The 45946-nt window shown below is 72.3% G+C and carries 32 protein-coding genes (1 of these 32 cut by a window edge); 10 read left to right on the top strand and 22 right to left on the bottom strand.

Annotation, left to right across the window (positions count from 1 at the left end; all coding sequences use genetic code 11):
- Positions 1–32: 32 nt before the first annotated feature.
- The 5 genes from ASD19_RS01800 to ASD19_RS01775 all read right to left on the bottom strand — a co-directional run bounded on the left by ASD19_RS01800 (position 33) and on the right by ASD19_RS01775 (position 6048).
- Positions 33–1222, bottom strand: a protein-coding gene (locus ASD19_RS01800; protein ID WP_442922489.1) for an IS3 family transposase whose coding sequence is annotated in 2 segments (ribosomal slippage) — positions 33–953 and positions 956–1222 — 1188 coding nt in all. Because the reading frame shifts where the segments join, the coding sequence is not laid out codon by codon here.
- 461 nt (positions 1223–1683) lie between these two features.
- The gene (locus ASD19_RS01790) at positions 1684–2040 is read right to left on the bottom strand and encodes a hypothetical protein (protein ID WP_055988151.1); all 357 of its coding nucleotides are present in this window, start codon (positions 2038–2040) and stop codon (positions 1684–1686) included.
- 212 nt (positions 2041–2252) lie between these two features.
- The gene (locus ASD19_RS01785; protein WP_055988149.1) at positions 2253–3506 is read right to left on the bottom strand and encodes an ammonium transporter; all 1254 of its coding nucleotides are present in this window, start codon (positions 3504–3506) and stop codon (positions 2253–2255) included.
- A 36-nt stretch (positions 3507–3542) separates the two neighbouring features.
- Positions 3543–4094, bottom strand: coding sequence for a hypothetical protein (locus tag ASD19_RS01780; protein ID WP_055988147.1), 552 nt, complete (start codon positions 4092–4094; stop codon positions 3543–3545).
- A gap of 4 nt (positions 4095–4098) precedes the next feature.
- Positions 4099–6048: a primary-amine oxidase gene (locus ASD19_RS01775; RefSeq protein WP_055988145.1), complete on the bottom strand. Its 1950-nt coding sequence runs from the start codon at positions 6046–6048 to the stop codon at positions 4099–4101.
- Between the two features lie 252 nt (positions 6049–6300).
- On the opposite strand from ASD19_RS01775, the gene ASD19_RS01770 reads away from it, so the two are divergent.
- Together ASD19_RS01770 and ASD19_RS01765 are read left to right on the top strand one after the other, a co-directional pair.
- Positions 6301–7737, top strand: coding sequence for an APC family permease (locus ASD19_RS01770; RefSeq protein WP_235562942.1), 1437 nt, complete (start codon positions 6301–6303; stop codon positions 7735–7737).
- 1 nt (position 7738) lies between these two features.
- On the top strand, positions 7739–8470 hold the full coding sequence (locus tag ASD19_RS01765; protein ID WP_055988142.1) for an IclR family transcriptional regulator: 732 nt from the start codon (positions 7739–7741) through the stop codon (positions 8468–8470).
- Positions 8471–8479: 9 nt separating this feature from the next.
- On the opposite strand, the gene ASD19_RS01760 is transcribed toward ASD19_RS01765, so the two are convergent.
- The gene (locus ASD19_RS01760) at positions 8480–9637 is read right to left on the bottom strand and encodes a glycosyltransferase (RefSeq protein WP_055988140.1); all 1158 of its coding nucleotides are present in this window, start codon (positions 9635–9637) and stop codon (positions 8480–8482) included.
- 115 nt (positions 9638–9752) lie between these two features.
- On the opposite strand from ASD19_RS01760, the gene ASD19_RS01755 reads away from it, so the two are divergent.
- Positions 9753–10022: a glutaredoxin family protein gene (locus ASD19_RS01755; RefSeq protein WP_055988138.1), complete on the top strand. Its 270-nt coding sequence runs from the start codon at positions 9753–9755 to the stop codon at positions 10020–10022.
- A gap of 19 nt (positions 10023–10041) precedes the next feature.
- Here ASD19_RS01755 and ypfJ read toward each other — a convergent pair whose 3' ends face one another.
- Positions 10042–10920, bottom strand: a complete 879-nt coding sequence (gene ypfJ / locus ASD19_RS01750) for a KPN_02809 family neutral zinc metallopeptidase (protein ID WP_055988136.1) — start codon at positions 10918–10920, stop codon at positions 10042–10044.
- Between the two features lie 74 nt (positions 10921–10994).
- Between ypfJ and ASD19_RS01745 the strand changes: the two genes are divergently transcribed.
- A complete protein-coding gene (locus ASD19_RS01745) occupies positions 10995–11456 on the top strand; it encodes a recombinase family protein (RefSeq protein ID WP_156377064.1) in 462 nt (153 codons plus the stop codon).
- A gap of 30 nt (positions 11457–11486) precedes the next feature.
- On the opposite strand, the gene ASD19_RS01740 is transcribed toward ASD19_RS01745, so the two are convergent.
- The 10 genes from ASD19_RS01740 to recQ form a co-directional block, all read right to left on the bottom strand.
- The gene (locus ASD19_RS01740; RefSeq protein WP_055988134.1) at positions 11487–13073 is read right to left on the bottom strand and encodes a serine/threonine-protein kinase; all 1587 of its coding nucleotides are present in this window, start codon (positions 13071–13073) and stop codon (positions 11487–11489) included.
- On the bottom strand, positions 13073–14509 hold the full coding sequence (locus tag ASD19_RS01735) for an FHA domain-containing protein (protein WP_055988132.1): 1437 nt from the start codon (positions 14507–14509) through the stop codon (positions 13073–13075). The genes ASD19_RS01740 and ASD19_RS01735 overlap by 1 nt, the downstream gene beginning before the upstream one ends.
- The gene (locus tag ASD19_RS01730) at positions 14509–15333 is read right to left on the bottom strand and encodes a PP2C family protein-serine/threonine phosphatase (protein ID WP_055988130.1); all 825 of its coding nucleotides are present in this window, start codon (positions 15331–15333) and stop codon (positions 14509–14511) included. The genes ASD19_RS01735 and ASD19_RS01730 overlap by 1 nt, the downstream gene beginning before the upstream one ends.
- Positions 15330–16673, bottom strand: coding sequence for an RDD family protein (locus ASD19_RS01725; RefSeq protein ID WP_055988128.1), 1344 nt, complete (start codon positions 16671–16673; stop codon positions 15330–15332). The genes ASD19_RS01730 and ASD19_RS01725 overlap by 4 nt, the downstream gene beginning before the upstream one ends.
- Position 16674: 1 nt before the next feature.
- Positions 16675–19077 carry a transglutaminase-like domain-containing protein gene (locus tag ASD19_RS01720; RefSeq protein ID WP_235562939.1) on the bottom strand — a complete coding sequence of 801 codons (2403 nt, stop codon included), beginning with the start codon at positions 19075–19077 and terminating at the stop codon, positions 16675–16677.
- Entirely contained in the window at positions 19074–20381 is a 1308-nt protein-coding gene (locus ASD19_RS01715; protein WP_082542895.1) for a DUF58 domain-containing protein, read from the bottom strand. Before ASD19_RS01715 ends, ASD19_RS01720 begins: the two co-directional genes overlap by 4 nt.
- Before the next feature lie 29 nt (positions 20382–20410).
- On the bottom strand, positions 20411–21385 hold the full coding sequence (locus ASD19_RS01710; RefSeq protein ID WP_055988126.1) for an AAA family ATPase: 975 nt from the start codon (positions 21383–21385) through the stop codon (positions 20411–20413).
- Between the two features lie 21 nt (positions 21386–21406).
- Positions 21407–27562: an Ig-like domain-containing protein gene (locus tag ASD19_RS01705; RefSeq protein ID WP_055988124.1), complete on the bottom strand. Its 6156-nt coding sequence runs from the start codon at positions 27560–27562 to the stop codon at positions 21407–21409.
- 141 nt (positions 27563–27703) lie between these two features.
- Complete coding sequence (locus tag ASD19_RS01700; RefSeq protein ID WP_055988122.1) at positions 27704–29794, bottom strand: acyl-CoA dehydrogenase family protein; 2091 nt, start codon at positions 29792–29794, stop codon at positions 27704–27706.
- A 536-nt stretch (positions 29795–30330) separates the two neighbouring features.
- Entirely contained in the window at positions 30331–32307 is a 1977-nt protein-coding gene (recQ, locus tag ASD19_RS01695; RefSeq protein WP_055988246.1) for a DNA helicase RecQ, read from the bottom strand.
- Between the two features lie 240 nt (positions 32308–32547).
- Here recQ and ASD19_RS01690 point away from each other — a divergent pair, with 240 nt between their 5' ends.
- A complete protein-coding gene (locus ASD19_RS01690) occupies positions 32548–32895 on the top strand; it encodes a GNAT family N-acetyltransferase (protein ID WP_055988120.1) in 348 nt (115 codons plus the stop codon).
- A complete protein-coding gene (locus ASD19_RS01685; protein WP_055988118.1) occupies positions 32892–33881 on the top strand; it encodes a pirin family protein in 990 nt (329 codons plus the stop codon). Before ASD19_RS01690 ends, ASD19_RS01685 begins: the two co-directional genes overlap by 4 nt.
- Before the next feature lies 1 nt (position 33882).
- Here ASD19_RS01685 and ASD19_RS01680 read toward each other — a convergent pair whose 3' ends face one another.
- Complete coding sequence (locus ASD19_RS01680) at positions 33883–34443, bottom strand: sensor domain-containing protein (RefSeq protein ID WP_055988116.1); 561 nt, start codon at positions 34441–34443, stop codon at positions 33883–33885.
- A gap of 276 nt (positions 34444–34719) precedes the next feature.
- On the opposite strand from ASD19_RS01680, the gene ASD19_RS01675 reads away from it, so the two are divergent.
- Positions 34720–36855: an intein-containing Rv2578c family radical SAM protein gene (locus ASD19_RS01675; RefSeq protein ID WP_055988114.1), complete on the top strand. Its 2136-nt coding sequence runs from the start codon at positions 34720–34722 to the stop codon at positions 36853–36855.
- A 4-nt stretch (positions 36856–36859) separates the two neighbouring features.
- Here ASD19_RS01675 and ASD19_RS01670 read toward each other — a convergent pair whose 3' ends face one another.
- Positions 36860–37801: a M15 family metallopeptidase gene (locus ASD19_RS01670; RefSeq protein WP_055988112.1), complete on the bottom strand. Its 942-nt coding sequence runs from the start codon at positions 37799–37801 to the stop codon at positions 36860–36862.
- 774 nt (positions 37802–38575) lie between these two features.
- Between ASD19_RS01670 and ASD19_RS14220 the strand changes: the two genes are divergently transcribed.
- Together ASD19_RS14220 and ASD19_RS14215 are read left to right on the top strand one after the other, a co-directional pair.
- Positions 38576–40087 (top strand): hypothetical protein, encoded by a 1512-nt coding sequence (locus tag ASD19_RS14220; protein ID WP_156377062.1) that lies wholly within the window; start codon positions 38576–38578, stop codon positions 40085–40087.
- Positions 40088–40231: 144 nt separating this feature from the next.
- Positions 40232–40636, top strand: a complete 405-nt coding sequence (locus tag ASD19_RS14215; RefSeq protein ID WP_055988106.1) for a hypothetical protein — start codon at positions 40232–40234, stop codon at positions 40634–40636.
- Positions 40637–40703: 67 nt separating this feature from the next.
- On the opposite strand, the gene ASD19_RS01650 is transcribed toward ASD19_RS14215, so the two are convergent.
- Positions 40704–41630 (bottom strand): aldose 1-epimerase family protein, encoded by a 927-nt coding sequence (locus ASD19_RS01650; RefSeq protein WP_235562938.1) that lies wholly within the window; start codon positions 41628–41630, stop codon positions 40704–40706.
- Positions 41631–41709: 79 nt separating this feature from the next.
- Between ASD19_RS01650 and ASD19_RS01645 the strand changes: the two genes are divergently transcribed.
- The gene (locus tag ASD19_RS01645; RefSeq protein WP_055988104.1) at positions 41710–42963 is read left to right on the top strand and encodes a cytochrome P450; all 1254 of its coding nucleotides are present in this window, start codon (positions 41710–41712) and stop codon (positions 42961–42963) included.
- An 80-nt stretch (positions 42964–43043) separates the two neighbouring features.
- On the opposite strand, the gene ASD19_RS01640 is transcribed toward ASD19_RS01645, so the two are convergent.
- Positions 43044–44159: an Ltp family lipoprotein gene (locus ASD19_RS01640; protein WP_055988102.1), complete on the bottom strand. Its 1116-nt coding sequence runs from the start codon at positions 44157–44159 to the stop codon at positions 43044–43046.
- Between the two features lie 222 nt (positions 44160–44381).
- Positions 44382–45946: the 3' portion of a DEAD/DEAH box helicase gene (locus ASD19_RS01635; RefSeq protein ID WP_055988100.1), read on the bottom strand. The gene runs 529 nt beyond the window's last position; 1565 of the gene's 2094 nt are visible here — the last part of the coding sequence; the start codon falls outside the window, past its right edge; its stop codon occupies positions 44382–44384.

Here is a 45946-nt window from a genome sequence, read left to right as displayed (position 1 = left end):
GGGTCTGCTGAACGAAGTGGTGACAGTTTCGGTTAGGCCGCGAGGGCCAGGTTCTGGTTCATGATGGTCTCGAACTCGATCGGCGTCAAACGGCCCAGACGGGCTTGCCGGCGGCGTCGGTGGTAGGTCCGCTCGATCCAGGTCACGATCGCGACGCGCAGCTGTTCTCGGTTGGCCCAGGCGCGGCGGTCGAGGACGTTCTTCTGCAGCAGGCTGAAGAACGACTCCATCGCGGCGTTGTCGCCCGCAGCGCCGACTCGGCCCATCGATCCGACGAGCCCGTGACGGGTGAGCGCGCGGGCGAAGCGCCGGCTTCGAAATTGCGATCCGCGGTCCGAATGCACGATGCAGCCGGCGACATCGCCGCGCATCGCGACGGCGTTCTCGACCGCGCGGACGGCGAGTTGCGACTTCATGCGGTCGCTGATCGAGTACCCGACGATCCGGTTGCTGAAGACGTCCTTGACGGCGCAGATGTAGAGCTTGCCCTGCCGGGTTCGGTGCTCGGTGATATCCGTCAACCACAGCCGGTTGGCCGCGGTCGCGGTGAAGTCGCGCTGCACGCGGTCGTCGAACACGGGCGGGCCGGCCTTCTTGCCGTTCTTGCCGCGCTTYTTCCCGAACACCGACCACACGCCATTGCGGGAGCTGTGTTTCCAGACCGTCCGATCCGACACCTCCCACCCGTTGTCGCGGACGGCGTCGGCGATGAGGCGATACCCGAACTCAGGATCGTCGGCATGCGCGTCGACGATCGCGTCGACCAGATGCGCCTGCRCCCAGTCACGGTCGGTCACGGGCTCAGCCAGCCACCGGTAGTACGGCTGGCGGGCGATCTTCAGCACCCGGCACGTCACCGCGACCGGCACCCGCATCGGGGCGTCCTTCGCGGCCAGCTCGCGGACGAGCGGGTACATCATTTTGGGGAACCACCGAGCTTGAGGTTCGCCTGCGACAGATACGCCGCGGCCTTCCGCAGCACCTCGTTCTCCTGCTCGAGCAACCGGTTCCGCTTGCGCAGCTCACGGAGCTCATCGGCCTCCGACTTCGTCACGCCGGGCTTGACCCCGGCTTCGACGTCGTCTTGGCGCATCCAGTTCTGCAGGCAGGTCTCGCTGATCCCGAAGTCCGCCGCGATCTTCCGCAACGGCACCCCGGCATCCCGACCACGAGCAACGCGAACCACGTCCTCACGGAACTCGCGCGGATAGGGCTTGGGCATGATGACATCCTCCCAGCGGCACCCTCAGGCACCACAGATCAGGTGTCACCTATTCGTTCAGCAGACCCCGGAACTCGCGCGGATAGGGCTTGGGCATGATGACATCCTCCCAGCGGCACCCTCAGGCACCACAGATCAGGTGTCACCTATTCGTTCAGCAGACCCGAACGAACCACATCCAAAACGGGACCAACGATGACAACACCCGCGAAATCACGCGGGCACTGAGCATCAACGATGCACCCACCGACCCGCAGAATCCACCTGAAAATCGTGAGGGCACGGGATCGACGCCCGTCGAGGCCACCACCTGAACCCCCGGTTCACCGGGGGTTCAGTGTCTCCGGGCCGGCTGGCGAGGCACGGTCACGCAGGCACGCGGAGGGGGTGCGGCTCCTGCACCACAGCCGTGCACCGTCCGGACGGTGCGCGGGGACGCGCCTCGTTGATGACGATCCGGATCAGACGTAAGCGTCGAACCGCTGGATCAGCAGGTCGGCGGCGCTCCCGATCCCGGCGATCGCCCAGGCTGTGATGACGACGGCGATGATCGCGGCCCATGCGATGTCGCCTTTCGGCGCACGAGAGACGACTCGTGCGACGAAGAGGCAGACGACCGTGACGATCGCGATCGTGCACCCCGCGACCGAGGCGAACGCCATACGCACGATGCCCTCGGCGTCCGGGCCGGTCCAGCTGTTGAACGCAAGACCGAGCGCTGCCGGCACCAGGACCACTCCCGTGACGAGCAGGAGCGGTGCGATCCACCACCGCTCACGCGTGGCGGGGATCTTCTGCGGCGCCTCGAGGTTCGTCATGGCGCGACTGTATCGGGTGGCATGCCCGCCGGGCGAGGGCTACGATCTGCGCCCGCTCACAGGCTCACCCGGCCGGGCGCAGGCTCATCAGCCCCCGGGACGCGACCTGCGTCATATCCAGCCTGTGACCGGCTAGGCGCGCGCCCACGAAGCCGCGCGGAAAAGCAGACGGAGGGGCTGCGGCTCCCTGCACCGCAGCCCCTCCGCCCGTCTCAGTCGGCGATGGCGTACGCCTTCTCGCCGTGGACCGTGAGGTCGATGCCGGCCAGCTCGTCCTCGTTCTTCACGCGGAAGCCGATCGTCTTCTCGATCGCGAAGCCGATCACGAGCGTGATCAGGAAGGAGTAGGCCGCGACCGACAGCGAGCCGATCACCTGCACGATCAGCTGCTCGAAGCCTCCGCCGTAGATGAGGCCCGTGCCGTTGGCGAAGAACCCGAGGAACCAGCAGCCCAGCAGGCCGCCGACGCCGTGCAGCGCGACGACGTCGAGCGAGTCGTCGAACCCGAGCAGGTACTTGAGCTCCACGGCGAGGCAGCACAGCACGCCGGCCAGAAGGCCGAGCACGATCGACCAGCCGGGCGTGAGCGAGTAGCACGCCGGGGTGATCGCGACGAGGCCGGCGATCGCGCCCGAGCCGGCGCCGATCGACGTGGCCTTCTTCTCCTTGAGCTTCTCGACGACGATCCAGCCGAGGATGCCCGCGGACGCCGCGACGAACGTGTTGAGGACGATCGTGCCGAGGCCGTCGAAGCCGACGGTGGCGGCGGCGCCCGCGTTGAAGCCGAACCAGCCGGTCGCGAGGATCGCGACGCCGATCAGTGCGAGCGGCACGTTGTGCGGCTCGTGCACGCCCTTCGCGAAGCCGACGCGCTTGCCCAGCACGATCGCCAGCGCGAGCGCCGCCGCGGCCGAGTTGATGTGCACTGCGGTGCCGCCGGCGTAGTCGATCGTCGTGGTCGAGAAGCCGAACGTGCTGCCCAGCGCGTAGATCCACCCGGTCGGCGTGCCCTCGGCGTCGAAGCCCCAGACCCATCCCTGCACCGGGAAGTAGTTGAGGGTCGCCCACAGTGCCGCGAACAGCATCCAGGGGCCGAAGCGCGCGCGGTCGGCGATCGCGCCCGAGATCAGGGCCGTGGTGGCGATCGCGAACGTCGCGCCGTAGAAGGTCGCCAGCAGCGTGCCGTTGTCGCCGGACGCCGCCATCGCGGCGAGGCCGAAGTCGGAGAACGGGTTGCCGAGCACACCCGGGATGAGGTTGCCCTCGCCCGGGCTGACCGTGCCCATGTTGAAGCCGTACAGCACCCAGAGCACGCCGACGATGCCCATGGCGCCGAAGCTCATCATGAGCATGCTGACGACCGATTTGGCCTTGACCATGCCGCCGTAGAAGAAGGCGATGCCGGGGGTCATGAAGAGGACGATGGCGCCGGCGACGAGATACCAGGCGAGTTGACCGCTGTCCATGTGAGGGTTCCTCTCGATTTCGGGTGGGGAGATGGATCAGATCAGGGCGACGGCCGCCATGACCGCGAGCATGAGGGCCATGCTCACGGCCTCGACGACCGCCGATCGTGGGGGGCCGGCGGCATGCGCACCGTCGGATGCACGCAGCATCCGGCGGATCAGCAGCGCCGTGCCGAGCGCATAGGCGGCGGCCGCCGCGACGGCGAGCGCGACGACCGCAGCGGCTGTGCCGCCGTGCGCGGCATGGCCGGCTGCGGCGCCGCCGTGGCCCAGGAGCATGGCGAGCATCGCGATCGCCATCGCGACGGCGCCCAGCAGCCGGTGCCACCACATCGCCGCCTGGCCGGGCAGCGCTCCGCCGGTCCGGACGGACCGCAGCACAGCGGACGTCAGGGCGGCCGCCGCCAGCAGCGCCGCGATGCCGAGCAGAGAGCTCGTGGTTCCGGGCGCGAGCGCGACGGCGAGCATCGCGCCGAGCATCAGAGCGGCGACCGAGACCGCCGCCGCCCGGGCGCGGCGCTCGCCGACCGTGCAGCACGCCGCGACCGTGGCGGGCACGACGGCCGCGGCGTGCAGGAGCTCCGGCATGGCCTCAGTGGCAGTGCGGGTGCTCGGGAGCCGCGGACTCGTGCTGCGGCGCGGACGTCGCGCACGCGCCGGACTCCGTCGGCAGGTTCAGCGTCGGGTTCTCGTCGAAGAAGCCGTACGGCTCGATGAAGAAGCCGGTCACCTGCTTCGGCATCACGGGCCAGTCCTCGATACGGACGACGTGGTTGAGGCCGAACGAGTGCCACATCACCAGGTCCTCGTTCACGATCGACTCGTCCGCCTCGATGTACTCGGGCAGGCCGCCGAAGCCGGTGGACTGGTTCGGGTACTCGCCGGCCGGGTAGCGCTCACCCTCCTCGAACTTCGACACCCAGATCGTGTTGGTCGAGAACTGGGCGCGCTTGGTGACCCAGTTGTCCGGATTCTTCTTCATCAGCACCGCGTTGGTCGGCATCAGGCGGTACGCCGTCTTCTCGCCGACCTTGTTCGTGCGCGACTCGCTCTCGACGTACCACCAGCGGTGCGCGAGCGGGTCGGCCGGGCGGGCCGCGGCCTTCTCGGTCTCGAGCAGCGTGCGCTTGGCGTAGAACGGGCTCGTCACCGGGTCGTCCGTCTCCTCGGCGACGGTCTCGACCTCGTAGACCGAGTTGCTGTCGCCGTCGACGGCCCAGTCCAGGCGCGCCGCGAAGATGTGCTCGTGGATCGGCGCGTACAGGCCGTCCTTGTTCAGCATCTGGCCGTAGCGGGTCGTCTCGCCGGGCGCGATGCCCGCCGTGGACAGGATGCCGGTCGCCTTGATCTCGAACTGGATCGTGCCGTCGAGGTGCAGGTACCAGTAGAACGCGTACTCGTAGTTCGCGTCCGTGACCACGAACGAGATCACGAGGCGGCGGCTGCGGCGCGTCTGGGCGTCGTTCGTGCGGAATTCCCAGTGCTTCCAGAGCAGCCCGTCGTCCTCCTCGTGCAGGCAGATCGCGTTCTGGATCGTGTACGGCTTGCCGACCGAGTTCACGAGCGTCGCATCGAAGTACTGGATGTCGCCGAGGCAGTCGCAGCCGAGCTGCAGCGAGTTGGTCATGTAGCCGAAGTTGTACTCGCCCGCGTCGAACGCGTTCTTCAGCTGCTGCGAGCGCCCGGGCGCACCGTAGGGCACGACCATCTCGGTCAGGCTCGCGCGGTGCAGGATCGGACGCAGCTCGCCCTTGTCGCGGAAGCCGACCCGGTGCAGCACGAGCCCCTCGCGCGGCGTGAACCCGATGTCGAACGACCAGTCGAGCCATTCGATGTGATTGCCGTCGACCGTGAAGTTGCGCCCCTCAGGGAACGAGATCTCGATCGGCTTGATGTCGGTGCGGGCCGGGCCCACGAAGTCGGGGTGGTAGTTGTTCTTCTCCCGCGGCATGTGCAGGAAGCCGTCGTCCTCGATCCCCATGACCTCCTGCGTGTTGAGGTCGACGAGCACCGTGAAGTCCTCCATCGGGTGCGCGTACGGGTTGTCGTTCGGCTCGAGTCGCGTGTACATGAGCGCGCGCATGATGCGCTTGCCGGCCTGGTCCTCGCCCCAGTAGCCGATCGACCAGGGCTCGGCGCAGACCAGCGACAGGTCGGTGATGCCGCGCTTGGCCAGTGCCTCCGCCACCAGGGGCGACGCGACGATCGCGGCCTCGCACTCGGCGAACTCGTCCATCATGATGGGCGGCTGCGTGCCGGCGGGCAGCTCGGTCCAGGACGTGACGGCCGACGCCGCCAGGTCGACCACGGCCTCGTAGGCGAGTCCGGTCGCGCGGTCGATCAGGACGGCCTCGGCCTCGCGCGTGGTGTCGCCGGAGCGCAGAGCGGCCTTGCTCGGCTCCTTGAGCGAGACGCTGCTGAACCGGAACGACTCCGCCGCGGCGGGACCGTCCTTCAGGAGCGCGACCGCCGTGGTCAGCTCGTCCCGCGTCAGGGGGGCCAGCGGCGCCAGCGCGATCGACGTGTCTTCTGTGATGCTCATCGGTGTGTTCCTCTCCGAGACCGCACGGGTGGGGAAGGAAGTGCGGGTGCTCGATGATCCCGAGGCGCCGTTTCACGGCGATGGCCTCCGACGCCCTCCGTCGTAACTCGTCGTGAGAAAGCCCGACGCGGGCCTTCTCAGCACGGTTTACGCGTCCGAAAGACGGGCGTCGCCGGACCACGCGCGCGCGGTGTGACAATCGCGGTGCCCGGCACTGCGCTCGCCGGGCGGGAAGGAGCCGCCGTGGCGACGATGCATGTCGCGCGCATCGCCTCGCGCTCCCCCGTGCGGGGGCTCCGGAGGCGCCGGTTGCCGTTCGCGGATGTGCTCGCGCAGGCGGTCGCGGCCGTGGTGCCTGCCGGCGTGATGTCGACGATCCCCGCTCTCGTCCTGCGCGCGACGGGCGTGAACCTGCTCCTCGCCTTCTCGCTGGCCCTCGGGGTCGTCCTGCTGGTGGCCGCGTGCGTGCGCCCGATGACGCAGCGGATGTCGTCGGTCAGCGGCCTGTACGCCTACATCGCGAAGGGGCTGGGCCCGGTCCCGGCCGTGCTGGGCGGGTGGTCGGCGGTGTTCGGCTATGCGCTGATCGGCATGACCGGGGTGTTCGCGGTCGGCGTCTACACGGGTCGCGCGCTGCGGACAGTCGGCTGGGCCGCTCCCGACCACGTGGTCGCGGCCCTGACGATGCTCGGCGCGGCCGCCGTCATGGCGGCGCTCATGATCCGCGGCGTGCGCGTGGCCGCGCGCGTGGTGCTGGTCGTCGAGTCCGTGGCGATCGGATTCCTGCTCGCTCTCATGTGGTGGTACCTGGCGACCGAGGGCGTGCCCGCGGTCTCGCCGGCGCCGGCCTCCGCCGCCGATCCTCGGCAGCTGGCCGTCGCGGTGATCCTCAGCATCGGCGCGTTCGTGGGCTTCGAGAGCGCGAGCACGCTCGGCGGCGAGGCCCGGCGCCCGCTCGCGACCGTGCCCCGCGCGATCCGGTGGACGCCGATCGCGACCGGGGCGCTGTACCTCGTCGCCGTCGCGTTCCAGGAGTACGTGCTGCGGCCGCGCCGCGGACCCGAGGACCAGGGCGCGCTGGTCGAGCTGCTGGCCACGTCGCCGTCGGTCGCGTTCGCGATCGACGTGTGCATCGCGACCTCGTTCTTCGCGTGCGCGCTCGCCTCGCTCACCGCCCTCGCGCGCGTGCTGTTCTGCATGGGCCGCGAGGGCGTGCTGCCCAGCCGGCTCGGCGCCACCCACGCGAAGCGCCGCACGCCGCACGTCGCGATCCTGCTGGCGATGCCCCCGGTCGCGGCCGTGCCGGCCGCCCTCGCGCTCGCGGGCGTCCCCGACGGCCAGGCGCTGACCGACCTGATCCTGCTGAGCGGGTTCGGGTACCTGGGGGCCTACCTGCTCGCGTGCGCCGCGATGCCCCTCCTGCTGCACCGGATCGGCGAGGCGCGCCGCCGGTCCTGGGCGCTCGCGGCCGTGGCCGTGACGACGCTCGCCGTCGTGGTGGTCGGCGCGACCGCGCTGCAGCTGGCGTGGGCGCCGCACCTGCCTGCGCTGTACGGCGCGGTCATGCTCGGCGCGGTCGCGCACGTGCTGTGGCTGCGCCGCCGGCGACCTTGGGCGCTCGCGCGAGTCGGCGTGTACGACGAGACCGTGCCGGGCGACCTGCTGGATCCACGACCGGCCGGGGCGTGACATGAACGCGCCCGCCGCCCGCACTCCGACCGCCAACGCCATGGCGGTGGTGCGGGCGGTCGCCCTCCTGGGCTTCGGCGCGACGGCCCGCGAGGTGTGCGCGTACCTGCGGATGCCGCCGGCCTCGGTCTACCGCATCCTGAACGGCCTGGTGGGTGACGAGTACCTCGTCCGCACGGGCGATCTGCACGGGTTCGGGCTGGGTCGCGCCGCCGCCGAGCTCGTCCAGACCATCGCGCCTCCCGTGGTCACCACCGCCGCCCGCGACGCGATCGACGCCTTCCGCGTGCGCGTGCGCTTCGGCGTCCACGTGCTGGAGTTCCGCGACCTGTCCCTGCTGGTGGCAGACGAGGACGCGGATCATCCGATCCAGGCGCGCGTGGAGCTGACCCGCGCGCTGCACGCGTCGGCCCCGGGGAAGCTGCTGCTCGCGCAGACGCCGGACTGGCGCACCCGCCGCGCGGGGGCCCTCACGCAGCTCACACCCGGCACGATCACCGATCCCGACGCGCTCGAACGCGAGCTGGCCGGCATCCGCGCCGCGGGCATGGCGACCGACGTGGGCGAGCTCGTCGCGGGGCGGGCGTGCCTGGCGGCGCCGATCGGCGGCGACCGGGAGCGGGCCCACGGGGCGCTGTGCGTCACGGGACCCGCCGAGCGGGCGGACGTCCTGACGGGCCTCGCAGACGAGGCTCGTGCTGTCGCGCGCGCCCTCGCCCCGCTGCTGTACTGACCCGGCGCCTCAGAGCTCGCCGGGGCGCATCGCCTCTTCGTCGATCATGCGGATGATGCGCTGGCCGGCCGTCTCGGTACCGGGCTCGCGCTGCTTGCGCGGCGCGTAGACGACCAGCGAGTGGAACACGAAGCGGCCGACGAACGCGAGCGCCAGCGTGATCGCGGTGGCCAGCACGCTCGAGATCTGCCACGACTCGACCATGAGCGCGAGCACGGGGATCCGGATGGCCGCCTCGGCGTTGTTGAACGTGAACGACGCCAGGAAGCGGCGCGTGAGGCCGGCGGCGCGGCCGCGCATGTCCGCGAAGACGAAGCGCTCGGCGAGCAGGAAGTTGCCGATGATGGTGGCCTCGGCCGCGATGATCGCGGCCCAGATGTACCCCATGCCGAGCGCGGTCAGCAGCCACACGATCGCGATGTTCGCGACCGCGCCCGTGGCGCCGATCAGCGCGAACAGCGACATCTTGCCGAAGCGCAGCCGCGCGAGGTGCACGAGGAACGTGATGCCCTGGCGCAGGCTCGCCTTGGACTCGCCCTCGACCCGCTGGTGGAAGCGCATCGGAACCTCGGCCGCGCGCAGGTCGCCCCGCACCAGCAGCTCGAGCAGGATCTTGAAGCCGCTGGGACGCAGGGCCTCGAGGTCCACGCGCGAGCGGTCGACCAGGAAGAAGCCCGTCATGGGATCGCTCGTGCCGTGCAGCCGCAGGGGGAACATCGCCTTGGTCAGCAGGGTCGCGGCCCGCGAGACGCCGAACCGCAGCGTCGTGCCGAGCCCGGTCGAGTCGCCGCCGCCGATGTAGCGCGAGGCCACCACCACGTCGGCGTCGCCGCGCGCGTGCCGGTCGACCAGCGCGGGCACGAGGGCGGGCGGATGCTGCAGGTCGCCGTCCATCACGACGCACGCGTCCGCGGCCGCAGCCTTCATTCCGGCGACGACGGCGCCGCCCAGCCCGCCGGCGCGGTGCCCGGCCGCGCGGTGGATGAACCGCACCGGGAGGGGCGCATCCTGCGCGACGCGCTCGATCTCGGCGGTCGTGCCGTCCTCGCTGTCGTCCACGAACAGGATCTCGGCCCGGCGTCCGGCGAGCGCGTCGCCGAGCTGCCGCACCATCTCCGCGACGTTCCCGCGCTCGTTGCGCGTGGGGACGATGACGGTGACGTCCACGCCGGCCCTCTCGTGTGTGCCTCCCCCGCGGCGCGCGGGCTCCTCTCCATCGTGTCATGCCCGCGCACGGCGCCCGCCCGGAGCCCGCTGTGCATCACGGCCGTAGGCTGGATGCATGACCTCGCAGGACGCCCCCGCCCCCGGCATCACGATGTTCGGCGCCGAGTGGTGCCGCGACTGCCGCCGCACGAAGGCGCAGCTCGACGGCCTCGGCATCGACTACACCTACATCGACCTGGAAGCCGACCCGGCCGCCGCCGAGGTCGCGAAGGACATCTCCGGCCGCACGAACATCCCCGTCGTGGTCTACCCCGACGCCTCGCACCACGTCGAGCCGAGCAACGCCGACGTCGAGGCGAAGCTGCGCGAGCTGAACCTCATCTGACGCCTGCGCGACGCGCCCGTCAGAGCTGGTCGCCCGCGACCGCGAACGTGTCGCAGGCACGCACGCCGCCCTCGCGGCCCGTGTCGAACCACCGCTGGCGCTGCTCGCTCGAGCCGTGCGTCCAGCTCTCCGGGTTGACCTGGCCGCCCGACTCCCGCTGGATGTGGTCGTCGCCGACGGTCGCGGCGGCGTTCAGCGCGTCTGCGATCTGCTGCTGAGTGGGCGGCTGCAGGTAGGGATCGCCGTCCGCGTCCTCCTGCTCCGTCATCGCCGCCACCCAGGCGCCCGCGAAGCAGTCGGCCTGCAGCTCGGTGCGCACGCCGTTGCTGTCGGGACCGCTGCCGTTGTTCGGGTACTGCTGGAACACCCCGATCAGGTTCTGCACGTGGTGGCCGTACTCGTGGGCCAGCACGTAGAGCTGCGCGAGGGATCCGGCGGACGCGTCGAACCGCTCGCGCAGGAGCCCGAAGAACGTCGGGTCGATGTAGACGGTCTCCTCGGGCGGGCAGTAGAACGGCCCCGTCGCGTTGGAGGCCGTGCCGCACTGGGACGACGTGGCCTGGTCGACGATGATCAGCTGCGGCTCGCGGTAGCCCTCGAGGTTCTCGGCCCAGAACTGGTCGATCGCCTCGGCGCCGAACACCATGCGGCAGGCGTCGTCCTCGTTCGCGTCGGCACCCGTCTGGCAGTCCTCGATGATCGCGCCGCCGCCCTGCTGCTGCGACTGACCGCCGCCCGTGACGCCGAGCAGCCCCGTGAGGTCCTGCCCGGTGAAGAGGCTGAACAGCAGCACCGCGATGCCGATGACGCCCACTCCGCCGCCTCCGGCGATCGCCGCCGTGCGGCCACGGCGCCGGGCGCGGGTGCTGCCGACATTCGCGTTCTCATTGAACGTCATGGCGACACGCTACTCGCCGGAGCGGCCGAGCAGGCACAATTGACATGGGCACGGGGACGGATTAGGAGGCCGGTATGGCGGACATCGCGCACGACGCACACGCGGAGGCCACCGACACGGCCCCGCTGCACCTGCCGCACGCCGCCGTGGAGTGCCCGAAGTGCTTCACCGAGCTGCAGCGCGACCGCGACTGGTGGCTCGCCCGGCCGGCCGGCTCGCGTCTCGTGGGGCTGGTCGTCGCCCGCGACGACCTGCCGTCCGTGGTGCAGCAGCGGGAGGACCTGACCCGCTTCGGCGTGCCGATCGAGGGGTTCCGCCATCCCGCCCCCGACATCCTCGAGTCGTGGGAGCACCGTCTGAACCGCCTGTTCGACACGTTCAAGCCGGGCGACGTTCTCGTGGTGACGAACGTGCAGGCGCTGGGCCGCGACGTGGACGAGGGCACCCGCACGGTGTCGGCGCTGTCGCGCCGCGGCATCGTGGTCAAGGTGCTGTCGCACGGCGCACGTCACCTGGATGCCGCGCCGACCGTCTGACGGGCCGAGCTCAGCCGCCGCTCGCGCGGATCACTCCGGCGCGCAGATCGTGACGGGCGCGTTCGAGAACGTGCCGTCCTCACGGACGAGCGTGACGTCGATGCAGACCTGACTCTGTCCCTCGGTCGGCACCGTCACGGTGGGGACGTCCGTCTGCTCGGGAGCGCCGGTGCCGTCGAGCGTCCGGCGCACCCACTGGTAGTAATCGCCCTCCTCGGGCTCGGGGTTCCGCCACGTGAAGACCGCGTTCTCGCCCTCGATGACCCCCTGCGCGTCCACGACCAGCGGCACGGCCTCGCCGCCTGTCGGATCCTGCGGGTCCGTGATGGACGACGACTCGGTCGGCTCCGGCTCCGGCGACAGGAAGGACTGGACCGTCGCCGCCGCGATGCCGACGAGCGCCAGCGCGACGATGGACGCCGCGACGATCCAGGGCCAGCGCCGCGGGCGCGCCTCCGGCTCGATCACGGTCTCGGGAGTGTGCGGCGCCGGCGCCGGCCACGGGGCGGCGGGCGTCGAGCCGGGCGCGGGCGGGCGCAGGATCGTGTGATCGTCGATGGGCGCGACCACGCGCGGTCCGCGCACGATGGTCGCGTCGTCGTCCGCGACGGGCGCGGGGGTCGGGTGCGGCGGCGCGACGGGGGCCGTCGTCGCCGAGGGACGGGTGGCGGTCTCCACCGGCGCGATGTCCGTGATGCCCCGCACGCGGGTCATGCCGTCGTCGTCGTCCTCGGGGGCGTCGTCGAGGGGGCTCTCCTCGAGGATGTCGATCGGCGTGACCGCGTGGGCGAGCTCGATCTGCACCTTCTGCAGCGCCCGCGCGAACGCGACGGCGCTCGGGTAGCGGTCCGCCGGGTCCTTCGCCATGGCGCGGGCGAGCACGGCGTACAGCGACGAGGGCACATCCGGCCGGTCGATCGCCGGAAGCGGCAGGCGCTCGATGCGGCCGATCAGCTCGGCGCTGCCGTTGCGCTGGCCCGGCATCTCGTACGGAGAGCGCCCCGCGAGCAGGGTGTAGATCGTGGCGCCGAGCTGGTAGATGTCCGTGCGCGGGCCGCTCTGCGGCGGCGACGCGAACGCCTCGGGCGGCGACCACGGGATCGACATGCCCGTCGCCTCGACGTCGGCGTTCGAGGTCGACGCGATGCCGAAATCGGTCAGCGCGGGGCGGTTGTACTCGGTGACCAGGATGTTCGCGGGCTTGATGTCGCGATGCAGCACGCCCGCCCGGTGGGCCGTCTCGACGGCCGCCGCGACCTGGATCCCGACGCGCAGCGCCTCCGCGGGCGAGAACGGCTCGCGCCGATACCTCACCTGCAGGTTGGGCCGCGGGCAGTACTCCATGACGAGGTACGGCCGACCGTCGGTGGACACCCCCGCCTGGTAGATCGTGACGATCGCCGGATGCGTCGACAGCATCGCCATCACGTTCGCCTCGGCCGTGAACTGCGCGGCCGACGCGACGATGCGCTCAGGCAGCAGCACCTTGACGGCGACGCGGCGGCGCGGGAGCTCCTGCTCGTACAGGTACACGTCGGCGAATCCGCCCGAGCCGAGCAGCTCGAGGTGCGTGAAGCCCGGCAGCCGCGGCGGCGGCGCGGGCGGGCGGCGCTGCATCACGGCAGGTCCTCGAACGCGATCGTCACGCCGTCGCCCAGATCCACGACGTCGCCCGTGACCACCAGGGTCTGCTCGCCGGGGTGCAGCCGCACGGGATCGTTGCCGCCGCGGAGCAGCGTGGTCCCGTTCGTCGTGTGGAGGTCGGTCACCACCACGGTCTCGCCGTCGGACACGATCTCGACGTGGTTGCGCGAGATGTCGTTCTGCGGGCTCTCGACCGCCACCAGGCGCGGCATGTCGGCCCCCGACGTGCGCGACGAGCGGGGGCGCCGGCCGACGATGACCGGACGGTCGAGCTCGAGCACCTCTCCGGTGGACAGGCGCGCACGCCCGAAAGACGGCGCCGGAGCGAACGGCGACGGCAGCGACGGGACGTCGAAGCGCGGCACGGGCGCCGGATCCAGGTGCGGCGGCACCGCGTCGATGGGGCCGTCGGCGATCGGCACCTCGGCCGTGGCCCCGGGGCCGCGCGGCACCTCGGGCAGCTCGCCGCGCTGCCGCAGCCTCTCGGCCTGCGCGGCCGAGATCGTCTCGCCGTCGTGGTCGCCGAGCGGCTGCGGCTCGGCCGGCTCCTCCGCGAACTCGCCGTGCGCGTCCTGCGCCTCGTGCGCCTCCTGCGCCCGCGCGCGGAGCCGCGCGAGCTGCGCGGCCGTGATGGTCTCGCCGTCGTGGTCGCCCAGCGTCTCGGCGTCGCGCAGGGTCTCCTGGGCGCCGAGCGTCTCGTCGCCGGGCTCCTCGCCCGACACGTCGTCCGCGGGTTCGGCCGGGCCCTCCTCGGGCCGCACGGCGAACGCGTCGAACGGCCGCGCCGGCGCCTCGCGCCTCGGCGGCTCCGCCGGAACGAGCCCGATCTCCTGAGGCAGCAGCGTCTCGGCGGACACCGCGCTCCCGTCGTCCGCCGCCACGACGTCGTCGGGCACGGGCGCATCCCGCGCATCGTGGCCGTGCGCGCGCGGCGCGACGCGCTCGGCGCCGTCCTCCGGATCGGTCTCGAAGAACACGGCGCGGACGCCGCCCGCGAGCACGGCGCCCGACGCGATCGGCAGCTCCGACGCGATCGCGGGACGCTCGCCCGCCGGGCGGACGTGCACCGACAGGGCGTCCTCGATGAGGTTCACGCTCCACGCGTCGGTGTCGCCGCCGGTCAGCTCGAGCGGGCCGTCCAGCGTCTCCGCCGTGATCCGCAGGTCGCCGCGCACGGCGGTGCGGACCGCGTCGTCCTCGAGCAGCGCGACCGCGAACGGAGGGAGCCCCGCGAGCCCCGTCCCGGACGCCTGGGACAGCGCATCGAGCACGGCGTTCACGCCGTCGCCGGCGTCCAGCCCCACCCACACGTCGTCGATGAGTTCCTGCGGCAGACCGCCGGGAAGCACGGCGATGCCGTCGTCCGCGACGATGGCGAGCATGCCGCCGGGCTCGTAGGTCACCCGCATCAGGCCATCCCTCCCACGGGCTCGCGCGGCAGCGTGTCGGAGTCGACGTCGTCGTCGGCGTCCGCGCCGCCCTCCGGCGACGCGCCCCCGCGCCGCGCGACCGCCACGGCGTCCACGACCACGGCCGTGATGTTGTCGCGGCCGCCGTGCAGGACGGCCTCGTGCACCAGGCGCGTGGCGGCGGCCTGCGGGTGGGACTCGACCGCCAGGATCGTCCGGATCCGCTCGGCGGGGAGCTCGCCGGGCAGCCCGTCGGAGCACACCAGGATGCGGTCGCCGCCCGCGGCGGGGATCATCCAGAAGTCCGCCTCGGCGTCGCTTCCCGCGCCGAGCGCCCGCGTGATCACGTTGCGGCGGCGGTCGCGCGCGGCGTCCTCCGCCGTGAGCTCGCCGCTGTCGATGAGCTCCTGCACGACGGAGTGGTCGACGCTGATCTGCTCGAGCCGCCCGCCGGCCAGGCGATAGGTGCGGGAGTCGCCCAGGTTCAGCGCGAGCCAGTAGCCCTCCCCGGCGACGTCGGCGATCACGACGCCCGTGAGGGTGGTTCCCGCCCCGGCGTCCGAGCCGACCGAGAGCCCGTCCACGCGCGCTCGGGCGCGCCCGAGCGCGCCGCGCACGTCGTCGATCGTGAGGCTCGCGCGCCCGGCGAAGGCCCGGAACTCGTCGATCGCGGTCGCCGAGGCGACCTCGCCGCGGTCGTGCCCGCCCATCCCGTCGGCGACGAGGAATACCGGCGACACGGCGAGGAACGAGTCCTCGTTGAGCGAGCGCCGCAGCCCCGGATCGGTGGCCGCGCCGCTCAGGGCGACGATGGGCTCGCTCATCCGGCGGCCTTGAGCGTAGCGATGCGGTCCCCGATCTCGAGCGCATCCTCGGCCTCGAGCGCGACGCGCTCGCCGGGCGTCGCGGGGATGCGCTCGCCGCCGCGCACGACCGTCACGCCGTTGGTCGAGTGACGGTCGACGACGAACACGCCCTCGCCGGTCACGTCGAGCTCGAAGTGGGTCTTCGACAGCGACAGCGTCTCGTCCCTGACCGCGACCGTCTCGACGCCCTCGTCGCCGGCGGGGTTGCGGCCGAACACCGCGCGGCCGGTGACGGTGTGGCGGGTGCCGTCGTCCCACTCCAGCACCGCGGACGGGGCGCGCGCGACGAGCCGGGTGTCCTCGACGTCGGGCTCGTCGCGGCGGACGAGGATGGTGTCGTCCTCGAGCTCGTCCACGGGAGCCGGTGCGGCGGCCGCCGCGGGCGCGGGAGGCGGGTCCTGCGTCACGCCCGGCACGAACGCGATGAGCCCCTCGGAGGGCGCCGCGGCCGACGGGCCGGCCGGCGCGGGAGGCGGCGTGGTCGTGAACAGCGACGACAGGTTGCCCGGGCTCGGGACGCCGCCGCGCGGCGGCAGCGGCGGGCGGGGCGGCAGGTCCGCGGGAGCGGCGGGCGCCGCCGGAGCGGGCGGGACGGGTGCGGCGGAGGCCGCCGGAACGCCCGGGAGCGGCGGGCGCGGGGCCGCGGCGGGGGCGGCCGGCGCGGCTGCGGGCGAGGTCGTGCGCGCGTCCTCGGCCTCGCGCATGAAGGCGTGCGCGACCTTGTCGTGCCATCCCTGCCGGCGTCCGCTGGAGTCTAAGAACACCGAGAAGAAGCCGACCACGATCGCGGTGGCCAGGCCCCAGATGACGTTGCGCAGCAGCGCGCCGCCGAAGCCGAGCGGCTGCCCGGTCTCGATGCGCACGAGCCGCAGCTTCATGAGCCTCATGCCGATCGAGCCGTGCCCGCCCTGCATGTACGTGTAGACGAGGAACCACCCGAGCAGCAGGACGATCGCGGCGGCGCCGACGATGAGGAGCGCGACGTACCCGAGCGCCTGCGCGAGCAGGTTCGCGACCACGCTCAGCACGAGCCACGCCGCCCCGACGATGGCGGCGTCGATCGCGTACGCGGCGGCGCGGCGCCCGATCGAGGCGGGAGCGCCCGGGGCCGCGATGGGCCCGCCCGCCGGCGCGGCCGGCCGGCCGGCGGGCTGCTGCGGCGCGGCGGGCCACGCCGGCTGCGGCCATCCGGACCCCGCGCCCTGCGGCGGCGCGGGCGGCGCCGGGTGCGACGGGTACGCGGGCGGGCCGGGGACCGAGCCGGGCGCCGGGGGTCCATACGGGTTGGGCGTGGTCATGTCAGCCTTCCTTCCGCCGAGCGGAGACCGTCTCGCGCAGCGACCGCACGCGCGTCGCGAGCGACGAGCCCTTGGCCAGCGACCGCACGTTCAGCCGCGCTTTCAGCCTCGTCCAGAACGAGGCCTTCCTGTTCATCCCCCCGACGACCTCGTCCACCTCGGCCCAGAACGCCTCGATCTCGCCCGGCGTGGGCTCCCCCGGACCGAACACGCTCGCGTCCGCGCGCAGGGCGAGCGTCGTGACGCGCGGCTCCTCGAGCGCGGGCGTGAGGTGCGCCGACTGCTCGTACCGCGTGGCGCCGATCGGCACGGCGCGGCCGAAGTCGGCCGCCCGGTCCGTAAGCTCCTCCCAGCCGCCGCTGATGCGGTCGGCGGGGACGGGCGCCTCGCGCCGCTTCCGACGCCGCGCCGCCTTCAGCCCGCCGATGATGACGAACGGCGCGAGCAGGAGCGCGATGGTGCCGAGGCTGATGCCGCCGATCGCGAGGATCAGTCCGAGGTATCCCGGCAGCGGGTCGGCCTCGTCCTCGGACTCGCGGTCCTCGGGCACGAGCGGCGGCTCGTCCGCCTCCTCCTTGGGCGGGGGCGGCGGCTGCAGCGGCATCGGCTGCGGATCCGTCTTGGGCTGGGTGGTCTGGTCCTTGGGCTCCTTGTCCTCGTCCGGGGTCGGATCGAACGCGACCCATCCGGACTCGGCGAAGGCCACCTCGACCCACGCGTGCAGGTTGTCGCCGTTCGCGACGAGCTCGCCGCGCGCGTCCTCGCCGGCGTGGAAGCCCATCACGACGCGCGCCGGGATCCCGACCTCGTTCGCCATCAGGGCCATCAGCGTCGCGTACTGCTCGTCGTCGCCCACCAGCTGATCGGCGCTGACCATGCTCGCCAGGCGCGCGGATCCGTGACCCGAGGGCGAGTACTCGCCCTCCTCGATGCCGTGGCTGAAGTACCCCGACTCGAACAGGAACGTCTCGAGGGCCTTGACCTTCTCGATCGGCGTGCGCGCCTCGGCCTCCGAGATCGCGTCGGACGCGAGCTCGCCCAGCTTCTCGGGCACCGCGTTCGGCCGCGGGATCTCCACGTCGGCGAAGCGGTCCTCGGCGAGCTCGGACTCGCTGGGCTCGTCCGGGATGACCGCCGTCACCGTGTACGCGTCGCCCTCGCTGAGCCCGGTCGTCACGATTCCGGTGCCGGTCGACGGGTTGAAGTAGGTCGCCCGGCGGAGGTCCTCGGCGTCGGCGCCCTCGAACCGCACCGCGTCGACGTGACCGGCGTCGGGCAGCCACACGTCCGAGTACGCGCCGATCTCGACCCGCAGCTCGGCCGTCCGCCCCTCGGCGTCCCCGGCCATGTTGGAGCGCAGCGGCGTGAACGCGCTCGACGATTCGGCGACGTTGTAGACCACGCCCGAGTAGGCGTCCATGGTGCCCAGGCGCACGCGCGCGCCGGCGGGCAGCCCCGTGACCGTGAACAGCGGCGTGTCGGCGAACTTGTCGACGTAGATGCGGAAGTCCTGCAGCGGGCTCGGGAACTGGCGGATGTCGAACGGCGGGATGATCACGTCGCGGATCACGTAGCGGACCTCGTTGGGCGGCGCGAGCAGCGTCGACGCGCCGCCCGCCGCGCACGCCACGGCCAGCACCCCGGCCGCGGCGCCGACGCGGCGCACCACGTGGCGGCGGTCCTCCGTGCGCTCGTCCTCGGACGACAGCGAGATCGCACTGCGGGTCGGAGCCCACGCCTCGCGCAGGGCCAGCCACACGATCGCCACGACCGCGAGCATCACGCCCTGGATGATCGGCGCGGCTGGCTCCGAGGTGCCGAGCGCGATCTGCAGGGCCAGGCACGCGCCCGCCGGCAGCAGCGCCCAGGCGGGCGGCCGGACCCGCAGGGCCAGGCTCGCGGCCAGGACGGTGAAGATCAGGATCAGGAGGAACGGCACGATGAGGTGGCCGTCCTCGTACGACACGGGCGCGACCGTGGTGAGCAGCGACTTCCAGGACGTCACGACGCCCACCGCCAGCAGGCGCAGGGTCTCCAGCGTCGGGATGACGCCGAGCAGCGCGGTGTGCGGCAGCGCGAACGCGGCGCCGAAGACGAAGTACGCGACCACGACGGCGGCGGCCAGCAGGAGCACGCCCCAGCGGCGCAGCGTGCCGACGACGGCGATCCCGAGCCCGAGGGCGAGACCGCCCAGGCCGGCGATCAGCACCGCGGGGCCGCCGAAGGTGGGCCAGAAGCCGATCACCGGCACGAGCAGCAGCAGCGCGACGGCCCCGAGATCGAGGGCCCACCGGCGGGCGGGGAGCCGGACCGGGGCGGTGCGCGCCGCGCGACGCGTCGACTGCGGAGGAGCCGGGGGCGCGGGCGGAGCCTCGGTCGGGGGCGGCAGCAGGGTCGACCTCACGCCAGCACCCTCCGCAGCGAGGGGGCGAGCTGGTCGAGATCGCCGACAGTGATCACGTCGGCCTCGCCGATGCGACGCCGGCCCGGCTCCTGCCCGAGCGCCGCGACCACGGCCAGGACGCGCGAGCCGAGCGGCAGACGCGAGATCGCGGCCTGCAGCTCGGCGGCGGTGACGCGGCTGCCGCAGGCCAGCACGACCACGCTCGCCGCGGGGGCGGCGGCGGCGATGGATCCGGCGAGCGCGGTCGTGCCGCCCGCCTTCGGACGCGAGGGCTCGACTCCCGAGAGCGAATCGAGCAGGTGCTTCTGCGACTCGGTGCGCAGGCGCCCGGACTGGGTGCGCACATCCACCTTGTACGAGTCCCGCAGCGCGCGCAGGCCCAGGGAGCCGGCCGCCGAGACGGCGAGCTCCAGTTCGTCCTCGTCCGCGTACTCGGCCGGGTTGGTCGACAGGCCGATCACGAAGTGCGAGCGCCGGGTCTGCTCGTAGGTGCGGACCATGATCGTGCCCGTGCGGGCGGTCGAGCGCCAGTGCACGTGCCGCAGATCGTCGCCCGGCTGGTACTCCGACAGGGCGTGGAAGGCGATGTCGTCGCGCGCCAGCTCCCGCGAGACCATGCCCTCGAGGTCGCGCACGAAGCCCAGCGACTGGCCCTCGAAACGCACCGTTCGCGGGTGGACGTAGAGGTCGACCGGCTCGTCGCGGCTGTCGACGCGCTCGAACAGGCCGAGCGGATCGCCGCGCACGATGCTGACGGGGCCGACGGGGAGCACGGCGCGCTTGACCGTGGGGATCGCGAAGAGCTCCTCGACCTCCTCGCCGGGGGCCAGGTGCTTGACCCCGAACACGCCGCGCCCGGCGCCGACCGGCAGCACCACGCGCGACGGCAGGATGGCCCGGCCGCCCGAGTTGGCCAGGGTCAGGGCGCCGACCGCGCGCTCCCCCACGACCACGCGGGTGCGCGTCAGGTCCAGCGTGACGTCGTAGGTCGTGCGCCCGACCAGGAACAGCAGGCACAGCCCGAGCACCACGGTCACCACGACGGCGGCGACCGTCACCTCGCGCCAGCCCATCCACGGGCCGACGATCCACAGCAGCGCCGCGACCGCGATCAGGACCCAGCCGATGGGCCGGACGACCGCCGCGGCGCGCCGCAGCGCGTGGCCGGCGCGCTCCAGCAGGTACAGCCCGACCTCGCGCCAGCTCGCCTGGGCGGGCTCCGCCGCCGTCGACGCGCGCTCGCCCGACGCCGCGCGGTCGTCCGGAGGGACGGGCGCGGTCGCGGGCTCGGCTGCGGTGGTCATCCGGTCGGGTTGGATCCGTCTCGGCGCGGTCAGACGCTCGCGGCGCGGGCCTGCGGCGCGGGAACCTTCTCGAGCACTCGGGCGATCACGGACTCGGGCGTGGTCCCCACGAACTCGGCCTCGGGGTCCATCACGAGACGGTGCGCCCAGACCGGCTGCGCGAGCGACTTCACGTCGTCGGGGATCACGTAGTGGCGACCCTGCGCCGCCGCCCACACCTTGGCCAGGCGCACGATCGCGATCGCGCCGCGCACCGAGACGCCCAGGCGCGTGTCCCTGTCCTCGCGCGTCGCCTCGGCGAGCTCCGCGGCGTAGCGCAGCACGGCGGGCTCGACGTGCGCGGTCGAGGCCAGGTCGGCCATGTCGGACACCGCGCTGGTCGTGATGATCGCGCTCAGGTGGGCCGACGGGTTGCGCTCGGCGGATCCCGCCAGGATGCGCTCGGTCACGTCGAGGGTGGGGTAGCCGATCGAGGTCTTGATCAGGAAGCGGTCGAGCTGCGCCTCGGGCAGCTTGTAGGTGCCCGCCTGCTCGATCGGGTTCTGCGTCGCGATCACGAGGAACGGGCGCCCCACCTCGTGCGGGGTGCCGTCGACCGTGACGCGCGACTCCTCCATGACCTCGAGGAGCGCCGACTGCGTCTTGGGCGACGCGCGGTTGATCTCGTCGGCGAGCACGATCGAGGCGAACACGGGGCCGCGGTGGAACTCGAACGTGTGCGACTGCTGGTCGTAGATCGTCACGCCGGTCACGTCGCTCGGCAGCAGGTCGGGCGTGAACTGGATGCGGCTCGACGTGCCCTGCACGGTGGCGGCGAGCGCCTTGGCGAGGCTGGTCTTGCCCGTCCCGGGCGCGTCCTCGAGCAGCACGTGACCCTCGGCGAGCATCGCCGCAAGCACGAGGCCCACGACCTCGCGCTTGCCCATCAGCGCCTTGTCGACGTTGTCGACCAGGCGGCCGAAGGTGCCCTGGAACCAGGCCGCCTGTTCGGGGGTCATCGTCATGTCGTCATCCTTCGTCGTCTGCTATCGCCACGTGATCGAGGGCGTCTTGGCGCTGTACGGGCCTTCCACCTTCAGGTGCACCTGGGTGCCCGTGAAGCCGTAGTAGCACCCCATGTTCTTGCTGCCCGTGCCGGACAGGTATCCCCGCCACGTCGCGTAGTACTGCCCGCTGTTGCCGCTGTAGCACTGCACGGTGTAGTTGCCGGCGGGGAGGTTCTCGTACCCGAGCCACATCCACTGGCAGTTGCCCGAATCGCAGTTCGGCTCGTTGCCCGCGTTGCCCTGCTGGAAGACGCGGACCGACGGCTGCGGGGGGTCGCGGGTCGTCGCCTGCGCGATGGCCTCGCCGCTGACCTGGCCCGCGGAGTCGTACACGCGCACGCCGATCTTGCCGGTGGCGCTGTAGCCGTAGCTGCGGGTCGTCGAGCCGTCGAGCGGCACGTTCTGCCAGCCCTTGCCGTCGTAGAACCGGGCCTCGGCGCGCACGATCAGCCGGCCGTTCGGCGCGGGCGCGTTCCACGTGAATCGGATCTGCGTGCCGTCGCCGACGCGATCCGCCGTGACGCTGGGGTTGCGCGGCGGCCCGTACGGGGTCGCCGGGTCGGACGGCGGGGAGTTCGGGCCGGGCTCCGACGTGGCCCCGTTGGCCACCGCGATCGCGCGCACGACCACGCGATAGGTCGAGCCGTTGTTCAACCCGTTGATCGTCGTCGACGTCGAGTTGCCGACGCCCTGCCACGCTCCGCCGTTGACGCTGTACTGGTAGTGGATCTCGTTCGCGTTCGCGCCCTCGGCCGTCGCGGGCGCCCACGACGCGTCGATCCGCCCGTCGCCCTCGCGCACGCTGGGCTTGCCCGGAGCGGTCGGCGACGTGAACTGGCGCAGCGGCGCGCTGTGAGCGCTCGTGCCGCCCCATCCGGCCTTGTTCTTCGCCTTCACCGTGAACGTGTAGTCGGAGTTGCTGGCCGGCAGGGAGAACACCGCACGCGTGCCGCCCACGGTCTGCGGCGAGCCGTACGGGCTGCCGCCCCGGTATGCCTGCACCTGGTATGCGTCGACCGCGTCGCCGCCCGCCTCGGGACCGGTCACCGCGGGCCACGTCACCTCGACGCCGCCCGGCGTGGGGCCGATGCTGCTCTGACGCTGCGCCACGGGGGTGCCGGGCGCCGCCGGCGGCTTCGCAGGGATGTTCGTGGGCGACTGCGGGCTCCACTCGGACGGGTCCGGCGCACTGTTGTGCGCGCGTACGCGGACCGAGTACGCGGTGCCGTTCTGCAGGCCGTCCCACCAGAGCTGGGTGGTGCCCGCCGGCACGGTCTTGACGTTGATGCCGCTCGGCGGCGTCGGCGTGATCTCGAGCTCGTACTTCGTGATGGGAGAGCCCTCGGTGCGGGGCGCCTTCCACGTCACGAGCAGCCCGCTGTCGCGGAACTCCGGGATCTGCGGCGCGAGCGGGCGCTCGGGCCGCACGTCCGGCCGCGCGTCCTGGCTGACCGGCGAGGCGTCGGACTCGCCCACGCTGTTGATCGCCGTGACCGTGAACGCGTACGTCACGTTGTTCGTCAGGCCTGTGAGCGTGCAGGTCGTCTCGGGGCAGTCGGCCTCGTACTCGCCGCCCTTGACCGCGGTCACCTTGTAGCCCGTGATGTTCGCGCCGTTGTCGGCGGGCGGCAGCCACGTCATGGTGACCTGACGGCTCTGGACGTTGGTCACGCGCGGCTTGCCGGGAGCGTCCGGCCGCCCCTGCACCGTCACGTTGACGCGCGCCTCGGCCGTGCGGTCGGGGTCGCCCGTGGCGTCCTGCACCGTGTAGCGGGCGACGAAACGCCCGTGGTAGTCCTCCGCGGGGGTGACCGTCACGCTGCTGCCGTCGAACTGGACCGTGCCCTCGCCCGTCTCGAGCGAAGCGTCGATCACCTCGAGCGGAGCCTCGCCCTCGAAGGGGTTGAAGTCGTTGGCGAGCACGTCGACCGAGCGCGTCTCGCCCTGGTTCCACGTGTCGAACGTGTCGTCGCTGGCCGTGGGCAGCTCGCGCGTGGACGCCGTGACGGTGACCTCGATCTCGGAGGTGACGGGCTCGGGGCTCGTCGGATTGTCCTGGCCGTCGTCGACGGTCACGGGGATCGACGCGACCGTGCCCTTCTGGTCGGCGTCGGCCCGGACCTCCAGCGTGGATCCTCCGGCGATGGTCGCCTGGAGACCTGCCGGCACCTCGCCCAGCGAGAACGACAGCGGGTCCTCGTCGATGTCGGTCGCGAGGCCGGAGAGCTCGAGCGTGCCGGGCTGCGAGTCGCCCGCGCCGACCGTGACGGCGCCGCCGAGCATCTCGGGCGGCAGGTTGTCGGGCGGCGTGACCGTGATCGGTATGGACAGCGTCGACACGCGCCCGTTCGGGTCGTCGGGTCCGTCGCCGTCCGTCACCTCGAACGTGATCGCGTCCTTGCCCGCGTACCGGTCGGCCGACCGGTAGGTGAGCGTCCGCTCGTCGATCACGAGCGACGAGCCGTCGCTGCGGCCGGCCGAGACCTTCTCGGCCTCCGTGATGCGCACATCCCCGCCGTCCGCCGAGCGGACGTACTCCGCGAGCGGGAGGTCGATGCGCTCGCCGCTCTTGACCTCCACAGGCTCGGTCGAGATCAGGCTCGGACGCAGATCCTCCTGGCCGGGGACGTGGATGAACGCGTGCGCGACCTGGTCGTCCTGGTCCGTGATCGTGTACTTGATCAGGCGGCGGCGCTCCTCGAGCTGGACGCTCACGATCCCGTCCGCGAGCAGCTGGGCCGAGTCGTCGGGCGCGAGCTGGATCCCGAGCGTCTCGGCGGTCGCCGTGCCGTCGGGGTCCTCGTCGTTCAGCAGCAGGTCGATCTGGGCGGTCTGCTCCTCGAGATCGATGTCCTCGAGCAGCACGCGGTCGTCGCGCGCGATCGGCGCCTGCAGCGGCACGTCCTCGTCGACCGTGACCTGCAGCACGCCCTTCGCCTGCGCGCCGTGCTCGTCCTCGATCGTGTACTGCAGCGAGGTCTCGAGCTCGTGGTCCGGCGCCGTCACGACCACGCGCTCGCCGACCGCCTCCGCCTCGACCTGCGGGTTCTCGCCGAGCACGAGCCCGTCCGTCCCCTGCACGATGCCGATGGTGTCGCCGTCGGGGTCGGAGTCGTTCTCCTGGACCGCGGCCGCCACCACGCGGCCGGGACGCATCGCGAGGCTGTCGCGCACCGCGAACGGAGCCTGGTTCTGCGCGGCGGCGGGCGCGATCCCCACCCGGATCGTGGCGGTCGACTCGGCACCGAGGCTGTCGCGCACACGGTACGTGAAGGTGTCCACGCCGGTCGAGCCGCGCGAGGCCTCGTAGTCGAGGTAGTTCGCTCCCCTCTCGAGGATCGTGCCGAGCTTCGGGCCCGAGTCGATGCCGACCAGCTCGACCGAGTCGCCGTCGGGGTCGATGCCGTCGAGCGGGATCGTGATCCTCGTCGTGCTGCCGTCCAGCGCGCGCGACTCGACGTCCTCGGGCCGCGGGGCGTTGTTGTTCTCCTCGTCGAGCGGGAGCACCTGGATCGCGACCGGAGCGGTCGCCCGCTGTCCCGTGCTGTCCACGGCCGTGTAGGTCACGTACGCCGTGCCGGGCTCGTCGCCCGCGTGGAAGCGCACGTCGTCCTCGGCCGCGAAGGCCTCGCCGGCGCCCTCCGTGTCGAGCCGGACCGACTCCGGATCGAGGTGGAACTCGTCGTCGTTCGGGTGGTAGTCGTTGTCGAGCACCGGGATCGTCACGACGTCGCCGACGCGCACGACGGCGGTGTCCTCGTTGACGATCGGCGCACGCAGCTTGGCCGGCGCGGGCATGGCGATCACGACGACCTCGCCCTGGACCGACGGCGCGACGCCGTTCGAGATCGTGTAGCGGATGGTGACCTGACCGCCCTCGCCGGTCATGCCGCGGTCCGTGACGCGCAGCGTCTCATGGCCGATCACCGAGACCGCGAGGCCCGCATCGTCGGGCACGTCCACGGACTGCACCACGAGCACGCCGCCCGCCGGGTCGGAGTCGTTGGCCAGGACGTTCACCAGTGCGTCGCCGCCGACCGGGAGCAGCGCGACGTCGCGCACCGCGACGGGCGGCTCCTCGCTCTCGACGGGCTCGATGACGTCCACCCGCACGAGGCCCGGCACCGGCGTGGTCCCCGACGTCGTCACGAGGTAGTCGACGTAGTAGGTGCCCACCGTGTCCGACTCGAAGGTGAACGTGTCCGATGCGAAGTCGGGGACGATCGTCGCGCCCTGCACCTCGCTCACCTGGGTGAGCTCGAGCGGCTCGTCGCTGGCGCTCAGGTCGTTGGCCAGGGGCGAGACCGTGCCCTGCTGCCCCGCGCGCACGACCAGGTGGTCGGCGGTCGCGAGCGGCGGCGTGGACCCGGGAGCGCGCACGTCGAGCTTCAGCAGCCCCGCCATGCTCGAGCGGCCGTCCGAGACGACGATGTTGACGTCGACCAGGCCCTGGTCGCCCGAGATGGCGCGGTAGGTGATGCGGCCGTCCGCCGTGAACTCCGCCTCGTCGCCCTCGGCGGGCGTGACCGACTCGAGGTAGAGGTTGTCGCCGTCGGGGTCGACCCAGTCCGGCAGCACGTTGTAGGTGACGGAGCTGCCCGACTCGACGGGGATGGCGATCTGCCGCAGCTGCTTCGGCGGCGTGTTCTCGTCCTCGCCTCGGACCTCGACGCGCACCTGCGCCTGAGCCGTGCCGCCGGGGCGGCCGTCGTTCACCTCGTACGTGAAGGAGTCGACGCTCGACACCCCGTCCGGCACGGTGATCTGCAGCGACGTGCCGTCGTTGATCGGCGTCACCGTGACGCCGTCGGGCGCACCGTCCGGCAGCGTGACGGTGAGCACGTCGCCGTCCGGATCGCTGTCGTTGTCGAGCACGGGCAGGATCGTCGCGGCGTCGGCCCGCACGCCGAACGTGTCGGGGTTGGCGACCGGGGGCGTGTTGTCCTCGCCGCGGTCCGGCGGACTCGGGTCCGGCACCTGGACGGTGGTCGGGTCGGGGTTCTCGACGCCGTCGCCCTTCGGCGGCGTCAGGTCGTCCCAGTTGTCCACCTTCTGCAGCTGGTCGCTCGCGAGCCAGGCGGCGCCGCTCAGGACGTTGTTGAGCATCACCACGTCGCGGTTGACGCGGAAGCGCAGCTCGCCCTCGGCCTTGTACTCCGGGATCGGCATCGCGAGGTCGTGCTGCTCGCCGACGCAGTCGCGCACGAACCGTCCCGACTCCATCCACGCGCCGTAAGCGCAGCCGTTGAGCCACACGGGCTCGGCGGGGGTGCCCGTCAGGGCTCCGGCGGGAGCGGCCTCGGGCTCGGAGCCGTCGAGCGGGATGCTCAGCAGCTCGGTGCGCGTCGCGACGACGACCGCGTCCCCGTCGGCCGCGTCCAGCGCGAGGCGCGCGTCCTCGGGCTCCTCGAGCGCGACCGTCGGCCCGTCCGGGATGATGACGGACCCGGTCGTCTCGTCGAGGATCACCGCGCGGCCGGCCACCAAGGTCACGGACAGCTGCGACGACTCGTCGACGCCCTCGAGCGCCCGCTCGGACGGCTTCTCGGCCTCGCCCTCCTCCGTCACGGGGACCGTGTACAGCGTCGCCTCGGACGGCGAGGCGACGTACACGGTGCCGTCACGGCCGACCGTGACGGCCGCGTTCTCCCCCAGCTTCTCGAGCACAGGATCGGCGTCGGCCACGGCGAAGGACGCGAGACCGTCGTAGGGGATGACGAAGAGCTCGCCCTCGGCGGGGTCGAGGACCGCGATCGTGCGGGCGGCGTAGTCGATCTCGGCTCCGCCGGGCAGCTGCACCCGGTCACCCAGGGACACCCCCACGTTGTCGACGGGGCCGAGCGTCCCGTCGCCCAGGTCCTGCATGAGGATCCGGTCGCCGTCCTGCAGGACGTCGAAGTCGGCGGACGGCGTGACGAGGCGCCCGTCCAGGACCTGTGACTCGCTGTTGAAGTGGCCGACCCACTGCTCATCGGCCTTGGTGATCCAGACTGATCCGTCGTGGAGGTCGAGCTCGGTGGTCGGGTTGCCCTCGTACGCGACGGCCATGGTCGTGACGCCGAGCGCGGCGACCGTGACGATTGAGGCGCCCGCGAGCGTGCGCGGACGCACCCGTGCCCAGGACACAGTCTTCATCGCGCACCCCCTCGCCGACTCCTGACCGGTATCCTAATCGGCCCGCTCAGCGCCTCCCCGGCCCCGACCAGGGCACCTCTCCCCCGCACGGACGCGCACGCGGGCCCGGGAACTCCCCGGACCCGCGTGCGCGATGGACGATCAGCGTCGAGCGGGCTTCTTCTCGCGCGGCGGCTTCTTCTCGCGCGCGGGCGCCTGCCCGGTCGCGTCCAGCTCGGCGTAGTGCGCGGCGGCCTCATCCTGGCGGCTCTGCTCGGCACCCGACGCGATGGGCGCGCGCACGTGCTCGGGCGCGAACCCGAACGCGTCGACGAGGTCCTGCGAGTGCGGGCGCAGGCGGCGGCAGAGGCGGTCGATGTAGCGCTGCACGGCCATCGCGCGCTGGTTGGAGAGGCGGCCGTGCATGAGGTACCAGGCGAGGTGCTTCTCGATCAGCGTCAGACCGAAGAGGTCACGGAGCCAGATCATCACCTGGCGGGTGTCCTCGTCGGGGATCGAGGCCACGGCGTCGGTGAACGCCTCCCACTGCAGGAGCTCGCCGTGGGCGCGGGCCGCCTCGAGCAGCTCGACCTGGTTCTCGTTGAACAGGTCGGCGGCGGCGACCGGGTCGAGCTTGGACGCGGGACGCAGGCGCGCCGCGAGCTCGCCGACCATGCTCTGCACGCGGTCGGCGAGCAGCTCGTGCTGGTCCTTGGCGCGCAGGCCGAGCTCCACGGATCGCGCCGTGGATCCGAAGTCCGCCACCGCCTGCCCGAGCTGCCGCAGGCCCGCCCCGTGGAACACCTTGCCGGCGGTCTGGCCGACGACGAAGGCGGCGATCTCCTTGGGGTCCTTGCTGCGCAGCTGCTTGGCGTAGTCCGCGAGCAGGCGCTTGCCGACGAGCTGCAGCAGCACGTTGTTGTCGCCCTCGAAGGTGACGTACACGTCGAGGTCCTGACGCAGGGTCACGAGGCGGTTCTCGGCGAGGTAGCCCGCGCCGCCGCAGGCCTCGCGGGCCTCCTGGATGGCGTCCAGCGCGTGCCAGGTCGACAGCGGCTTGAGCGTGGCCGCGAGGGTCTCGAGGTCCTCGCGGTTCTCCTCGGTGTCGGTCTCGCCGCCGAACACGCCGTGGAACTTCTGCAGCAGCTCGTCGTGCGCGAACGCCTGCGCGTACGTGATCGCGAGCCGCGGCAGGAGGCGACGCTGGTGCTTCGCGTAGTCCATCAGGACCGTCTCGGCGCCGGTCGCGCCGGCGAACTGGCGGCGCTGGTTGCCGTAGGTGATCGCGATGTTCAGCGCCAGCGCCGCCGCCGTGGTGGCCGACCCGTCGAGCGAGACGCGGCCCTGCACGAGCGCGCCGAGCATCGTGAAGAAGCGGCGGCCCGGGCTGGCGATCGGGCTCGAGTAAGTGCCGTCCGGCGCGACGTCGCCATAGCGGTTGAGCAGGTTCTCGCGCGGCACGCGCACGTGGTCGAAGTGCAGACGGCCGTTGTCGATGCCGTTGAGGCCGCCCTTGACGCCGTCGTCCTCGCCGCCGACGCCCGGCAGGAACTGCCCGTCCTCGTCGCGAAGGGGCACGAAGAAACAGTGCACGCCGTAGTTCACGCCGCCGCTGATGAGCTGCGCGAACACGGTCGCCGCCCGGCCGTCGACCGCGGCGTTGCCGAGGTAGTCCTTCCAGGCGCCGCGGAACGGCGTGTGGATCACGAACTCCTCGGTCGCCGCGTCGTAGGTCGCGGTGGTCCCGATCGCGGCGACGTCCGAGCCGTGGCCGGTCTCGGTCATGGCGAACGCGCCGGGGATCTTCAGCTCGAAGACGTCGCGCAGCCACTTGTCGTGGTGCTTCTTCGTTCCCAGCTGGTAGATCGCGGAGCCGAACAGGCCCCACTGCACGCCCGCCTTGATCTGAAGACTCGGATCGGCGAGCACGAGCTCCTCGAAGCTCGCGAGGTTGCCGCCGTTGTTGTTCTCGCCGCCGTACTCGACCGGGAGCGCGCGCGAGATGGACCTGTGCTCGACCAGCTTGCCGAGCTGTTCGAAGACGCGCGCGCGGTGCTCGTGGTGGGTGAGCCCGTCGACGCGCCAGAACGCGGAGTCCTTCAGCATCTCGCGCGACGCGCGGCGGACGTCCGCCCACGTGCCGAGCAGCCGGTCGGTGACGAGGGGGACGTCGATGCGGGGCGCCGTCTCGGGCCCGGCCTTGTGGGCGGGCGTCGGGTCGGCGGTCTGGGGGCGAACAGCGGTGTCTGCCATGTCTGCCTCTCACGGGGATCGTGGAATGGGCCGGGCCCGCCTCGACGGGGACGGAGGGGGCGATGTGATCACCGTAGGTCTGCGACAAGCCGGGCGCGAGGACCTTGTCACTGAGCCACAGTCGCGGGCGCCGACGTGCGGCGGGACCATTGTGCGCGCACGACAGCGGCGGCGGACGGGGACAGACGACGGCGGCGGCCCGGATCATCCGGACCGCCGCCGCGTCACGCCTCATGCCGTGGCGTCATCTCACTCCGTGTGAGCCGCCGCCCGGCGCCCACCGTCCACCGGAAGGTGACCTTGCCATCGGCATCCGCGGTCTGGGCACCCAGATCGATCGGCGTCGAGATCGGACTTCCGTCCACCTGGATTCCGGGACACCGGCGTGTCGTTAGCCGACGAAGGGTTCGCGGTCCCGGTTCATGGGCCATATGCCGACTGGGAGATCAGCCGCCTGCGCGGTGGCCGGCGGCGCGCGTTCGGGCGGGTCGAGCGCACGGCAGACGTGGGCCCCGCCGGCGCGAGCGGAGGCGGTGTCAGTGCGCGGCGATGACGGCGAGCACGGCGGCGCCGTAGGCTTCGCGCTTGCGCTCGCCGATGCCGCTGATGCCGGATAATGCCTCGAGGGAGGCGGGGCGGTGCTCGGCGAGCGCGCGCAGAGTGGCGTCGCCGAAGACGATGTAGGCGGGGACGCCCTGCTCGCGCGCCTGGTCCGCGCGCCACGCGCGCAGCGCCTCGAAGAGATCGCGGTGCTGGGGTGCGAGCTGGTCGGCGGCGGACGCCTTGCGAGCGCCGCCGCCCGAGCGGGAGGCCCGCCCGATCACATCGCGGCGCAACGGCACGGGCGTCTCGCCGCGCAGCACGCCGCCGCTCGCCTCGCTCAGCGCGAGGGTGCCGTACTCGCCCTGCGCGACCAGGAGGCCGCGCGCCAGGAGCTGGCGGATGACGCTCCGCCAGTCCTGCTCGGACAGATCGGCGCCGATGCCGTACGTGGTGAGGGACTCGTGGCCGAGCTTGCGCACGCGGTCGGTCGAGGCCCCGCGCAGGATGTCGATCAGGTGCCCCGCGCCGAAGGCCTGGTTGCGCTCGCGCTTGAGCCGCACGACGGTCGACAGCAGCTTCTGGGCGGGAACGAGCCCGTCCCAGGTCTCGGGCGGCGTGAGGCACGTGTCGCAGTTGCCGCACGGCTGGGACGCCTGCCCGAAGTACGCGAGCAGGTTCTGCCGCCGGCATCCGACGGTCTCGCACAGCGCGAGCATCGCGTCCAGGTGCTGGCCCTGGCGCTGCTGGATCGCGCGGTCGCCGTCGGACTGCTGGATCATCCGCCGCTGCTGGACGACGTCGCCCAGGCCGTAGGCCATCCAGGCCTGCGCGGGCAGGCCGTCGCGGCCCGCGCGCCCGGTCTCCTGGTAGTACCCCTCGACCGACTTGGGAAGGTCGATGTGGGCCACGAACCGGACGTCGGGCTTGTCGATGCCCATGCCGAACGCGATGGTCGCCACGACGACGACGCCGTCCTCGCGGAGGAAGCGGGACTGGTGCCGCGCCCGCGTCGCCGCGTCGAGCCCCGCGTGGTACGGGATGGCGTCGATGCCCTGACCGGCGAGGTAGGTCGCGGTCTGCTCCACCGAGTTGCGGCTCAGCGCGTACACGATGCCCGCCGCGCCCTCCGGCTGGGAGCGGATGAAGTCCAGTAGCTGCCTGCGCGGCTCGGTCTTGGCGTCGATCCGGTACCGGATGTTGGGCCGATCGAAGCTCGCCACGAAGTGGCGGGCGGAGGGCAGCCGCAGGCGCTCCGTGATCTCACGGTGCGTCTCGGGCGTGGCGGTCGCCGTGAGGGCGAGGCGCGGCACGCCGGGGAACCGCTCGCCGAGGCCGCCGAGCGCGAGGTAGTCGGGACGGAAGTCGTGGCCCCACTGCGACACGCAGTGGGCCTCGTCGATCGCGATCACGCTCAGCGTGCCACGCTCGAGCAGGCGCAGCGTCTGCTCGCCGTTGAGGCGCTCGGGGGCGACGTACAGCAGGTCGAGCTCGCCGGCGACGTACGCGCGCTCGACGCGCGCGCGCTCGTCCGGCGCCTGCGTCGAGTTGAGGTACGCGGCGCGCACGCCGTTCGCGACCAGCGCGTCGACCTGGTCGTGCATCAGCGCGATGAGCGGCGAGACCACGAGGCCCGTTCCCTCGCGGACGAGCGCGGGCACCTGGTAGCAGACGCTCTTGCCGCCGCCGGTCGGCATCAGGACGACGGCGTCGCCGCCCGAGACGACGTGCTCGACGATCTGCCGCTGATCGCCGCGGAACGCGTCGTAGCCGTAGACGGTCTTGAGCGCCTCGAGGGGCGTCGCGTAGACCGACGGGCGCACACCGCTCGCGACGCCCGGCGCCGCGACGCGGGCCGAGCGGCGGGCCGGGCCCGAGGCATCCGCAGCGGGCGGCGCCCAGTCGTCGGGCGGCGGCGCGTCGAGATACGGGTCGAAGGGCGGCTCGTCGTAGGGCGGCGGCTCGTACGGCATCCAGTCGCCGGGGCCGCCCTGGTCGTCGGGATCCGTCGGCGCCCAGGACCCCCAGCCGGCCGCGCCCGCGCGGGCGCTGCTCGGTTCGGGGGTGCTCGGGGTCACGCGCTCGAGTCTAGGCGCGGGCTCCGACACGTCCCCTGGGCGTCGCCGGCGACCCGGCGCCCTCCGGCCCTGGGGACGAGCCTTCCCCGCGTCGGCGCCACGCCGTAGCGTGGGAGCCCGACGGAAGGAGCCCGCATGGCAGACCTGAAGGTGACCCGCAACGACGACGCGAGCCGGTACGAGCTGCACCTGTCGGACGCGACCCACGAGGACACGGTCGCCGGCTTCATCCGGTTCGAGCAGGGCCAGGGCCGGATCCGGATGATCGCGACCGAGATCGATCCCGCCTTCCGCGGGCAGGGGCTCGGCGACACGCTCGCCGCCGAGGCGCTCGCGGACGTCGCGCGCCGCGGCGACACGATCATCCCCCTGTGCCCGTTCGTGGCGGCGTATCTGCAGAAGAACGAGGTGGCCGGCGCGGTCGTGGAGTGGCCGGGCGGCACCCCGCTCGACGCGGCGACGCAGGGCGAGTCCCCGGCATGACGCGCCTCGACGCCGCGACCGACGAGTGGGACCTCACCGCCGACGCGTGCGACGGCCCTCGTGAGCTGCTGCTCGAGCCCCGCGAGGTGCCGCTCGGCGGCGTCAGGGCCATGGCGGTTCACCGCTCGCTGCCGCAGCGCGACCTGCCGACCGTGGGCGCATGGTGCTTCTTCGACCGCTTCGGGCCGCAGGAGGCGCTGATGCGGGTGGAGCCCCACCCTCACATCGGACTGCAGACCGTGACGTGGCCGCTGGTGGGCGAGGTCCGCCACCGCGACAGCATCGACAGCGACGTCACGATCAGCCGCGGCGTGCTGAACATTATGACGTCGGGCCGGGGCATCTCCCACTCGGAGTATTCGGTCGGCGACGATCCCATCCCGCTCGACGCGCTGCAGCTGTGGATCGCCCTCCCGGAGAGCCGCCGCCACGGCGGTCCGGACTTCGAGCGCCATGCCGACCTGCCGACGCTGAGGCTCCCGGCCCTCGAGGGCGCCGACGCGGACGCCACGGTGGTCGTCGGCGAGCTCGGGGACGTCGTCTCGCCCGCCACCGTCTACACGCCGATCGTGGGCGCGGAGGTCGTGCTGGCACCCGGATCGCGCGTGCGGATCCCGTTCCGCCGGGACTGGGAGTACGCGATCGCGGCCGTGGAGGGCGACCTCGTCGCGCACGCCGGGCGAGCGGGGGAGCCGACCGCGCTCGGCGCCCTGGACCTGCTCTACCTCGGCGTGAACCGCGACGGCATCGAGGTCTCGACGATCGGCGGCGCCATGTTCTTCCTGCTGGGCGGGGAGCCGTTCGCGGACGACCTCGTGATGTGGTGGAACTTCGTGGGCCGGGACCACGACGAGATCGTCGAGGCCCGCGAGGAGTGGGAGGCCGGGTCCGAGCGGTTCGGCCACGTCGTCACGCACGGCGACGAGCGCATCCCCGCCCCGCCCATGCCCCAGGTGCGGCTCACGCCGCGGCGCCGCAAGGTGTAGGTCAGCCCGCCGCGATCGCGTCCACGAGCCGCTGGGCGACGTCCTCTGCGCCCGATGCCGCCTCCGCACCGCCGATCGCGCTGCCGGTCACGACGAGCGAGTCGACCAGCGCCGTGACGGTCACGGAGCTCATCGCGCCGGTGCCCTCGATCACGGAGTCGGTCTGCACCCCGTACGCCGAGTCGGCGCCGTCGATCGACACCGGGACCTCGCTGATGGTGCTCGTCACCGACGTCCCGTCGGCCATGGTGATCGTGATCTCGCCGCAGCCGTCGATGTTCGACAGGCCCGACTCCACGGCGCCGTCGGCGATCGACGCCTCCGCGAAGCTCACCACTCCGCCCGACTGGCCGGTCGCCTCGTCGACGCCCACGGCCATGCTGCTCTCGCTCGTCTCGGCGATGGCGAGCCCGCTCTCGACCGCGGCCGCGCACTCGGCGGGCTCGATCTCCGCATCCGCGAAGAGGCCGCTGAGCCCCTCGACCCCACCCATGGCCTCGATGTCGATCGGCTCGAGCCCCGCGGCCACGACGTACCCCTCGAGCACGGCCTCATCGACCACCTCGCCCGACGGCGCCTCGTCCGCGGGCGTCTCCGCGGGCGCGGAGGACTCCGCGGGCGGGTCGCCCCCTCGGGCGCCTCCTCCTCGCCGCCGGCCGAGCAGCCGGCGATCAGCAGCGATCCGGCCAGGACGATCGGAGCGAGGGTTCGGAGGGCGAGTCGCGCGGTCATGCCCGCAGTCTCGCACGCGCGCACCCGCGCCACCAGGGCCGGATCGCTTCGCACATGTGTTCTGATCTCGCTTGACTTGGCGATAGAACGGGTGTTCGATGAATCCATGCGATGGCAGGGACAGGAGCTCGGCGTCTCGGACCCCGACGCGCTGCCCGGAATGGAGCAGCTCGACGGACTCGTCCGGTCGGTGACGACGCCCGAGTTCGCGGGCGTGACGTTCCACGAGGTCGCCGCCAAGTCGGCCCTCAACCATGTGCCGCGCTCGAGCAGCATGCCGTTCGACTGGACGATCAACCCGTATCGCGGATGCACGCATGCCTGCGTGTACTGCCTCAGCCCAGACACCCTGATCCTGCGGGCCGACGGCCGCCAGGTTCCGCTTCGTGAGATCCGCGTCGGCGACGAGATCGTCGGCACCGAGCGGCACGGTGCCTACCGACGCTACGTGCGCACGACGGTCCGCGCGAAGTGGCCGTCGAGAAAGCGCGCGTATCGCGTCACGCTGGCCGACGGCACCGAGATCACGGCGAGCGGCGACCATCGGTTCCTGACCGACAGGGGCTGGAAGCATGTCCACGGCGCCACCACGGGCCCCGAGCAGCGCCCCCACCTCACCGCCCTCAACCGCTTGATGGGATTCGGCATCGGCGGGCCGCCGCCCGACTCCGCATCGCCGACGCCGCACTACCGACGCGGCTACCTCGCCGGCATGATCCGGGGCGACGGGATGATCTTCCATCGCTCGTATCGGAGCGCGGATCGCATCCGCGACATCCACATGTTCCGCTTGGCGCTCACGGAGACCGACCGCGCCGCCCTGGACCGATCGCGGGACTTCCTCGATCGTTCCGGCGTTCCCACGCGAACGCGAACCTTCAGCGCCGCGGAGGGCGCACGCAAGCAGATGATCGCGATCCACACCGCACGCGTGGAAGACGTCGCGGCGATCGAGCATCTGATCACGATCCCGCGAACGCGGTCCCGCGAATGGCGGGCGGGTTTCCTCGCCGGAATCTTCGATGCGGAGGGGAGCTGCTCGCGAGGCGTCCTGCGGATCAGCAACAAGGATGAAGAACTGCTCTCCCTGACCGCTGAGTCCCTGGAGGCCGTCGGCATCCCGTGCGTCATCGAACCACCCCGGCCCAATGGCGTGCGGTCCGTGCGAGTGACAGGAGGGCTGCCGATGCGGCAGCGGTTCTTCGACGCCACCCGGCCGGCGCTCAGCGGGAAGCAGCAGCTCATCGGCGACGCTGTGAAGACCGCCGCCGATCTGCGTGTCGTGTCCGTGGACGACCTCGGGCACGACATCGACATGGTGGACATCACCACCGGCACGGGGGACTTCGTCGCGAACGGCGTGATCAGCCACAACTGCTTCGCCCGGGGGACGCACGAGTATCTCGACCTGGATGCCGGGCGCGACTTCGACTCGCAGATCGTCGTGAAGGTGAACGTCGACGAGGTGCTGCGGCGGGAGCTCGCGCGGTCGTCGTGGCGCCGTGAGCCGGTCGCCCTCGGCACGAACACCGATCCGTACCAGCGGGCCGAGGGTCGCTACAAGCTCATGCCGGGCATCACGACCGCTCTGGCGGAGTCGGGCACGCCCTTCTCGATCCTGACCAAGGGCTCGCTGCTGAGGCGCGACCTGCCGCTGCTGACGCGGCTGAAGCAGGATGTGCCGATCCAGCTCGCCTTCTCCATCGCGGTCTACGACGACGAGCTGCAGCAGGCGATCGAGCCGGGGACACCGACGGCGCAGGCCCGCCTCGACACGGTGCGCGCGGCGGCCGACGCGGGCTTCGCGGTGTCGGTGTTCCTGATGCCGATCCTCCCCCACCTCTCCGACTCCCCCGAGGCGCTCGACGCCGCGCTCGCCCGGGTGAAGGCCGCGGGCGCGGCCCGGGTCGTGCACGGCGCGCTGCACCTGCGACCCGGGGTGAAGCCGTGGTTCATGCGCTGGCTCGCGCGAGAGCATCCGGAGCTCCTGCCCGCCTACCGCGGCCTGTATCCGGGCGCCTCCGTCAACGCGCCGCAGGCGTACCGGACGATGCTGTCGCAGCGCATCCGACCGCTCATCCGGGCGCACCGGCTCGACGGCCGCTCCGACGGGGATCCGTGGCGCCGGCCCGCGCCGGCGGCCGCCACGGCGTCGCGGGTCGTGACGACCTCGCGCGGGCGGGCCGCGGCGACGAGGGCGACCGAGCGACGCGCGATCCCGGAGGCCGCGACGCTGTTCTGAGCGCTCAGTCGTAGTCCGGCGCGGCAGGCAGGCCGAAGAACTCCTCGAGCGTGTGGAAGCCGCCCGCCTGGTACGCCTCGGCGATGCCCCGGCCCACGTAGCGCAGGTGCCAGGGCTCGGCGTCGTAGCCGGTCGTCACACTGCGCCCGGCCTCGTAGCGGACGATCCATCCGTAGCGCCACGCGTTCTCGGCGAGCCAGCGCCCCTGCGCGGTCCCGCCCACCTCATAGATGTCGCCGCACCCCCACGCGCCGCACGCCACGACGTCGGCGGCCAGCCCCAGCTGATGCTCGCTGTGACCGGGACGGGCGGACAGGGCGTCCGCCCCGCCGCCGCGCGCGCCCACCTGCGCCGCATAGGTCGAGACCTGGGTGTCGTAGGAGCGGTACCCGCTGTACAGCGCGATCCTCCCGGCACCCTCGGCCGCGGCGTCGGCGAGCCGCTCGAAGGCGGCCAGGGCGTCGGCACGAAGACCGACGTCGGCGACGCGCGCCGCGGGCCGGCGCACCTCCCGCGGCGCATAGTCGATCGGATCGAGCGGACGCAGCTTGTTGACGACCACCCACGGCATCGCCGGATCGTCCAGGCGCACGCAGGGCGCCGCGCCGTCGAGCACCGCCTGCCGCAGCGACTCCCCGCCACCGAACGCGGCCACGAGAGCGTCCGCATCGGAGTCGCGGAGCGCGGCGACGACCTCCGGCGCCTCGCAGGGCGCCTCCGATGCCTCGACCTGCTCCACGCGCGGGGCCGGGAGCGCGGCCGCCACCGGCGGCTGGTCGACGAGGGAAGGCACCGCGCTCGCCTTCTCGGCGCCCGCGAGCAGCGGCGAGAGGACGGCGAACGCCCCCATCCCGAGCGCGACGGCGAGGATCAGCAGCGCGACGGCGCGCACTCTGCGCCGCGCGCGCAGCCGACGCCGCGCGGCAGCCCTCCCGGCGTGGCTCATGGTCTCCATTGTCGCCCACCGGGTCCGCCGCATCACCCCGGCGGCGACTGAAAGTTCTGCCCTCCGACCAGGCATATCGATATGCAGGTTTCGGATCTTTCGAACCGCTCGACGGGTGTTGACATGCCGCCCGAGCACTCCCTAGTCTCAGGCATCGCACGGCTGGGGCGGCGTCGAGGTCTCCCCAAACCCGCGGCCGACGAACCCGAGGTCGGCCGGACACCAGGGCCCCGCCGTGCGCGCGGACCAGGTGGCGCGCCCCCAGCGAGCGCCACCCGACCGACGCAGGTCGCCCCCTGATGAGCACCCGGCCCGGGGGGCGACCTGCCAAACCCCCGTCGACTTTCGCTTCTTTCGAGCCGAGCGCTTCGATTGACCGGATCTTACGAGCCTTCTTATCCTCGGGGCACCGCCTACAGCCCCGACGTCGCCGTCCGGTCCGGCGGCGAACGGCCCCCGAAGCCGCCGGTTCGACGAAGACCCATCCCCCGGAAGGAAGGCCCTCCATGGCCAGACGCCCCGCCCTGCGCATCCTGGGCTCCACGGCGGCAGCCGTCGCCCTCATCCTGACCTGCGCGGTCCCCGCCCACGCCGCGGCGCTGACCGTGAAGAACCCGGGCTTCGAGGTCGTGACCGCCTCCGGCGAGCCCGCGGACTGGAGCGTGTGGCGGGCGCGGGGCACCGGCATCAGCGCGCAGTCCGTGGCTGGCGCGGGCCCCGACGGGCACCCTGACCCGCGTCGGCGTCACCTCCGGCACGCACGCCTGGAAGCACGTGCGCGAGTACGTCGAGGTGCCCGCCGGCACCGCGACGCTCGTGATCGAGCCCATGCTCGACAGCGCGTCGGGCCGGCTCTCGATCGACAACGTGGCAGTCGACAGCGTCGAGCACGTCGCGATCGCCTCTCCGGCCCTGCAGCCCACGGGAGAGGTCGAGCTGAAGTGGACGTTCGCGGGGCTCTCCGGCACCCCGGCCTCGTACGACATCCACCGCTCCACCGACGCCGGCTTCGAGCCCTCCGACGACACGCTCGTGCGCTCGGTGCCCGCGATCACCATGGCCGAGGACGCGACCACGCAGCCGGGCACGACCTACCACTACCGCGTCGTCGCGAAGGACGCCGCCGGCGCCCTCCTGGCCACGACCGACGCCGCCGCCGCCACGACCCCCGCGACGTTCGTCGACCGCCAGCTGAAGGACGTCCTCACGGCGACGGCCGAGGGCGACGGCGTGCGCGTCGCGTGGCGCGTCGCCGCGGGCACGGCCGAGACCTACACGCTGTACTCCGGCCCCGCGACCCTCGCGAGCGGATCGCTCAAGTCGGCCAAGCGGATCGGACCCGCGACGGTCGAGACGGGCGCGACCGGCCTCAGCGGCGCCCTCACCCTTCCGGGATCGGCGCCCGCGGCCTACGCGCTTGTGAACGCCGCGGGCGAGGTCGTCGCCTCGGCCAAGGTCGCCGACCTCGCGCACCCGCGCCTGTGGATCGACGACGACAAGCTCGCCAAGGTGCGCGAGCAGATCGCCGTGCCGGGTGAGCCGCAGGAGATCTGGAACGGCATCCTGGCACGCGTCGCCGGGGGCCTGACCGCCACCCCCGACCCGTACGGCCAGGGCTTCGGCGAGGGTGACGGCCGCTACGCGGTCGAGGCCGCGCTGGCCTACCAGGTCACGGGCGACGCGTCCTACGCGCAGAAGGCGTACGACGGCATCGTCGCGGCCGAGGCGAAGCTGCCGCTCGGCACCCGGCAGCCGCTCGAGGACGCCAACCCGGCCCCCGTGCTGGCCCAGGCGTACGACTGGGCCTGCAAACGGCTGGACCGACGAGCAGCGCGCGAACGCGAACCGCATCCTCGGCCACCTGGCCGCGGCCATGGAGGTCGCGCACCACTTCAACATGGACGACGACACGCGCGCCTCGAACTGGACCGGCGTCACGCGCGGCGGCGAGCTCGCGCTGCGCCTCGCGACGCGCGGCGACGGCTGGTTCGACGCGGGCGAGACGCGCATCCCGATGCTCGTGAACGAGGTCGGGCTGCACCTCGACGCGGCCTACACCGACACGGGCTGGATGCAGGAGGGCCTGTGGTACATCAACTACACGCTCCAGATCGCGCTGCCCGGCATCTACGCCGCGCAGGACGCCGGCATCACGGCGCTCGACGCCTCGATCGAGCGGCCGCAGTTCACGAACCTGTACCTGCACAGCCTCGCGAACACCCCCAACCACAAGCGCCTGCAGTGGGGCGCGACGTCGATGCAGGGACGCTTCCACCGCGGGCATGATCGCGCGCCTGGTCCCCCAGAGCCAGCGCGACGCCTGGGTGTGGCACTGCGAGCGCTCGGTCGGGTCGCTCGGATCGAAGGAGCACGCCGGTTCTCTCGGCCCGTTCCCGCGGCTGGGAGGGCCTGGAGACCTTCGCGCTGTCGATGACGAGCAGCAACGTGACGTGGGCGCGGCAGCACGCGAAGGCGTACACCGACCTGGTGCAGTACTCGAGGCCGCTGATCGACGGGCGGCCCGAGAACGTGCCGCTCGGCCAGTCGCAGCAGTCGCCGGGCAAGGGCGAGACGCTCGTGTCGAAGGCGTTCGCGGGCCAGGGCGGCGGCTACGTCAAGCTGGACGGCTCCGCCAACTTCGGCGTCGACTCGGCGATCCGCGACGCGGCCGTGGACATGGCGGGCGGCGAGGGCGTCGACACGGTCGTGGCGATCCACGACGCGTTCGCCGAGGACGGCACCGGCGAGGTTCTCGCCGGCGAGGTCGTGGACGACTCGACCCTCGCGGTCGGAGGCGAGACCTACGACGTGCTCGCCCTCGACGGCCTGAAGTAGTCCCTCGCACACGAGAGGCCCCCGGGAGCTCGCGCTCCGGGGGCCTCTCCGCGTGCCGGCCGGGGGATCAGCCGGAGTACGTCACGCCCCAGCGCGCCGTCCAGGACTCGCCCGGAGCCAGGCGGCGCACGTCGCGGCCCGAGTTGAACGCGTCGGTCGGCGCGGTCATGGGCTCGATCGCGATCGCGAGCGGGTGGCCGGGGTACGCGTCGGTCGTGAAGACCTGGATGTAGCCCCACGCGTCGTCCTGCCACATCGTGACCGAACGTCCGTCGGGCGCCGTGAGCGTCGAACGGGCGATGCCGTCGGCACCGCGCACCAGCGATCCGAAGCCGGTGTCGAGCTGGACGTCGCCCACGCGGACGCCGCCGCGCAGATCGACCTCGCCCGACACGGGCGCCTCGCCCGTGGGCAGCAGCCGGTCGTCGACCTCGAAGACCGATTCGGCGGGGACGGTGACGACGAGGTCGGCGGTCGGGACGCCGCCGATGCAGAAGAACGGATGCGTGCCGAGCGCGACGGCGGCGTCGCCCTCGCCCACGTTGACCACCTCGTGCGTCACCTCGACGCCGTCGTCGACGAGGGCGTAGGTGACGCTCGTGCGCAGCGTGTACGGGTAGCCGTGCTGCGGGTAGACGATCGCCGTGAGCGTCGCGCGGTCCTCGCTCGTGTCGACGGCGTAGGGCGCGTAGCGCAGCAGCCCGTGGATGGCGTTGTCGCGCGCGGGCTCCGTGATGTCGAGCTGACGCTCGGCGCCGCCGTCGTTCCAGCGGCCGTCGCGGATGCGGTTGGGCCACGGCGCGAGCACGATGCCGCTCCCGAACGGGGTCGGCGCGCCCTCGGGGTACCTCGGCACGAGGTCCACGCCGCCGACCGAGAGGCCGCGCAGCGAGGCTCCCACCTGGGCGATGTGCGCCGTGACCTCGCCGGCACCGCCCTCGCGGCGGAGGTGGACCTGGTCACCCGTGGGGTCGATGCGGTTCTGTGCGTTCACGGCACGAGCCTATTCGAGCCCGGCCGCCCGCTTGTCAAGCGCCTACCCGCCGGGTGCCCGGCGTGGTGGTGTCGGGAGCATGACGCAGATCGTGCCCTCCCCCTCCCGCGTGACCGGCGTGACCGGCGTGCCCGACCTGCCCGGATGGGATGCCACGTGGCGGCTCGCCCGCGACGGCTACGCCTTCGGGCAGCGGGGCTTCCGCGACGTGGGCGCCGACGCGTTCCGCACCCGGCTGCTGGCCCGGCCCGTCGTGGTCGCGCGCGGCGCCGAGGCGGCGCACGTGTTCGGCGAGCCGGATGCCTTCGAGAGGCGAGGCGCCATCCCGCGCTCGGTCGTCCACCTCCTGCAGGACGAGGGCAGCGTGCAGCAGCTGGAGGGACCGCGGCACGGCGAGCGGAAGGTGCTCATGCTCGAGCTGGCGCAGGGTGAGCGCGCCGGGCTGGTCGAGGCGTTCCGGGATGCGTGGCCCGAGGTCGTCGCGGAGCATGGGCATGGGGCGGTTCCGGCCGCGGAGGTCGCCGCGCGGGCGCTCACCCGGGCGGCGCTGGAATGGACCGGGATCCGCGTCGACCGCGGCCGCGAGACCGAGCTGTCCGGCGAGCTGACGGAGATGATCGCACGCGCCGGCAGCGTCGGCCCGCTCAACTGGAAGGCGCGCCTCCGCCGTCGGCGCACCGAGGCATGGGCGCGCGACGTCGTGCGCGAGCGCCGCGCCGCGGGAGACCACGAGACCATCGCGGGGCGCCTCGCGCACCACACCGAGGGCGGTCGCCCGCTGGACGAGGACGTCGCCGCCGTCGAGATGCTCAACCTGCTGCGGCCCACGGTCGCCGTCGCCCGCTTCGTGGCCTTCGCCGCCCACGCGCTGCACCGGCATCCGGACTGGGCGTCGCAGACCCGCGGCGGCGACGCGGCGGCCACGCGCTGGACGGCGGACGAGGTCCGCCGGTTCTACCCGTTCTTCCCGATGGTCGGCGGCATCGCGACCGAGCCGTTCGAGCTCCACGGCGAGTGGTTCGAGGAGGGCCAGTGGATGATGCTCGACCTCTACGGCACCGACCACTCCCCCGAGCTCTGGGAGCGGCCGGACGTGTTCAACCCCGGACGGTTCGCGACCGCCTCGCCCCACGCGGTGGTGGCCCAGGGCGTGGGCGAGCACCTCGCCTCCCACCGGTGCCCGGGCGAGCTCGCCACGGTGGACCTGCTCGTCGAGACGCTGCAGCAGCTCACGCAGGGTCCGGCCTACACCGTGCCGGAGCAGGATCTCCGCATCAGCCTGCGACGCATCCCCGCCGAGCCCGAGGACGGCATGATCCTGCAGTTCGCGTGATGCCGCACCCGCAGACGACGGATGCCGCCCTCGTCATGCGAGGGCGGCATCCGGTCGTGCGGGGGGCGGGTCAGGCCAGTTCAGAACCCAACCCTGTCCGCCGCGTATGTGGCATCCGCGGTGGAGAACCCCTCGTACTCCAACTGGTCAATGAGTCCCTGACGCGAGAACGACATGAAGTCCAGATACTGTTGTGCCTTCTTGACCGCCTGGTCGCGCCAGTTCACCTCACCCCTGTTCTCGAGGTAGGACACGGCATACGTCGCATCGGCGGTGGAGAACCCCTCGTACTCGAGCTGACCGATGAGACCGCTCCTGGAGAATGCCGTGAAGTCGAGGTAATCGCGCGCCTTCTCGATCGCCTGCTGCTGCTCGAACGTCGGAGGCGCCGGCGCGACGTATCGGCGCACGCCGAGCGTGTCCCTGCGGTCGCCGTTCCAGTCCCCGACCAGCGTGGTGTCGGATGCACGACCATAGGCCTGAACACGGGATGCGGAGCCGGAGCTCAGCGAATCCGAGATGTAGTACACGTTGCCCCGCCGCACAGCGAGGGTGTCCGCTCCGTCCGCGTTCCAATCGCCGACGAGGACGAGGTCAGAAGACCGACCGTAATTGATGACCGCGCTCGCGCTGCCTCCCGTCAGGCTGTTCGAGATGTAGTACACATTTCCGCGACGAACCGCCAAGGTGTCCCTGCCGTCACCATTCCAGTCACCGACCAGAACGACATCGGATGCCTTGCCGTAGTTGAAGACGACGCTGGCATTGCCGCCGCTGAGATTGTTGGAGATGTAATACGTCTGACCGCGGCGCACCGCGAGCGTGTCCACGCCGTCCCCGTTCCAGTCTCCGACCAGGACGGTGTCCGATGCCTTCCCGTAGTTGATGACCGTGGTCGCATTACCGCCAAGCCTGTTCGAGAAGTAATACGTCCGATCGCGCCGGACCGCCAGGGTGTCCTTTCCGTCGCCGTTCCAGTCGCCGGTGTAGACACGATCCTCGGCCTTGCCGTAGTTGAATTCATGGTTCGCCGTCGCCGACCATGAGTCGTTCAGGTAGTAGCGGGCGCCGTAGCCGCCCACTTCGCGGCCATCGGCCATCGCAGGCGCCTGACCCGCAATTGCGGCGCCGGCGGCCACCGCTATCGCAAGAATGGCCGCCCACATCCGCCGGGGCCTGCGCTCGATGCTGTTCACCGCGATACTCCACTTCTACCGACACAGTCGGTGGCCTCTTCACGCCGACGACGCGTTGGCGCTAAAGGAAGAATATGAGATCGGAGTTCGTGCGCAATACATGACCGGAATTCTCAGGCGCGCCCGAGCCAAAGCCACGAGCGTCATGCCTATTCCGCCCGCAGACGACGGATGCCGCCCTCGTCATGCGAGGGCGGCATCCGGTCGTGCGTGCGGGACGGGTCAGGCCGAGAGCTCGGCCACGGTCGGGCCGCCGGTCAGCTCGTCGAGCAGGTCGTCGCCGGGGCGCACCTCGTCGAACGGGGCGGCGATCTCGGCCCGCTCCAGCATCTCGGTCATGCGGCGGCGACGCTGACGCGGGATCAGCGTGACCACGCGACCCGTGCGGCCCGCGCGACCGGTCCGGCCGGCGCGGTGCAGGTACGTCTTGTACTCGTCCGGCGCGTCGGCCTGGATGACCAGGTCGATGTCGTCGACGTGGATGCCTCGCGCGGCGACGTCGGTGGCGACGAGCACGCGGGCGCGGCCCTTCGAGAAGCGCTCGATGTTGCGCGTGCGCTTGGCCTGGTTCAGGTCGCCGTGCAGCGCGATCGCGTCGACGCCGGCGTCCTCGAACTGCTCGGCGAGCATCTCGGCGTAGGCGCGCGTGCGGGTGAAGACCAGCGTCTTGCCCTCGCGGTCGACCAGGGAGTCGAGGATCTCGGCCTTCGAGCGGTGCTCGATCACGAGCACGCGGTGGTCGATCGTGCCGGTCTCCTGGGTCTCGCCCGCGACCTCGTACACCTGCGGGTCGACGAGGAACTCGTCCACGAGCGCGGCGACCTCGCGGTCGAGCGTCGCCGAGAAGAGCAGCTTCTGGCCCCCCTCGGCGGTCAGGCGCAGGATCTCCTGCACGGGCTCGAGGAAGCCGAGCTCGCACATGTGGTCGGCCTCGTCGAGCACCGAGATCTGGATCTGCGAGAGGTCCAGCTTGCCCTGGCGCTGCAGGTCGCCGATGCGGCCCGGGGTGCCGATGATGATGTCGACGCCCTTCTTGAGCGCACCCACCTGGCGCGCCTGGGGCACGCCGCCGTAGATCTGCGTCGTGAACAGGCCCACGCTGCGCGCGATCGGCTGGATGGTGCGGTCGATCTGGAGCGCGAGCTCGCGGGTCGGGGCCATGATGAGCGCGACGGGCGCACGGCCGAACTCGCGCTTGACGCCCGCCTTGCTGCGCAGCACGCGCTCCACGAGCGGAGCGCCGAAGGCGATGGTCTTGCCCGAGCCGGTGCGGCCGCGGGCGAGGACGTCGCGGCCCTCGATGATCGACGGGGCGGTCGACGCCTGGATCGGGAAGGGCCGCTCGGCGCCCAGCGCGGCGAGCGCGCGGACGATGTTGTCGCCGAAGCCGAGGTCGGCGAAGGTCGTCTCCGTCACCTCGTCGGCCACGACGGCCTGCGCCTCGAGGCGCTCGTGCACGACGTCGATGCGCTGCTCCTGCGCCTGGGTGCGCGCGGGGCGCTCCTCGCGGCGCTCCTGCCAGGCCTGCTCGCCGCGCGGGCGGTCGGAGAAGTCGCGGCGAGGGCGGTCCTCGTCGAACGAACGACGGGGGCGCTCGTCGCGCGCGAAGCGCGGACGCTCCTCGCGCGGCGCGAAGTCGCGACGCTCGCCGCGGTCCTGGCGGTCGAAACGGCGCTCGCCGTCACGGGCCGGACGCGCGTCGCGGTCGAAGCGGCGCTCGCCGTCGCGCGCCGGGCGCGCGTCACGGTCGAAGCGCGGGCGGTCCGAGCGCTCGAAGCGGGGTCGGT

The organism is Microbacterium sp. Root53, assembly GCF_001426925.1.
GTDB lineage: Bacteria > Actinomycetota > Actinomycetes > Actinomycetales > Microbacteriaceae > Microbacterium.
Note: the sequence above shows the minus strand (reverse complement) of the source record. Positions and strands in the feature narration are given on the sequence as shown.

Bases quoted from the DNA above. Each gene is read 5' to 3' on its own strand.
- ASD19_RS01645 (WP_055988104.1), top strand. From the start codon at position 41,710: ATGACGCAGATCGTGCCCTCCCCCTCCCGCGTGACCGGCGTGACCGGC.
- ASD19_RS01745 (WP_156377064.1), top strand. From the start codon at position 10,995: ATGGCGGACATCGCGCACGACGCACACGCGGAGGCCACCGACACGGCC.
- ASD19_RS01790 (WP_055988151.1), bottom strand. From the start codon at position 2,040: ATGACGAACCTCGAGGCGCCGCAGAAGATCCCCGCCACGCGTGAGCGG.
- ypfJ (WP_055988136.1), bottom strand. From the start codon at position 10,920: ATGACGTTCAATGAGAACGCGAATGTCGGCAGCACCCGCGCCCGGCGC.
- ASD19_RS01705 (WP_055988124.1), bottom strand. From the start codon at position 27,562: ATGAAGACTGTGTCCTGGGCACGGGTGCGTCCGCGCACGCTCGCGGGC.
- ASD19_RS01770 (WP_235562942.1), top strand. From the start codon at position 6,301: ATGCATGTCGCGCGCATCGCCTCGCGCTCCCCCGTGCGGGGGCTCCGG.
- ASD19_RS01755 (WP_055988138.1), top strand. From the start codon at position 9,753: ATGACCTCGCAGGACGCCCCCGCCCCCGGCATCACGATGTTCGGCGCC.
- ASD19_RS01775 (WP_055988145.1), bottom strand. From the start codon at position 6,048: ATGAGCATCACAGAAGACACGTCGATCGCGCTGGCGCCGCTGGCCCCC.
- ASD19_RS01725 (WP_055988128.1), bottom strand. From the start codon at position 16,673: ATGACCACGCCCAACCCGTATGGACCCCCGGCGCCCGGCTCGGTCCCC.
- ASD19_RS01670 (WP_055988112.1), bottom strand. From the start codon at position 37,801: ATGAGCCACGCCGGGAGGGCTGCCGCGCGGCGTCGGCTGCGCGCGCGG.
- ASD19_RS01715 (WP_082542895.1), bottom strand. From the start codon at position 20,381: ATGACCACCGCAGCCGAGCCCGCGACCGCGCCCGTCCCTCCGGACGAC.
- ASD19_RS01735 (WP_055988132.1), bottom strand. From the start codon at position 14,509: ATGCGGGTGACCTACGAGCCCGGCGGCATGCTCGCCATCGTCGCGGAC.
- ASD19_RS01710 (WP_055988126.1), bottom strand. From the start codon at position 21,385: ATGACGATGACCCCCGAACAGGCGGCCTGGTTCCAGGGCACCTTCGGC.
- recQ (WP_055988246.1), bottom strand. From the start codon at position 32,307: ATGCCGTACGAGCCGCCGCCCTACGACGAGCCGCCCTTCGACCCGTAT.
- ASD19_RS01765 (WP_055988142.1), top strand. From the start codon at position 7,739: ATGAACGCGCCCGCCGCCCGCACTCCGACCGCCAACGCCATGGCGGTG.
- ASD19_RS01785 (WP_055988149.1), bottom strand. From the start codon at position 3,506: ATGGACAGCGGTCAACTCGCCTGGTATCTCGTCGCCGGCGCCATCGTC.
- ASD19_RS01685 (WP_055988118.1), top strand. From the start codon at position 32,892: ATGACGCGCCTCGACGCCGCGACCGACGAGTGGGACCTCACCGCCGAC.
- ASD19_RS01690 (WP_055988120.1), top strand. From the start codon at position 32,548: ATGGCAGACCTGAAGGTGACCCGCAACGACGACGCGAGCCGGTACGAG.
- ASD19_RS01740 (WP_055988134.1), bottom strand. From the start codon at position 13,073: ATGCAGCGCCGCCCGCCCGCGCCGCCGCCGCGGCTGCCGGGCTTCACG.
- ASD19_RS01700 (WP_055988122.1), bottom strand. From the start codon at position 29,794: ATGGCAGACACCGCTGTTCGCCCCCAGACCGCCGACCCGACGCCCGCC.
- ASD19_RS01730 (WP_055988130.1), bottom strand. From the start codon at position 15,333: ATGAGCGAGCCCATCGTCGCCCTGAGCGGCGCGGCCACCGATCCGGGG.
- ASD19_RS01780 (WP_055988147.1), bottom strand. From the start codon at position 4,094: ATGCCGGAGCTCCTGCACGCCGCGGCCGTCGTGCCCGCCACGGTCGCG.
- ASD19_RS14215 (WP_055988106.1), top strand. From the start codon at position 40,232: ATGACGAGCAGCAACGTGACGTGGGCGCGGCAGCACGCGAAGGCGTAC.
- ASD19_RS01675 (WP_055988114.1), top strand. From the start codon at position 34,720: ATGCGATGGCAGGGACAGGAGCTCGGCGTCTCGGACCCCGACGCGCTG.